Genomic DNA, 51,468 nt, shown 5'->3' with positions numbered 1-51,468 from the left:
GCGAAAGTAGGAAGAAAACTACTTCGTTTTCCTCCTACTCGATTAAAAAGCATCCTCATAATTTTTGATGAGATCATTCGCTTCCTGAATATCATGTGGAGTATAGATATCGGTCATGAGTATACTGCTATGCCTTGCCTGATCGCGAACACTTAATGTATCATAATGGCGTAACATGTTAGTAATGCCAGTATCCTTGAGCGAATAAAACTTATATCGATCCGGGAATTTTAGGTCTATTCGTACATGGCGTGACCACCAATCTCTAAACATCTTTTCTGATTTTTGTTTCATTCCTGGTCTGAATCCGTCAGAGAATAAGAAGCAGTCATTTGGCATCTTAAAAATATTGAGATCCAGCATTAAATGAATAACTTTAGCTGGCAAGGTTATAGTGCCGTCTTTTTTATTCTTTGATATCGTGTCCGGAAGAAAAATTGTTTGTCTGGCCAAACTTATGTTAGAAAGTTTAAGTTTACTCATCTCGGTCGGTCGGACGAAACAGTAATATAGTATATAGCTGGCTAAAAGAAAATGAGGATTCTTTTCCTTGAGATATTCAGTCAGTTTGCTTAGTTCTTCCTTTTTAAGCTGTGTCCGGATCTTCTTTTTCCCTTTCCGGCCAATAGCACTAATTCCTTCAGTCGGATTTTTAGTGAGATAGTTTCGCTCGAGGCAGAAAGATGAGAACGATTTTAAGAATCCTAAATAATTATCCCGAGTAAATGCCGTGTTATCTCTGATGATATACACTTCTTCCAGGAGCATGACACAAAAGTCTTTGTTAAATTGATAGATATAGGTTATCGGAATTTCTCGCCCTTGATTGTATAGTTCCATGTTATGAAGGTAGGAGGAGTAGGATTTTAGAGTCTCCGGACGATAATTCCCATCTCGGAGCATCTTATAAATATAGGTACGGTACTTATCTGCGATATCCTTGAATAACATATAGGCGTTTCCCTGTTCTTGTTCTATCCAGGGGTTCCAGCCAAGCGAGAGTTTTTCAGATATCCGGATCATGTAGTCCTTCGCATACTTGCGACGCTCATTCGCTTTTTTTATAAAGTTCAGTTTAATTTTTTTTCTTCGCATCTCTCCTTTAACCGGATCGAATGCGTAAAAGTCAATGTACCAGTCTTTTCCAGTATGTAGGACAGGAGGAGTGAAACCTTGAATTTCCTTAAGTGAAGACATTTTTTTTTATTTGTTTTCGCTGTCTTGCGAGAACAAATCCGTTCTTACCCGCCGTCCCGATTTCGTCCCGGCTATTATTGAAAAATCGGGGATAACTTTCTGATAATCAGCTAGTTAACCCCGATTTTGTCGGAATGAGGCGACTCGAACGCCCGACCCCTACGTCCCGAACGTAGTGCGCTACCAACTGCGCTACATTCCGATTGCTTAAGAAGTGGTGCCACCAGGAATCGAACCGGGGACACAAGGATTTTCAGTCCTTTGCTCTACCAACTGAGCTATGGCACCTTTCTCGTTTGCGGGTGCAAAGATAAGTATATTTTTTAATACCGCAATAACTTAAAGGGAAATTTTTACCAATTTCTGACTCGTGGAAATATAAATGCATTTTTGTTAGAATAAATATGTAGATAAACAGCTATTTATGCGACATATTTTATAAATTTACGCACTGAAACGATCAAAACAATATAAACACTCTATTACTATGTCATCACTGGCGATTATTGTTATAATAGTTTTGTTAGCTGCCTTCATCTATATGTGGGCAAAGTGCCAGTCACTCCAGAAAGAGGTGCATTCGAAGGAAAACAAGGAGAATGAACTTAAAAAGTTGGCTCTGGTTTTGCAAAATATCAATGCTTACTTCTTATTGATTGACAAGGATTTTGTGGTTTGTGACACCAATTATTATTCTTTAAACCGTCTTCCGATTCAGGTAGGTGGAGTTACCAAAAGAGTCGGGGATTTGCTGCATTGTAGAAATGCGATTGCAGCCGGTGAATGTGGTCAGCATGAACAATGCAAACTATGTTGTATCCGTGCGTCTATCGGAAAAGCTTTTTACAAGAAAGCAAGTTTTAAAAATCTGGAAGCTTCCATGAAGTTATTAAGTGAGGATGAAACGAAGGTGACTCCTTGCGATGTATCGGTATCGGGCACTTATTTGAATATTCATGGTGAAGATTATATGGTGTTGACTGTTTATGATGTGACGGAGCTGAAAAATGCGCAAAGGCTGCTGTCTATTGAAAGAGAACATTCCATTTCTGCTGATAAATTGAAATCTGCCTTTATTGCTAATATGAGTCACGAGGTACGTACACCGCTAAATGCGATTGTCGGATTTTCCGGTTTGATGGTATCGGCTTCCAGTGAAGAGGAACGAAAAATGTATGCTGATGTTATTGCAGAGAATAATGAACGCTTGTTGCGCCTGGTGAATGATATTTTCGATCTTTCTCAAATAGAATCGGGAACAGTAGATTTTGTTTATACGGAGTTTGATGCCAATGATTTACTAAGAGAGTTGGAGGGAATTTTTAAGACGAGATTGAATAACTCGTCGGTGGAATTGGTTTGCGAGGCACACATACAACCTATAATGATGTATTCGGAACGGGAACGTATCATTCAGGTATTGTCCAACCTGTTACATAATGCAATGAAATTCACCGAATCGGGTGAAATTCGTTTTGGTTGCCGCCTGAAAGGAACGGAAGAGGTTTGCTTTGTTGTGTCTGATACAGGCATTGGCATACCGAAAGAGGAACAGAAAAAAATATTCTCACGTTTCATAAAACTAGATCGTGAAATGCAGGGGACAGGACTTGGACTGACTCTTTCGCAAACGATCATCCAAAATCTGGGTGGAAATCTTGAACTTGATTCGGAAATTAACTGGGGATCTACTTTCAGTTTTGTGTTGCCACGGGTGATAAAACCGGAACTGATAAAGCCACAGGCAATAAAGTAATCTCCAATCGCTGGGTATTGTATCTATTAAATGATGGTTGGCATACTTCTAAATAAGAGGGTCTGCAAAAATCCCTAAAATAAATTACCCTCACTACAACCGTGAAGTGCATCTCAAAGGTTTTATAACCGACTAAAGGGGAGCACTTCACTGTAGTGAGGGTAATTTTATAAGTTCAAGGCTGTTTGAATAGCCTCTTACTTTTTTGTGAACAGGATGAACACTTAGTCTTTACGACTTAGGTGCATCCTTATCTTTGTCTCCGGTTCCCGGAGATGCTTTGCCGGAAGTAGAATTTCCGCCGGATGTAGCAGAACTGCTGCTTGATGGAGTAGCACCGGAAGCGGTGGCACCAGAGGATGCCGCATCAGGAGCTGCTGCATTAGAAACGGTTGCACCAGGCTTAGCTGTACTTGCCCCGGTTGCTCCTCCTGTATGTGCAGAAGTTGCGGTAGGACGGGCAGCATTAGCGTTATTTGCACTGACATTGACAGTGGCAGGTTGAGCCTGAACTTCCCAGTGGAACGGTTCGAAATTGGAGTTTGGATCTACCCAAGACGGTTTCTTGGAAGCATAGATGATAAACGGAGCAACAACAACGATAATAGCACCGATAATCAGTACGGAGAACCAAACGGTGTTGCTACCTGTAGAGATCTGGCTGGGCGGGATGAAGCTGAGGATAAAGGCAAGCAATGATCCGCAGAAGCCAAGACCACCAACAAACCACATCAAACCGTTACCAGACTTACCAATACGGAATGGACGGTTGAGTTTCTTCATCTTATAACGCAATGCGATAGCTCCGGAGAACATCAACAAGTACATAATCAGATAAAGAATAACTGTCAGCTGTGACAGAATCTGATAGAAGCTCTGTACGGACGGCATAACGACGAACAACAGACTTAATACGGTTACAGCGATACCTTGTACGAACAGGATATTCTTCTGTACACCCAGTTTGTTTGTTTTCTGGAAGAACGGAGGCATATACCCCGCTTTACCTACGGCAAATATACCTTTTGACGGACCGGCAACCCATGTTAATACACCTGCCAGTACACCGAATGCAAGAGCGACAGCAATGATTGGTGACAACCAGGAAGCATGAATATATCTGAAATAGTTGTCGAAGCCGACAAGTAGACTTTGAGTCAGGTTGATATCTTTTGCAGGGATAATCACACCTAATGCAAAAGTACCCAAAACGAAGATCAACACTGTGATAAGTGCACCGATGAATACGGCTTTCGGATAGTTTTTGGAAGGGTTCTCTACGTCTTTTACGTGGATACCACCCATTTCCATACCGGCATAAAACAAGAAGATACTGGCAGCAAGAACAACATTATCAAAGTTGGTAAAGTCGGGGAAGAAGCTGCTGTTGAAATCCATATTGGAATGTCCGCCGCTTGCCAGATAAATGATTCCCAAGATAATCAACAGGGCAGCCGGGATAATTGTACCGACCATACCACCGATTTTGGCAACTTTACCTACCCAGCTCATACCTTTCAGGGAAATGAAAGTAGCCAGCCAGTAGATGATAAGCACTACGACGAGCGTGTAATACTTATTGTTTGCCAGTGACATGTCATGTACGTCATTCATTCCGATGAAAGCGATAGATACGGCACCAAACGTTAACACTGTCGGATACCAGATCGTACTTTCGATCCATTGTACCCAAATGGCGAGGAATCCCAGTTTTTTGCCGTAGGCTTCGCCTACCCACCGGAACACACCACCCTGCTTATCCTGAAACATCGCCGCCAACTCGGCTGCAACGAGCGATGTAGGGATTAGAAAGACAATAGCTGCAAAAAGATAATAGAAGGCCGAACTCATTCCATATACGGCCTCGGCTGGTAGTCCACGCAAGGATACTACTGCCGTTACATTCATGATAGCCAGGGTAAACACGCCCAGCTTCACTGCATTTTTAATATTCGCCATAAGTTAAGGTTTTAAGTGAAAAATATTTTAAAGTCAGTGTTATAACAACATTTTGCGCGAGATGTTTCCGCAATCTCTTTCAAAGTTCGTTAATTAACATCCCCGAAATGGGAGATTGTAACCTCGGATTTGCTTCTTCCGAAACAATCGCTTTCTTCGATTGTTTCTAAACAGTCTAAATTATAAATGAATCATTTTATTATAAACTAAGTAGTTATGAAATCAGCACTTTCAGATTTTATTTTCGGGAAAAAGGGGATCTATGGTATTCTTCACATTATTATATTAGTAATGTCCTTATTCCTGGTTATCAGTATCTCGGTGGATACTTTTAAGGGAATTCCTTTCTATACACAATCTTCTTACATGAAAGTACAGCTATTTATCTGTCTTTGGTTTCTTTTTGATTTTGTATTGGAGTTCTTTCTGGCAAAACATAAGGGGCGTTATTTGCGGACACATTTTATCTTTTTATTGGTGGCGATTCCTTATCAGAATATTATCGCTTATTATGGGTGGACATTTTCGGATGAGATCACCTATCTGCTCCGTTTCATACCTTTATTGAGAGGAGGATATGCACTTGCCATTGTGGTCGGCTGGTTGACCTACAATCGTGCTTCGAGTTTGTTTGTCTCTTATCTGACGATGTTGTTGGCAACGGTCTATTTTTCCAGTCTGGCATTTTTTGTGCTCGAGCATCGGGTCAATCCCTTGGTGAATGGTTATGGAGATGCTTTGTGGTGGGCTTTTATGGACGTTACTACCGTCGGTTCGAATATCATAGCGCAGACGGTGACCGGACGTGTGCTTTCCGTTTTGTTGGCTGCTCTGGGTATGATGATGTTCCCTATCTTTACGGTTTATATTACAAATCTGATTCAGCGATCCAACAAGCGTAGAAAACAATATTACGAAGAGGAGGAACTAGAGAAAAAGGCTTCTGAGAAAAAAGAGTTGGCAGAAAAAGCAGCCGTACAGAAAGCAAGTACATCATAATGTGCTTGCGGATAAGATGAAGAAAGCTGGTGGAGTGATAACGAATGTAAGGTGTTGAAAACCAAAGATGAATTACTTTTCTTGATAGCGTCGTCACTTTTCTTAACAGCATTATTACTTTTCTTTATAAGCATGGAAGGAAAAGGGGTGGAAAAGAGGTATTACTTTCTATCTTTGTTGAGAAGAGACAAGACACGACGCTGTTATAACCGTTATTGAATGAATCAAACTTTACCTTATCCGGGTTCATAACAGCTATCTCATTTTAATAACTAGAGTTGTTCAGGGGTAAGTTCAATTTGTAGCATTTGAAAAATGATGCCGTTTGTATTGAAACATTGGCGGGAAATCAAGAGGGTAAGGGGAATAGAAAAAGGTTACTATCAATAGATAGTAACCTTTACCTTTCTTATAAAAGAGATTGAGAGAATTTTAGTCAACAACGGTAATATGGTTGTTGCTAAATACATTCAATTCCAGCTTGTTCATGATGTATTGAATAGCTAACTGCGCTTTCACGGAGTTGCCCGAACCATCCAAAGGAGGAGCAAATGCGGCAATACCGAACTGTCCGGGCAGTACGCCCATCACACCACCACCTACACCTGTTTTAGCAGGAATACCGGAAGTGTACATCCAGTCGCCGGTATGTTCGTAGAAACCTACGGCGGCAATCATGGCAGTGATTTTAGGAGCCAGGACGGCATCAAAAACTTCTTTTTTAGTCACAGGATTCACACCACCGTTGGCGATTGTACCGGCTGCGATGGAAAGCTGCAATGCAGTAACTCCCAATGAACACTGGCGGGTATAAAGGTCTAATGACATATCCGGGTCATCATAAATCCGATTGTAATTCTTCAGCAGCCATGCGATAGAACGGTTGTTGAAGTTGGTGTCCGATTCCGACTTGTACAATTCATCAATCAGTTGCGGGGCACTGCCGCATAGGTCTGTCACATTTCCTACGATGGCATCCCATTTCTTGGCAGAGTCACCGATAGGTTGCACCATACTGCAGGCAGAGATGGCTCCGGCATTTACCAGTGGGGTAGACGGATGATCGTTCTCCAACAAGATAGCGATGATTGAATTGAAGGGCAAGCCTGTTGCGTCGGCTCCAATCTTGTCCAGAATTTCTTTAGCACCGTATTGACGCAGTGCCAGGATAGCCGTATGTACTTTGGATACGGATTCTATACCGAAGCGATAGTCAGTATCTCCCACATGGATGGTCTGCCCGTTGAGCAGGCAGACACTGATTCCAAAGAGATCTTTGTTGACATTTGCCAGATAAGGAATATAGTCGGCATTCTTGCCGCCGGTATTGGTCTTTACCTGATCGTATGCCTCCTGTACCACTTCTTTCAATTGAGCGAGTGTTACTTTTTTATCCATAGATCATTTTATTTTTTTACGGTTTTACGACGACCACCGTGGTTGAACATCTTGACTTCTACCGGAAGATTCTTTTCTTGAGCCATACGGGTAGGAGTTGGATATTCCAGTTTTTCCAGTTCGGCGATGGCATTGTTGATGTCGCCCAGAAGCATATCTGCCATGTCACGGCTGAATCCCTGACGAACAACGACACGCATCACTACATAATCTTCCAGTTTAGAAGGCAATGTATAAGCAGGAACCATCCAACCATGTTGAGACAGTTTATCTTGCAAATCATACAAAGTCCATTTGGCGCTCTTTGCATATTCCGGTTTCAGATACCAGATGAATAGCGGGTTCACAACATCTTCTGAGTAGTTAACGAACGGAACCATCTTGGCTATTTCACTATGGATATATTTGGCAATTTGCAGGGAGTTGTACTGCACTTCTTTGTAACCCTGGAATCCTAAGCGGATGAATTGATAATATTGTCCCAGAATTTGTGCGGCCGGACGAGAGAAGTTCAAACCTACCTGTGTAATGTTGGCGCCCAGATAGTTGACGCTGAATGACATTTCTTCGGGCAGATATTCTTTGCCTTTCCAACAAACCCATCCGAGTCCCGGATATACCAAACCAAACTTGTGGCCGGATACGCTGATAGAAAGTACCCATTTCAAACGGAAGTCCCATTTCTTTTCCGGATACAGGAACGGAAGGATGAAACCACCACTGGCGGCATCTACGTGGATAGGAATGTCATAACCGGTCTTGGCATTGTAAGCATCCAGAGCTTTATCCAATGCTTCGACATCATCATTCAGTCCAGTCCATGTAACACCTTGAATCGGTACGATACAGATGGTGTTTTCATCACACATTTTCAAAGCTTCTTCGGGGTCAAGAGTGGTTTTTTCAAGTGTCAAAGGCACTTCACGCATTTCAATCTGCCACAACTGTGCAAACTTTTCCCAAACAACCTGGAAACCTGTAGAAATAACAAAGTTTGGTTTATCAAATGGTTTGCCCTGTGCTTGTCTTTTCTTACGCCAACGCAACCAGGCAGCTACACCACCCAACATACATGCTTCTGAAGAACCGATAGCCAAAGCACCTGTTTTCCAAGTATCTTTTTCAGGAGAGTTCCACAAGTTGGCAACGATGTTGATACATTTACCGTTCATCACAGCGATACGCGGATATTCTGTTTCATCAATGTAGTTGATGTTGATGGCCTCATTCATCAGCTTGGTTGCATATTCGTCCATATAAGTGGTAACGAAAGTAGCCAGATTCAAACGGGGCTGAGTTTGAGCAAATGTTTCATCTTTCACCATTTGATAGGCGACTTCAGGAGTAGTAGGTCCATCAGGTATTTTCTCTACCGGAGAGGGTTGTAACATTCTGTCTGAACCAAATACATCGGTTTTTGCATCACCTTTTCTGAAATTTAAATCTTCCATACTAATTTGTTTTTTTAAAGGTTTAGGGCGATGGGGATTTTCCCCGTCGAATTTCCCACAACAACAGCAGATAGGTTTGAAAGTTTCCGGCTTTTACATTATTTGGCGTTTATTAAGGGGCGGGTTTTCCTGTATGGAAGAGCTTCCCGGCACATTGGCAGATCTTGCTTTGACTTCCTCCTAACAAAGGAACATTCTCATCGCAATGAGAAAAAATTCTCACTACGATGAGAAATTATTCTCATTACTATGAGAATTTTTTCTCAAAGGGATGAGAATGGTTTGAGAATAGAATCCTGCTCGTAGCACCTTGTAGCATCATAATCCACTGATAACGGTTGACTGTTTTTTTATCTTATTCCTGAATTTTATTGATTCAAAGAATGGTTTTGATGCTTTTAAAGCAATAAAGTCCGGATATACGTCTTTTGAACTTTATAAGAAGACTATTGTTTTCTTCAAACCTAAACTTTTAACGAATAAGCATTATGAAGATACAGACGGGACGGGGAACAATTCCTCTTATTACTTTAATTGCCATCTGGTCTATTTCGGCATTGACTTCATTGCCGGGACTGGCTGTTTCACCTATATTGGGTGATCTTACGAAGATATTTCCGGAAGCTACGGATCTGGACATACAGATGTTGACTTCGCTGCCATCACTGCTCATTATTCCTTTTATATTGCTGGGTGGTAAACTGACAGAGAAAGTCGATTATGTCCGTGTATTAAAAGTCGGACTCTGGCTTTTTGCCGCGAGCGGCATTTTGTATCTGATTTCCAATCGAATGTGGCAATTAATTGTGGTAAGTGCTTTGCTCGGTATCGGTTCCGGTTTGATTATCCCTTTATCTACCGGATTGGTTTCCAGATACTTTGTAGGAACCTATCGGGTGAAACAGTTCGGATTAAGCTCCGCTATTACTAATTTCACGTTAGTGATAGCAACTGCCGTAACGGGCTATCTTGCAGAAGTCAGCTGGCATCTGCCTTTCCTTGTCTATCTCCTCCCATTGATTTCCATTCTGCTGGTAGGACATTTGAAAGAAGACCGGACGGGAGAAGTCGCTTATACACCCTCTCCTTCCTCTTCTGCAGATACTACAAAAGACAACGAAGCCTCCGAACAATCTACTTCCATAGATATAGGAGGTAGCAAATACGGTATTCACATCAAACATCTGATAGAGTTGATGCTCTTCTATGGCGTGATAACATATATCGTGGTAGTAGTGATCTTCAATCTACCTTTCTTAATGGAAAAGCATCACTTTTCCAGTGGCAATTCCGGATTGATGATTTCGCTTTTCTTTCTGGCCATCACCGCTCCGGGTTTTTGTCTGGACAAGATTGTAGCCCTGCTGAAAGGGCGTACAAAAGCATACAGCCTCCTGTCTATGGCATTGGGACTGTTGCTAATCTGGATAGCTCCGATTGAATGGCTGATTATTCCCGGATGTATCCTGGTTGGCTTGGGATATGGCATTATTCAACCTATGCTTTATGATAAGACCACCCAGACCGCACTGCCGCAAAAGACCACATTGGCTTTGGCGTTTGTGATGATGATGAATTATCTGGCTATCTTGCTTTATCCCTTTATTGTCGATTTTTTCCAGTGGATATTCCATACCCAATCACAGGAGTTTCCTTTTATCTTTAATCTTCTGATAACTATTGTTACTCTTTTCTGGGCATATCGGCGCCGTAATACCTTTTTGTTTAACGACCAATTAAAATAGAAAATGAAGAATAAGAAACTCGAAGCCAATCTTAGTATGGCTGTCTCGAAAGTATTTAGCGGTTTAAATATGAATGCCTTAAAGTATCTTCTGCCTTTGTGGATGAGTCCATTGACAGGAGCCACGCTTCGTTGCACATTTGCAGCAGCTGCTTTTTGGGTGATCGGGTGGTTTATGCCTCCGGAGAAATCGTCAACCAGAGATAAATGGCTCCTCTTTCTGTTGGGGGCTTTGGGACTTTACGGTTTTATGTTTCTCTATCTGGCCGGATTGAGTAAAACAACTCCTGTCTCCAGTTCCATATTTACCAGTCTCCAGCCTATTTGGGTTTTTCTTATCATGATATTCTTTTATAAGGAGAAGGCGGGCGCTAAAAAAATAATAGGAATTTCTATCGGTCTGATAGGAGCGTTGGTTTGCATCCTAACCCAGCAAAGCGATGATTTGGCCTCTGATGCTTTTACGGGGAATATGCTTTGTCTTCTAAGTTCTGTGGTGTATGCTGTCTATCTGATTCTTAGTCAGCGCATCCTCACGGCCATTGGAGCGATAACGATGTTGCGATATACCTTTTCCGGTGCTGCCGTGTCTGCCATTATAGTCACGTTTATTACAGGATTTGATGCCCCGGTATTCTCCATGCCGTTCCATTGGACGCCTTTCCTTATTCTGATGTTCGTATTGATTTTCCCGACCACTATCAGTTATATGCTGCTGCCTGTCGGTTTGAAATATCTGAAGACAACGGTAGTCGCTATCTACGGTTATCTGATTCTGATTGTGGCGACTATTACCTCCCTTGCTCTCGGACAAGACCGTTTTAGCTGGACGCAGACGTTTGCAATCATTTTTATCTGTATTGGAGTTTACCTGGTTGAAGTGGCCGAAAGTAAAGAAAAGTAAAGAAAAAAGGCATTCCATCACGGAATGCCTTTCATTATTTCATCATCATGTTTTATAGAGAGGAGTTGATTGCTTGCGCTATGGACTTGAATTCTTCATCCGACAATTTCAGTTTCGGATTCGAAAACAACATATCCGATTCCTTTTGAATAGGAATTAAATGAATATGTGCATGAGGTACTTCCAGTCCGATAACAGCTTCGCCTACCTTTTGGCAAGGGAATGCTTTTTTAATGGCACAGGCTACTTGCTTTGCAAACACATGCATAGCAGCCAGGTCTTCATCGCTCAAATCGAAAATATAGTCTACTTCCTGTTTGGGCACTACCAATGTATGTCCCTTTACCAACGGATTGATATCGAGAAAAGCAAAAAACTTGTCGTTTTCCGCCACCTTGTAGCAGGGGATTTCTCCTGCGATGATTCTACTGAATATTGTTGCCATAACTTTTATTGATAAATTAAGGCAAGCCCCACACGGAGACCTGCCTTTACGTTAAATTGATATGTTTACTACTTCCAGTGCAATTTTACCTTGTGGAACAGTAATTTCTGCTACATCACCCACCTTCTTGCCAAGCAGACCTTGTGCAATCGGGGTATTAACGGAAATCTTTCCTTCCTTCAGGTTAGCTTCACTTTCTGAAACGATGGTATAAATCATCTTCATGCCATTCTTTACATTCTTCAGTTCCACCTTATTTAAAATCTGTACGGAATCTGTTTTCAATTTAGATTCATCGATGATTTTTGCATCTGCAATGGTAGCTTTCAATTTGTTGATACGCATTTCGAGCATACCTTGCGCTTCTTTTGCTGCATCGTATTCAGCGTTTTCAGACAAGTCTCCTTTATCTCTGGCTTCGGCTATTGCCGCAGAGATCTTCGGGCGTTCCACTGTTTCCAGTTCCTTCAGTTCCGCCATCAGTTTCTTGTAACCTTCTTCTGACATATAAGCCATGATGTTTTCCTCCTTTAATTGTTTTAAATGGTCATATAAACAAAAAAGAATTCCAACATGAGCCATGTTGGAACCCTCTTTTCATTATTTCTTTGCAAAGATAGCCTTTTAAGTGATACGTGTCAAGTGAAAAAAGATGCTATGTAACATATTTAAATGAAATATGCTAAATTATAACAACTTAGAGTAATGACTTGACAGCTGCTTCCAAATCCTTAATATCTTCGCCACGAAGCTTCAATTCGTTGTTACGATTAATCAAAAAGATAGATGGAACCTGACGAACATTATATACAGCTACGTTGGTAGAGTAAACTCCGTTTCCATCGCGCACACAGACCCATGGAAGGTTGTCTGCCGCTGTTTTCCAGTAGTGTTCGTCCGCGTCGAGAGATACCTGGTATATTTCCAGTCCTTCTTTAGCGTATGTATTATACAGTTCGCGGAGCATCAGGTTGTGAGGAGCTCCGGCAGGCGACTGGAACACAGAGAAATCGAGCAAAACCACTTTGCCTTTCAGGTCGGTCAGCTTGCGCACATTTCCTTTCACATCACGCAAAGCAATGTCGATAATACCGGTTTCTACGATTTTATCCTGCGGAATTTCCAGAGCTTTCGTTTGCGGCTGGCGCGTATTCTTCATTCCTTTGATTACAATATTATAAAGGTTCTTGGAACGTACCGCATGAGGGAACGCGTTGTTGAGGCTCGTAGCAACAGCTGCGAAGCATTTCACATCGTCTTTATTGTTCAACGGATCGAATATCAGATAATTATTGAGCTTCTGGAACAGGGCAAAGTAAGCTGCCGCCGTGTTGGGAGCAGCAAAAATATAGTTCACTTTGACATCTTCCTTATAGTTGTTGAGCAATGTTGCCAGGCTGTCTTCAAACACATCATGCCCTATTCCGTTGCTGCGCAGGGATGCCAGTAAATTGTCCACCTCTTTTTGAAGGCGAATCTGCTTCAACGTCAGTTCTTTTATCTTATTGCTGTTTTCTGAACCTTCCACCGTATAAGTAGTAGAGAAATCCACATACGGAGCTTTGATTTGAATCGTTTCGATAGAATCTACAGAAAAATTGATGATTTTGTCGTCGATCCGCAAACGGTAAAATTCGGGTGACTCGGGACGAGGCTGCTTGAAACTGAATGTACCTTCCCCTTTCAGCTTCACTGAATCGAGCGGAACAATACCTTCCAGACCGGAAGCTTCGAGATAAAGCATTTTACCGTCGGCTCCTGATACATCCCCGTTCACCTGGAATTTAGGGCCGGAACTACAAGCAGTAATAGTAAGTGCGGCGAGCGCTGCAAAAGTAACCTTTTTCATATAGTGTGTGTTATTAACGAGATGCAAATATACTTCTTTTCGAGATTAGTCAAAGCATTTTGCTGTGTTCTTCATCCTAATTTTGAAAAAAAATCAGTTCGCCACTAACTTTTTACCTCATTTCCACCTAATTACCACGATAAATGTATATCTTTGCAGGAATTTTGAAAGAAAAAGTATAGATAAAACAATTTTTATGATTAACCCAATTGTTAAGACAATCGAGTTACCTGATGGAAGAACCATCACACTCGAGACGGGAAAGTTGGCAAAACAGGCAGACGGTTCTGTAATGCTCCGCATGGGAAACACCATGTTGTTAGCTACTGTTTGTGCCGCTAAAGATGCAGTTCCCGGAACAGATTTTATGCCTTTACAGGTAGAGTACAAAGAAAAATTTGCGGCATTCGGCCGTTTCCCCGGTGGTTTCACCAAGCGAGAAGGTAGAGCTTCTGATTATGAGATTCTCACTTGCCGTCTTGTCGACCGTGCTCTCCGTCCTTTATTCCCCGATAATTATCACGCAGAGGTATATGTGAACATCATCCTCTTTTCTGCTGATGGTGTGGATATGCCGGATGCATTGGCAGGACTTGCCGCTTCTGCAGCACTTGCCGTTTCAGATATTCCTTTCAACGGACCGATTTCTGAAGTACGTGTAGCACGTATCGACGGTCAGTTCGTTATCAATCCTACTTTTGAACAACTGGAAAAAGCTGATATGGATCTGATGGTAGCCGCTACTTATGAGAACATCATGATGGTAGAAGGTGAAATGCACGAAGTATCCGAAGCTGAATTGCTGGAAGCAATGAAAGTAGCTCACGAAGCTATCAAGGTTCATTGTAAAGCTCAGATGGAGTTGACTGAAGAGGTTGGAAAAACAGTGAAACGTGAATACAACCATGAAGTGAACGACGAAGATTTGCGTAAGGCTGTTCGTGAAGCATGTTACGAAAAAGCTTATGCTGTTGCCGCTTCCGGAAACAATAACAAACACGAACGTTTTGCTGCTTTCGAAGCTATTCGTGAAGAATTTAAAGCTCAATTCTCTGAAGAAGAGTTGGACGAAAAGGGTGCGTTGATCGACCGTTACTACCACGATGTAGAAAAAGAAGCAATGCGCCGTTCTATCCTTGACGAAGGTAAGCGTTTGGATGGTCGTAAGACTACTGAAATCCGCCCGATCTGGTGTGAGGTTGGTCCTCTGCCTGGTCCTCACGGATCTGCTATCTTTACTCGTGGTGAAACACAATCACTGACTTCTGTTACTCTGGGTACCAAACTGGATGAGAAGATCATTGACGATGTTTTGGAACACGGAAAAGAACGTTTCTTATTACATTATAATTTCCCTCCTTTCTCTACAGGCGAAGCAAAAGCGCAACGTGGTGTAGGCCGTCGCGAAATCGGTCACGGTCACTTGGCTTGGCGTGCTTTGAAAGGACAGATTCCTGCTGACTATCCGTATGTAGTACGTGTGGTTTCAGATATTCTCGAATCTAACGGTTCTTCTTCTATGGCTACTGTATGTGCCGGAACATTGGCATTGATGGATGCTGGTGTGAAGATCAAGAAACCGGTATCAGGTATCGCTATGGGATTGATTAAGAATCCGGGCGAAGAGAAATATGCTGTATTGTCTGATATCCTGGGTGACGAAGACCACTTGGGTGATATGGACTTCAAAGTAACAGGAACAAAAGATGGTATTACGGCTACTCAGATGGATATCAAGGTAGACGGTCTGTCTTACGAAATTCTGGAACGTGCTTTGAATCAGGCAAAAGAAGGACGTATGCACATCCTGGGTAAGATTACTGAAACAATCGCTGAACCACGTGCCGACCTGAAAGAACATGCTCCACGCATTGAAACGATGACAATTCCTAAAGAATTTATCGGTGCTGTAATCGGCCCTGGTGGAAAGATTATCCAAGGTATGCAGGAAGAAACCGGTGCTGTGATTACTATCGAAGAAATTGATGGTATGGGACGCATCGAAGTTTCCGGAACAAACAAAAAATGTATTGATAATGCAATGCGCATGATTAAAGCAATCGTTGCTGTTCCTGAAGTAGGCGAAGTTTATAAAGGTAAAGTTCGTTCTATTATGCCTTACGGTGCATTCATCGAATTCTTGCCGGGCAAGGATGGTTTGCTGCACATCTCTGAAATTGATTGGAAGCGTCTGGAAACAGTAGAAGAAGCTGGAATTAAGGAAGGTGATGAAATCGAAGTAAAACTGATTGATGTTGACCAGAAAACTGGTAAATTCAAACTTTCAAGAAAAGTGTTGATGCCAAGACCGGAAAAGAAGTAAAAGAGTCATATCTTCTATATAATGAATAGTCTGAAAACTTAGTTTTCAGACTATTTTTTTTAATTCCACTTTTCAGAAAGCATGGTATCAATGAGGTGATACCTTCCCCTTGAAGCGTGATTGTTCAAGGGCTTTTTTGTGTATGGATGTATAGGAATCTATTCGTTGCGAATTTCGAATATCGAAACTTGAATTTTGCGAATTATGTGAAATTCGCAAATGCTGATGCGTTGCCAATACGCTTTTTGCATTTTACAATATATGTGCCTTTGATTTGCATAATCAGTTGTTATTCAATCCGTTTATTGCTTATATCAGAAATGGATATAATTCATAGAGTTGCCCGAATTCACGATATTTGCATATTGAGAATAGAGAGAGAGTTTGATGTTGTGTAAAAGGAAACAATGAATGATGAAGAGTGGAAATAGAATATATAGAAATTGGCTTTATGCGGTATTGCTGATTGTCTTTTCTTCTTGTATAGATGAAACTTTCACTGAGAATCCTGTGGAAGGGACATTTCTGACAGTGAGAGGGATAACACCTCTGGGAGCAACCACACACGAGGGTACTCCGGAAGATCGGGTAGTACGTACCCTGCGTATTCTGGCATTTGACAGAACAACGGGAAATAAGATTAGTAATGTATATTATACAGCATCAACAGGAGATATCATTCGGCATCCTATTGATCCGGGAACGTATGATTTTGTGTTTCTGGCTAATGAACCTCCCCATATACCGGTTAAAACGAAGTTGGAAGCCATAAGTAATTACAGTGATTTGGACCATATTGCTTATCCGGCAAGTTTTTTTTCATCGGAACAAGTCATTCCGATGATGCAGGAGATAAAAAAGGTAACCGTACTTTCCGATGGGCAGGGAGCCACATTGGAAAATGGTACGACAGTGTCCATGCTACTATTGGCTTTGGAGCGACTTGGAGTGAGGGTAGATGTTGAACTGAAGGCGGTAGATAATTTGAATGGTGCTTTTAAAGGAGTAATATTCAGTAATATCCCCAACCTTGTTCCGCTGACCGCAGGTTATGATGGTCCGGCTATTGAAAGGAATGTAGTACGTAAGTTTACCTTAACCGACAATGGAAATTATTTTGCCGACGGCACTCCTACGGTCGAATGGGGATGGGACAAGAAAGTCAACCGTATTATCTTGCCGGCAAGTGAACCGGTATCTGTCAATGACGAAGATGAGGCTGTGATTTTCACAGTTGATATGGTAGATAATTATAGTCCCTCTTGTGAGTTGAAGATAAATTCGAATCCGGTGAATTATAGCTTGCCTAAAAATACGAAACTCGATCTGACAGGATATATACAAGACCCGCTGCAGGTAAATATTATAGCGTCGGAGTGGGAGGACGTGGATGAAGATTGGGACATAGCGGGCGTTAAAGTCCTGAACCTGTCGGCTTTGGAAACCAGTATTACCGATTTTAACGGAGCGCGAATCTCTTTCACTTCCAATATGCCGATAGTGAAAGTTTTACCAGAATTGTATGTGGGTGCCACGGGTACTGCTACGGACGAAACTGAAAAGATTTTTAATGATCTTGTACTAAAGTATAATGATACCAAGGACGATGGGACGACTATAAGATACGCCACTTCCCGCTTTCTGTACACCTATGACAAAGCGTCTCAAACCGGTACTGGATATATGGATATACTGCTTGATGAACGGAATGTGAAGGGCGCACGTGAAACTTACCGGATTGTTTTGTCTGTCGAGGATGAAGACGGTGGTAAACTGCAAAGAGAGATAAAAATCAATACAGCCCAAGACGGAAAACGTTTTGTATTTAATGCATACGGAACCGGATATATAGGCGCTTTTTTTAGAGATGATGAGGTTGGTGAAAGGATTATTTCCGGACAGCAGGGTAGGATAGCGGGTGGAAGCGAACGTCCGGAAGATTTTGGAGCCATTTCCCCCTGGAAGGCGACTGTGGAAAGTGGTGATTTTGTTGTCTTGAGTTCTACTCCAAGTTTCGACCCTCGTGTCGGAATGGATGATCCGGGGAATCCAGAACACTACCAGGTGCTACCTAATGCATATAAAGGAGAAGGAGGAACCTATGTGGAAGGTAGGGGACGTGTCTATTTCCGTGTTGGTGTAAAAGGAAAAAATACGGCGGCAACTCCAAGATATGCCAGGGTTAAAGTGGAACGCTATGGAGGTAGATGGGGGACAGGAGACGATCATGTGTGGTATAGTACAGAATATCTGTATATTCGACAGGGGGAAGAGCCCGATTATATTATGCGGCCGGGAACTGCAGATCCTATAGAGAAAGGACCATTACAAGGTAAATCCCGTGATTATGCCCGCAAGCTATCACCTTATAATCTGACCTCACCGGCTTATTATAACGGTAGTAATGCTCTGTATACTCCGGTGGATCATAAGCTGGCAAAGTTTGTAAAGTATCCGACACAGGCTGGGGCTTTCTTTCAATGGGGACTTCCCAAGAAAGCGGATCAGAACTATTTCCGGTTGGCTTATCACCCTACTGCGCTTGCTATAGATCATTGGATTAAAGATATACAGTTCCTCAATGAATCGTATAAGATGTTTCTACCGGTATGGGGAGCGGCTTCTGCTTCGCCGGAAATTATATATGATTATGGATACACAGATGTTTTTGAATCTTGTCCTGAAGGATACCATCGCCCGTCAGATGGGTATATTGACAGGGTCTCTTATAATGGACCATATCCCAATAATTTAGATCAGGATGGCGATCATGTGATTGTTGATACCGATAAAAATGTCATAAAGACAAATTTGGTAGATTATAGCAGTGAGATAGCTTTTTCCGAGTTACGGCAGTCTTTATTTATAAACCCATTGAGTGGAGATGCTGGCTTGAATTCGAATATTGGAGGATATGATGGCTCGGCGGAAGCGGGTGGAATTAAGGTAGACCGATATCAGAACTTCTGGAAAAATAGAGATGATACGGATGAAGCACAAGAATATATAAAATTCTCTATAGGTTTTTATGCTGATGGTTTCTTTGACCGCCGACCTATCAAGATGGGATCGGGTGACGGAAGCTATCCTTATTGTGTATCATCGGATAATGCGCAAGCAGCATATTTGGGCATTTTAGTCTATAATGAGTCTAATAATGCTTCTGTATTCTTTCCTTCTGTGGGAAGGCGTCGTAATAAGGATGGTGGATTGGAGTATGCAGGGCAGACGGGGTATTACCATACTGCTTCGATAGCTGCATCATCTTCCGAAGATCCTCATGCCGTATGGAGTATGTTTTTGGGTAAATGGCCGAATCCGGGACTTATGTATCAGTTGCCTACTTTTGGTCAGTCTATCCGCTGTGTGAAGGATTAAACAGCTGGTACGAGATAGTCGATAGAATTTTGTTATCTGACTCTGACTTAATTTATTGCTTTGGTTAAGTCGAGTTTGTTTTTCTTTGCATTAAATCCCGTTTTTTTAAAAAAACGGGATTTTTTATTAGTATCATTCGGAGTTGAGCTGTTTTATATAAAAAGAATCGGAAAGTACCCCCATACTTCCCGATTCGAAACAGTCAAAAATCGACCTTAATCAATTTATTAACTTAACACATCGCAAAGATATGAGAAAAATTTCTTTGAAAGAGCTTTTTTGCTCAAAAAGTTTATGATACAGGTGAATATACCCGCTAATAAACTCGTTTTTCTTGCTTTAAAACCAAAGCCTCGTTCCTTTTAAAGGAACGACCCCTTCCTTTAAAAGGAAGAGGCCGTTGGTTTAAAAGGAACTGGTGGGGTATTTATATAGAAAAAAGGATTAATGATTTTTCGATTATATAGGTCGGTTTATTAGTTTGTTTTATACTCCTCTTCTATTCGTTTTATATGTGCGAGGTTTCTTTCCAGTAATTCATTTAGTTCGTGATTAGAAAAGCAAGCTCCTAGATAGATCGTGTTTTCTGCTTCAAAGTCAAACGGTTCATTGTCTTCATTCACCACAATCTCAATTTTTCCTTGTGCATCTGTAGAGATTACTACATTGTATTTATCCATCAATCCTTTGAGCTCTTTTATGAATCTATATTCTTTGTTTGTTAATATTCTTTTCATGTCGGTTAGCTCTTTTGTTTTGCTATTCTTTTGTGTGGTAAAGTTCGTAATTATTTAACACATTACACGCTATTTGATGTATTCATTTTATTCTATTTGGCAGGTTGTAATATTCCTTTTATTCATATTATCACATCTATTCGTTTTTTTCGTATATTTGCTTCGAGCGAAACTTTTCATTTGTATATTTGTTGGATTTTAAAAAGAAAGAAAATAAAAATGGAAACAGAAGAATTGATTATTGGGAGAGTCCATCACGGACGCAATATACGTCGTACCCGTGTTGAAAAGAATATGAACCAGGAGGGTTTGAGTGAATTAGTACATCTCTCACAGCCTGCTGTTTCTAAATATGAGAAGATGAGAGTGATTGATGATGAAATGTTACAACGCTTTGCACGGGCGTTGAATGTGCCTTTCGATTATCTCAAGACTTTGGAGGAGGATGCACAGACGGTGGTGTTTGAGAATAATACGGTGAATGATTCGGAACAAAATACAGGTGGAGCAAAGATTAATATTGGTACTGTGAAATCCTACACAGAAGATACTGACAGTAGTAATGATAATCGAGTTAACAATTTCAATCCTATCGACAAAATCACCGAACTTTATGAGCGTCTTTTAAAAGAAAAGGATGAAAAGTATGCCGCTTTAGAACGTCGTTTGCAGCATATTGAAGAAAGTCTGCAGAAATAAAAAAACAGATAAATTGAAAGGAATCGCAAACTGAAAGGAATCGCAATATGATGAAACAAATACCTTATGGAATAACTGATTTTGAAGCAATAATCAAAGACAATTTCTATTATGTAGATAAAACGATGTTTATTGAGAAAATAGAAATGCAACCACGTTATCTGTTTCTGATTCGCCCTCGCCGATTTGGAAAGAGTCTGACTTTGGCAATGTTAGAAACCTATTATGATGTAAGTTACGCAGAGCAGTTTGACGAACTGTTTGGTCAGTTATACATAGGCCAGCATCCGACGAAACTTCACAATCAGTTTCTCATTATGCGGTTTAACTTTTCAGAAGTGAGTTCTAATGTCAATGAGGTTGAACAATCGTTTAAACTTCATTGCTGTAACAAGCTGAAGGACTTCGTGTACAAATACGAGCGTTTGCTTGGAAAAGAAATCTGGGAGATTCTGGATGAAGGTACACAAAAAGACCCCGGTGCTTTTTTATCGGCAATCAGCACCTATGCTAGCCGTAAAGGAAATCTCCGCATTTATTTGCTTATTGATGAATACGATAATTTCACCAATACCATTCTTTCAACCTACGGTACCGAGTTTTATAGAAAAGCAACGCATGGTGAAGGTTTCATTCGTGGCTTCTTTAACGTGATAAAATCCGCTACAACAGGAACAGGGGCTGCCCTTGAACGGTTGTTTATTACCGGGGTGAGTCCGGTAACGATGGATGATGTCACAAGTGGATTTAATATCGGAACTAATATAACGACTGATCCTTGGTTTAATGATTTGGTTGGCTTTAGTGAGAAGGAATTGCGTGAAATGCTGACATATTATAAAGAGGAGGGAGTACTTGAAGAATCTATAGATGAAATAGTTGCCATGATGAAACCTAATTATGACAATTATTGCTTTAGTGAAGATACATTGGAGCAGTGTATGTTTAATTCCGATATGACTCTTTATTTTCTGAAATCTTTTGTACTTCATCATAAAAAGCCTAAAGAAATTGTAGACCCCAATATTCGTACCGACTTCAACAAACTGACATACTTGATAAAGCTCGATCACGGATTGGGAGAGAATTTTTCTGTTATAAAAGAGATAGCCGAGCAGGGAGAGATTACTACTGACATCGTTACTCATTTTTCTGCATTGGAGATGACGGATCCTAGTAACTTCAAGTCTTTGCTATTCTATTTCGGGCTTCTCTCCATTAAAGGTGTAGATATGGTGGGAAGACCCATTTTGCATGTGCCGAATTTAGTTGTAAGAGAGCAGCTATTTAATTTCTTGATACAAGGCTACATCAAGCATGGCATCTTTAAAATTGATATGAACAAGATGAGTGCTTTATTTGAGAATATGGCTTTCAGGGGGGACTGGAAACCTTTGTTCGATTTTATTGCCGACGCTGTTCGTGAGCAAAGTCGTATTCGTGAATATATTGAAGGTGAAGCGCATATTAAAGGTTTCTTGCTTGCGTACTTAGGAATGTATCGTTATTACCAGCTCTATCCGGAATACGAATTGAATAAAGGCTTTGCAGACTTCTTATTCAGACCTAGTCCGTCGGTTCCTGTATTGCCTCCTTTCACTTATCTGCTTGAGGTGAAATATGCAAAAGCCGGTGCTTCGGAAAAAGAAATACGTGTCCTTGCCGATGAGGCACGTGGGCAGTTGCTTCGTTATAGCGAAGACGAACTGGTGGCAGAAGCCAGAGCAAAAGGTGGGCTGAAGTTAATAACGATTGTTTGGCGTAGTTGGGAGCTTGCCTTATTGGAAGAAGTAGCTCTTTCTTAAGAGACAAGTAGCATGCATGTTGCTATAGGGGGGTGGCTCATCTATTTTTCCCTGATTTTGAAACGTTGATGAATAAGGAGATCAGTTTTTCCTTTTAATGAATATCCCCTAATAAGTCTTGAGGAATAAAATTTGCCTCTGCTATGGATTTCCATAATAGAGGCAAACTTATTAACATGAGACTTAATTAAACAGTCCCTTGTTTTTTATGAATTTAACGAATCTTTTTTAGGACTTTAGAGAAGGAGTAAGGAAAACTTTCCTCTTCTGTTCCTCTGTTTAAATTGGGCTGACTTCCCATTTGGAAGTTGATGTTTCCTCCTTTTAATAAGTCTTCATGGTGTAGATAGTTCTTTTTATATTCTGTGCCGTTCAGATTCATTGTTTGAATATACATATTCTTCTTGTTGTTGTCGGTTGCCTGGATGATGAGGCTGTTACCGTTTTCAAGATGTAAGGTTGCTTTTTTAAAAAGAGGAGCTCCAACGACATATTCGTCGGTTCCCGGACATACGGGGTAAAAACCTAATGCGGAGAAAACATACCATGCCGAAGTCTGCCCGTTATCTTCATCTCCACAATATCCGTCAGGTCCCGGTGTGTACATTTTATCCATGACCTGGCGTAGCCAATACTGCGCTTTCCAGGGTTGGCCGGCATAGTTGTATAGGTAGATCATGTGTTGGATTGGTTGGTTGCCATGCGCGTAATTCCCCATATTCATGATTGTCATTTCACGAATCTCATGAATAACCTGCCCGTAATAACTTTCATCAAAGACAGGAGGTACGGAGAATACAGAATCCAGCATAGTGATAAACATATCTTTTCCTCCCATTAAGTCAATTAATCCTTGTGGATCGTGGAATACAGACCATGAGTAGTGCCAGCTGTTTCCTTCGGTAAATGCATCTCCCCATTTCAATGGTGAAAATGGAGATTGGAATGTTCCATCTTCATTTTTTCCTCGCATGAGCTTGGAGTCTTTATCGAATACATTCTTATAGTTCATTGCCCGTTTGGCAAAGAGCTGTATTTCTTTTTCCGGTCGCTTTAATTCTTTGGCTAATTGATAGATGCACCAGTCGTTGTAGGCATACTCCAAAGTTCTGGCAGTGTTTTCATTGATTTTTACGTCATAAGGGACATAGCCCAGCTTATTATAATATTCGTATCCGCGTCTTCCTGTGGAAGATACGGTGGGATGTACGCTCTTTGTTCCGTGTATTAACCCTTCGTACAAGGTTTTCACATCTTCTACTTTAATACCTTTTAAATAAGCATCTGCCAGTACGGAAGCCGAATTATTTCCTATCATACAGTCTCTGTGTCCGGGGCTGGCCCATTCGGGGAAGAATCCGCTTTCTTTGTAGGTATTGATGAGCCCTTCCTGCATTTCTTTATTCATCGACGGATACATCAGATTCAGTAATGGGAAAAGACACCGGAAAGTATCCCAAAATCCGGTGTCGGTAAACATATATCCCGGTAGAACTTGCCCGTTATAAGGGCTGTAATGAACAGGTTTTCCGGCTTCGTCCAGTTCGTAGAATTTTCGGGGGAAAAGTAACGAACGGTATAAGCAGGAGTAGAAAGTGCGGTATTGATCGAGGTTTCTTCCTTCCACTTCGATTTTTCCCAGTACCTGGTTCCATGCTTTCTGTCCCTTTTGTTTTATCTGCTCCAGATTGTCATTTCCTAATTCTTTCATATTCCTTGTAGCCTGTTCGAAGCTGATAAAGGAAGAAGCGATGCGTGCGTGTACTTGTTCTCCACGTTGAGTTTTAAAGCCTATAATGGCTCCTGCATGGTCAGTAGTCTGTTCGGTTGCATTTTCTTGAATACTTCCATTATTCACAGTGGCTTTATAGGTGAAAGGCTTATCGAATTGAATAATGAAATAGTTCTTGAAGTTTTCGGGAACTCCTCCGCTATTTCGTGTACTATAACCAATAATTTTGTTTTCTTCTGGGATAATCTGAATAAAAGAACCTTTGTCAAATGCATCGACTGCAATATACGAATGTTCGTTTTCCGGGAAAGTGAACCGGAAGAGAACAGCACGTTCGGTCGGAGACATCTCCGTGACAATATCGTATTCGGCCAGATACACCTTGTAGTAATAAGGAGTTGCTTCTTCTCCTTTGTGTCCGAACCAGCTAGCCCGCTTTTCTTCGTCGAATTCAGGTTTACCCACCATCGGCATAATGGAGAACTGTCCGTAATCGTTTATCCATGGGCTGGGCTGATGGGTTTGTTTGAATCCACGGATTTTATTGGCTGTATAGACATATTGCCATCCGTCTCCCATTTTTCCGGTTTGTGGCGTCCAGAAATTCATTCCCCAAGGGCGGGCAATGGCAGGGTAGGTGTTACCTGTTGATAATTCAAAAGATGATTGTGTTCCCATTAACGGATTAACGTATTGTGTCCAGTCTTTGGACTGGGCAAGAAGCGTGCAGCTAAGCACTAAAAATAATAACCAACATTTCTTCATAATTTTCTTTTTGAGTTTATAGCTTGCGAAGTAATCACAGCGTTTTCATGTGTTGCCAACGTTGAATGTTCCAACGGGTTGAGACATGACAAAAGTATAGCTTCGTGGTTAAGGTCGTGGTTAAAATCGTGGTTAATGCGATGGCTAATAGGCGCTTTTTTTATTAACCCCGCTAAAGAAACTATCGCAAAAGTGTTTTTTTACTATGTTATTCAACTATCTATGTGAAATAGACAAATATACCTTACTGTTATTATTTGTATTAGTGTCCTTTTTTTGTCGAACCATGTATGTGCTCAAGGCTTAAAATTTCAGAGAGACGAAAATTCGATTGAAAACAGAACCTCATACAATGATTTTGTCTATAAAAGTCGCATGTTTAAAGACCGGCTTGATATTGCCATTGACTATGCGTCCACCCTGTAGGGAGGAAATAAGATAATAAAGGCATGAATCAACATGCCTTTATTATTCTCTTTATTCATTTTGCAGTAGTTTGTAATTCAAAGACATGTGTGCCTGGTTCCAAAGCAACTGTACGACTGTCTTTTATATTAGCAGGCATTGTGAATGTTGCTGTACAGTTAGCAGGAATTGTCACTTCATAAATAATCTTTTTCCCTTTACGTTTCCAATTGGAAACAATCAGACCACTTGGCGATTGATAACTGATGTTGGCGTAATTTAGCCCTTTTACGAAATGGGGGGCAAGAAGAATATGCCTGAATCCAGGGTGTTCGGAGTCCGGTTTGATTCCTCCTAAAGCTTTATAGAACCATGTTCCAATCTCTCCGAACATCATGTGATTATCTGAAAATTCACCTGCGCCTTGGTAATCCCAGTTCTCTACCAGTGCCGTTGCTCCGTTGCTAATCCACCATCCCCAGGAAGGATAGTCTTTTTGAGCAGCTACCTGAAAAGCCAGATCGGCATAACCATTTTCACTTAAAGCATTCAACAATGCTTTGCAACCTAATACTCCTACATCTACATGACATCCATCTTTCTGTACTTTGTTCGCAAGATTTGCGGCTACTTTGGCTTTCATATCTTCCGGAACCACTCCCCACATAAGTGGAACACTTAATTCTGTCTGACTGCCTCCGGCATATATGCCAGTGTCCCGGTTCAGGTATTTCTTGTTAATCGCTTCTTTGATATTTTCAGCTAAAGCAGTGTATTTTTCGTAGTCATCCTGTTTCCCGAATAGCTTGGCCGCATGTGCCAATATGTTGGTATCTACATAATAATAAACGGAAGAAGTTAGTTCTTTGGATGATAGTGTTTTGACAGGCACCCAGTCTCCGCGTCCCCAATCACTTAAATATTGCGGACTATTACGATCTACATAATCTACATACCTTTTGATGTTTTCGTAACAGTCTTCCAGTAGTTTACTGTCTCCATAGAATAAATAGACATTCCAGGGAATAAGTGCGATTGTACTTGTCCAGTCAAGTCCGTTCTCTGTTCCATATCCCCATCCCGATGTCGGAATAATATCAGGGAGAACCCCGTTGGGTTGTTGTTCATCCCGATGATCTGCAAGCCACTTTTCATAGATAGTCAGTGCGTCATAGTTATACAATCCTGCTTCTATTCCCAGATGTCCGTCTCCTGTCCAACCGTTCTTTTCCCTTTGTGGGCAATCGGTAGGATATCCGAATAAATTAGAAAGATAAGATACATTTGTAGCCTTCCATATTTTATTAATGATTGGATCGGAGGTAGTTACATTTCCTACTTCCGGTACATCATTATGCATGAAATAACCGGTCAGGCATTCTTTCTTTAATTCCGTCGGCTCACTACATGACACTTCCACATACCTGAATCCTTTATAATTGAATTTAGGCATAAAGGTGTCTTTCCCTTTTCCGGAAAGGATATAAGTATCGGTTTGAAATAAATCCTCTTCATCCGTCGGACGATGGAAATTGCTGATACGCCCCAAATCTACTCTGCCGTTTGGTGAGAGCCGTTCGGCATGTATCAGCCGGACAATCGTTCCTGCTTTTCCTTCAATTTTCAGTTGTGTAACTCCTGCTATATTTCTTCCCAAATCGAATACATAGAGTGAATCATTCAATTTATTCATGTATTGTGCCGGGATTGTTTCTACATTCCGGATAGGATATAACTGTTGAGCCACTATATGCTGTGACGGAGCAGAACAAAGATTGACATTGTTCCACTGCGAATCATCAAAATTTGCGGAGTTCCATCCTGGTTGAGCCTTATTAGCATCTTGGTTTTCACCGGTATAGATGTTATTGCGGATGATGCTTCCCCCTGATGTCCTCCAATCCAATCCGGTAGAGACGACTTCCGTAGTATTGTCATCGTAAGTGAGACGTAAATCTAAACAGAAAGTGGGACGATTTCTCCAGGGAGCATCGGCGAAGCCCCATACTCCCAATGCTTGGTGATTGTACCAACCATTTCCCAAAATAACGCCGATTGCGTTTTTCCCTTTCCGGATATGAGATGTTACATCATACGTTACATATAATATTCTCCGGTCATATCGGGTGAACATAGGATCCAGCCTATGATTTCCAACCTTTTCTCCATTAAGAAAGAGTTCATACAAACCACCTACTGCTATATAGGCACGGGCAACCTTAACAGGTTTGCCCGAATGAAAAACTTTACGAAAATAAGGTGCAGGGTGATGTTCTTTCGATTGTCGGTCGGTGATCCAAGCTCCTTGCCAGTTGTCGACTTTCATCATACCGGTTTCGAAAGCCTGTATTTTCGAACTTGTTTGAAGGGTATCTGGTTGCTCTTCTACCTGTACTTTCCAGAAATAACGTGTAAAGGGGAGGAGCTTGTTTCCTTGATAGTGGGATAGCGTGCAATCTGATTCGACTATTCCGCTATCCCAACTATTTCCTTTACCTTGAGCGACAGCGAGAGAATCAGTCCCTACGATGATGCGGTATGAATGTTGTGTCACTCCTTGCCGGGAACTTTGGAGTTTCCAGGAAAAACGTGGATGGGTAGCATCTATTCCTAGTGGATTTACTAGATGTTCGCATTGCAAGTCGGTAGGTGTCATGGCTTCCTGCGCTCCTATTCCTACCATTCCATACAAGGAGCCGAGAAGGATAACAACGATTCGTTTCATCAGTTCACTCTTTATTTTCAATGATTTTATTTTAAAGTATTAATATATTGTTGGGTCTCTTCCGGATAATACTGCATCCGGATGCGCCAGATTAGCTCTTGTACAGACACCACTTTAAAATCATCGCCCAGATGACGTTCTACCAGTTTGGCTGCACTCGCTCCCTTCAGGTTACCTGTGTTCTGCGGGTTCATTTCCGAAGTTTCGCTTGGGTTTTGTCCCATATCATTGAAGTTACTCCATGCATGAAGTGAAATGACAGAGAATGTCTGTCCGTTCGTCTGGGCATTCTCTTTCATTAGTCTGGCAAGATACGCCGGAGAACCTTCGTTGCGCATATTGTTACCCTCATGGTTCCATAAAGCATAATGGGCGGTGATAACAGGTATGTGGAGTCCGTCTTTATTTGTCAGCCAATATGTTTTTCCTCCTCACTGCCTCCCCTTGCTTCCATGCGAGACAGCTCATTGTTCCAGTTCTCAACCGCTTCCTGCCGGATTTTATCGAAGTCTTTCGCTGCGATTTCCTGCTTGTAGTTGTTTTCTGCCCCTACCATGTCGACAAATGAAATACCGACTTTCATGGTTACTTCTTCATTTTCTTCTGTTGCAAACTCTGTGAAAAAGCCGATATGTTTACCTTCTATTTCATTAACGTCTTTAATAATTGGCGCCTGGCTTACTTGCTGCAGATAGGAATCACTTATTACATCATCTTTCTTACGGTTCCAGTCATCCGGAATCTCTGCATTCCAGAAACCGTAGTGATTCAGTGGTTTGCTGAATACAGCGTAAAAATAGACTGTATAATCCGCTTTCCCATCACCATTTCCCCAACCGCCTCCTTCAGGAGTACACTTCATCCAGCCACGAATGGCGTGTTTATCTTTAACCTGAATGTATTGGGTAGTGGAAGTGCCTCCAACCCGTCGTGCCAGATCAATCTGGATACGGGATTGAGAGTTGGCAGGATAGGTAAACCGGAGAATACCACTATGTGAGGCGGCTGTTGCTTCCGCCTTGATGTTATAATCGGTCAGTGTAGCACAATAATAACCGGCGGAAGCTTCTTCCGAACTTTTGTCATACAACGAGCGGTATCCTTGGATGGAACCGTCTTCACGTCCTGCGATCAGCTGAAGCTTACCGGTAGTAGGCATAGTCAAGAAATTCCCCAAATCGCCATACCAGCCTACACCACTCATTTGTGTAAAGGCGAATCCCTCTATCGTTTTATGTTCATAGCTGTATCCGGAAGAATTATCTCCACCAGTAATGGTTTGAGGACTTACCTGAACCATGCCGTAGGGAGTTGTTGCTCCCGGAAAGGTTTTACCCATTCCATGATAAGTTCCGGCTAATCCGGTACTTGTGCTCGCTCCGATAAACGGATTGACATATTGCGACGGATTGGCTAATCTTTCATTACTACAACTCACTAGTAAGAAGGAAGCGACGATTACGCTGATAATATACCTCATTGTTCTCATTATTTATCTTTCTGTTACTACCATTCGATGCTGACTGCAATTCCGTCAGGATGATTCTCGCAAGAAAGCAGACAAGTTTTACTGCTTGCATCCCATTTCCATTCCGCAGTCGACTGAAGTCTGTTGTCATTATTCGTGACTGTGCAACTCTTTGGGTGTGCGGGTAATAGGATACGCATCATTCCGGATGTATTCACAGGAGCTTTTCCTGTGAATGAATAAGTGTGCGCAGTACTTTTTTCATCGTATATCCTGCAGGAAGATGCTAGAACCTGGCTTTTCTTCTTTTTATCCACTCGATCCATGTCAATCAGTAAAGCCTGTGTACCGGAGGAAACTTCTTTTATTTCCAATACAGGTAATTGGGGATCAAAAAGGTCGATGTATTTCCCTTTTGCGATATACGGTTCATTAGTCACGCTTTCATCCAGTACTGCAATAATCTTATACATTCCTCGTTCAAGCACGAAAGAATTTTTAAAACAAAGAGATTCTTTCGTTTTCTTCTGGTAGAGGGTGGATACTGTTTTTACCAACTCTTCATCACCTCCGGCAGATAATACATATTCTTTCGGGTCGTTCCGGAGAATAAATACAGTTCCTTTTCCATACTTGTATTCTCCTGTTTGTGGAAAAGCTGTCATCTCCATCATTTCAAAGAGATGAGCGGAAGGATTTAGATAAGATTGGTTTCCTGTATTCCACCATTCCTGAACAGACTGAAATGGATCATTATCCCGGCCACTGTATACAAGTATGCCTCCTTGATGTACCCATTGAGAAATAAATTTATGGGCGTCCGGTGACATCGGTTTCATGTTCGAATAGGACATAAGAAGAATCTTCAGTTCTTTCCAGGTTTCGGGATATTCCACATTTTCTATATGTACGGTAGATACCGGTACTCCACGTTTCAGAAAAGGAAGAACTTGTCCTAAAAAGTTGGATAGATATGGATCGCTATACCCGGCATGTTCCGGAAAACGCTGGAACATTAATGAGTTGCTCATCAATGCGCCGATTCCTTTGTTGCCGCTGACTTGATTATCAGATACAGGCATATGGTTCAGTGCATTAATCATAATCTGCATCTGGGTGGAATAATGGCGCGGAATTCGGATACGTTCGTCGCTATTGGCGCTTGCCCGATACCAACCCTCGTAGATTCGTTCCGGCCAAGGCATGATCTCATAGTTAGAGATACGGGGATAAAGCAGTTGTGCTGTAAAGGTAGCCTCGTAATTCTTTTTATAGTCACTCCAATCCCGTGGCTGGTCTTCGATCGGATCAGTCAGGAAAGTCATCTTACGTCCTGTAGGTGCTGTCATTGATTCCATGGAACCATATTCGACGAAGGCAGTTTCGAACACCCGTTCTTTTTGGATACCGCTGTAGAAATTAGGTTCCCGTGAAGTACCTGTCCATACCTGTGCGATGTATCCGTCCACACAATCCAAAGATGCGAGGCTGGCCTCCGGACTTACAATCATCCATTGAGAATAATTGAGAAGCGAATGAGTAGGCACATAGCAACGTACATTCATCCCTTTACTTCTACCATATTCTTTAGCGTAAGTGAATACCTCCTTCAAAGCATGATAATACAACTGGTATTTCAACTTATTCGACAAATAGGTATTATTCGGCGATTCATGTTGAGGCTGCCAATCAAAACCATAATATTTCTTCCATTCCCGTTTGAAAGCCTCGCTGTATCCACCACGTGCCCAGAATTCGGGCTCTTCCATATAGATGGCATCAATGCCTGCATCAATGGCCTTCTTTACATGTGCTTCTTTTATATAGGCCAGATAATTCTCTGTAGGAACAATGTAGGGCACTTGATGTCCGTGCCAGATAGTATCTCCTTCTTGCCTCACTTGTCCTTCGTCCATGTGAGGTACTCCGTCCCATTTTCCGGTAAAATAGCCCTGATATTCTCCCCAGGCGATCCCTGTCATGAAATGAGTGGTATATCCGCGATCGCGCCAGGAGTGTACACGTTGTGCAAAAGGTACGGTCCGCGTTTTGTCGGTCGGATTTCCATTGATTCCATATATGATGGCGATATCTCCTCTGTTATCCAGTGTCGGACGCCACGGCTGCGATGTCTGAAACATCGTTTGCTCTTTGGAATGTTGTGCAATACAACTTATACCACCGAAAGAGAATATACAAAACAGAATAAAACTACTTTTCAATACCATAATTTTTTGTTTAAGGTAGGTTTGCCCGGTGTTTTACTACCAGAGCAAACCACTGTCATCCATTTATTTTAGATTTACCCATTGAAAATTTCCTTTCAAAGAAGCGAAATACCTTCCTGTCAAATCTTCGACATTGTTGAAATCATCAGGGAGTCTGTTGAAAGGCCATCCGCACACCAGATCAGATTCGTCTCCGGTTACCAACAACTGATATTGAGCCAGTTTCTTAATATCCGATTCAGATTTGGCAGATTTCCAAATGTGGAAGTGCTTAATATATCCTTCTACTTTACGATCTCCCTTAATACCACTGACCGGATCCATTTGACCGAATGCCACCATTGCTGTATTTTCGAGAGTATTGGAGGTATAATTTCCTGCCATATCTGATTTTGCCCGTGTTGTCTTGAGTTCACCGTTCAGGTAGATTTTGCAGATGATCGGGCTACCGCTGCCGTTAGTTTCTCCGTTGAAACCTTTCTCATTCATTACGGCTGCAAAATGTACCCATTCGTTGAGCGTGTTGAATTCGAATCCTGGTTCCATCAAGTTCCAGTTATCGGAAGCATAACTCATACGTAATGATTTTTGGTCGAACAGATTTACGCACCAGCCTTTGCGATAATGGTTCGGATCGTTGTCATCTCCTTTCTCCACAAAGGTAGAAATGACGGAACCAAAACCTTCTTGAGATTTTACTTTCATCCAAAGTTCGATAGTGAAAGTCTGTTGTCCTTCCGAGCCAAAACGGGAGAAATTAGGACTGACTCCAAAATCAATATATCCGCCTTGATGACCATTCACATAAAGTTCGTAATCTTCGTTAGGATCCACATAGTCGGTAGTGCGGATGCTTTCTTTGAAATTGGAGATAGCCCGTTTGGTTTCTGCCAGTAGTTGCTCAAACTTACTTTTGGCAGGCTCCACATAACTTCCGTTTGACAGGTTCTCTATGACTTGTTCCAGTTTCTCAATGGCGCTATTAAGAATATCTTTACTTTCTTCGGGATACATTCCCTGTTGGAGACCATAAGGAGAATCGTCTCTTAATGCTGCCATTTCACTAATCTGCTCTTGAAACTTAGTAACATAAGTATTTATCATATCTTGCTCCGAACTATTTTTGTCATCGTCCGAACATGCCGAGAAAGATAAGGATACTACCATTGATAACATGAACATCAGAGTCATGTACCAGTTTGTATTATATCGTTTTTCCATATACGTTCTGTTTTTCATTTTATTAATTAATCCCATCCGGTGTTTTGTACCAGATTTCTGTTTATGTTCAAGTCTTTCTGCGGAAGCGGGAAAAGATAATGCTTCTTTTCGAAGATGCGGTCTTCTACTTTCGTACGTACAAAGAAGTCGTTACCGTCTTTATTGATATTCATTCCATGAATCGCTTTACTTTCTGTTTCTTCGGCAATACACCATCTTCTCACGTCAAAATAGCGTTGAGTTTCGAATGAAAGTTCTACACGGCGTTCATCTCTGATGGCTTGACGCATATCTGCCGGAACGGGAATTTGTCCATTACCATTTCCATATTGAGGGATTCCGGCACGTTCGCGAATCAGGTTCAGATAAACGAGAATGTCCGGATTACCAGGATCACTTTCATTTAATGCTTCAGCGTAATCCAGATAAATCTGGGCTAAACGGATTAAAATACAAATGCGGTCGCTTACATCCCATTCAGCCAGCGGAGCTGATTTGCGTACTATATATCCCGTCTTCGAGTAGTCGTTAGAGTTACCTACCCCACGACCGGAATTACCACTATATTGCAGACTTGTATAAACCACTCCGTCACTTTCATTCAACCACTTCTGTCCGTCAAATGTGATATCGGCATAGAATCTCGGTTCACGTCCTACCCATGCTTTTAGTGCTCCTTTAGGAGCAAATATGCGTTTGGTTACAGGGTCCAGATAATCGGAAGACGAGAAACCATTATCTTCGTAGCCTGAAGCCGTGTTGATAACAGGAGTTTTATTATCCGATTCATATCCGTTAATCGGTTTCAATCCGTTGGCCATGAAGTAAGAATCCACCATTTCCTGGGTAGCAGCCATACTACTGGAGGCACTGACACTACTGGGTAGTCCGAAATGTTTCGGAGTTCTTTCGTAATGAATATCTGACGCTTTCACTCTTTCTCTGAAAAAGATCATTTCGGCAGCCGAACCGGATGAAACATTCAGCATTTCTGAAATGTAACCTCTTACAGCTTCGCGATAAGACAAATAAGGATCTAATACACCGTTTGTCTTGATACGGCAGAGATCATAACCATTACCGACATAACGGTCTATAAATTCTTTCGCATCATTGGCTGCATCTGCCCATAACTGCTTCTTTTGTTCTTCACTGTAAGCGGGGAATAGTTTTTTTCCATCTTTGTTGGTTAATCCCGCATAGTATGGGTTACTTCCGTTGAAGAGATCACTGGCTGCCAACATTCTGGTTTGAAGGATGAATGTTTGCGCAATGGCTCTGTCAATATGTCCCAGACCATTATATTTTGAACTTAACGTTTTTGAGAGTTTGATATTGTCTATCAATCCTTCTCTTTTGGCTTCCTGCAGTTGAGTAATAATGTAATTGACTACTTCTTCCACACTGTTACGTGAGATTTGCAGGCTTTCTGCAGAAGCATTTTCCGAGATTACTTCCTCCAGGATAGGAACAGGCCCATATAACCGGAAGAGATAATAATAATAAATCGCTCTTAACGCTTTGGCTTCGGCCGTCCACTGGTCATAGTCTCCCGGTGACAAATTGGGACACCGGTAAAGGTTCTCTATAAATAAGGTGGCTGAACGTATTCCTTTGTAGTACTTATACCAATAATCATAAACGAAACTGGATTCAGGAGTATAGGAAGCATTGTTTATTTGTTGTGTTTCGCAGAAATCCCATGCAAATTCAGCTTCGTCACATCCTGCTACCCATGCACCGGAAGTGCCTTGAGTATTAACACCGTTGGCAGAGTTTCGCTGACGAAACTCATCTGGTAGATAAGTGTACACAGAGGCTAAGTATTTCAAAGCCCCTTCGCGGGTTTCGAATATCTTCTCCAGAGAGAGCATGTCTTTCTCGGGCACCTGGTCGAAATAATCATTACAAGATGTTATTGTAAGTAATAACAGTATTAATGTACTCCAATTTATATATATCTTTTTCATATCTGTCTGCTTTTAAAAACTGAAATTAAGTCCTATCGTATATGCCGTCGTATTCGGATATTTGTTACCGTCATTCGTTCCCAGTTCAGGGTCCCACAGTTTCCAGCCGGAGATGGTAAACAGGTTGGTTCCCATCATATAGACACTTGCATTTTTGATATTCAATTTGTGGCATAAAGTCTCGGGGATACGATATGAAAGTTGCAGGCTTTTCAAACGGAAGAAACTCATATCTTTTAACCACCAGGTGCTGTTTACATAGTTATTCTGATTTCCCGGTGCATCGTTACCATAAGAAAGGCGGGGATAGAATGCATTCTGGCTAGGATTATTTTCTGTCCAGCGGTCGTCGATATTACTGAAAACATTTCCAGCGGAAGAATTATTGAAGGCATGCACAAATCCGGAAATCAAACGGTCGGCTTTGGCAGTTCCCTGGAATAATGCTCCAATAGAGAAAGCTTTGTAATCAAGGTTGAATCCGAATCCATAGTTAATCTTGGGAATATCTCCGTTTCCTATCCAGGAAATATCATCATCATTGATAGTGCCGTCTCCATTCAGGTCTTTGTACTTGATATCACCGGCACGCACTTGGTTCAAGCCTACCTTATACGGAGTAGGGAAAGGTTGTGCCGTATTTTGTCTTTGCGCTTCCGGCAATGCCAGCCAGTTCTTTATGGCGTCGATATCCTGTTGCGTATATAGTCCGTTGGCGGTAAAGCCTTCCAGAGCTTTCAGGCTATGTCCCTCTCTGTTTCTCCAGGGAAACTTTTTGTCAGGAGTGTCATCATCCACCCAGACCACATCCGTATAGGTGAAATTACCTCTTACGGTCAGTGCCAGGTCTTTATTGAATTGCTTGAAATATTCCAGTGACAGGTCGTATCCTTTTGTTCTAGTTTTACCTACGTTGCCATAAGGTGTTTCCTGGAATCCGGCGAATCCGGGTAGGGAGTTGGTGCGGTTTAATAGAATTTGCTTTCTATTTTCCTTGTAGAAGTCAACGGTAACGGATAGTTCGTCACGGAAAAATTTCAAGTCGATACCTAAATCCTGCTTGTGAGCAATTTCCCAAGTTAAGGGAGTAGCTGGGTTTTTAATGCGGACTCCGTCAACCCCGACGTTGCTACCGAAAGTATCCCCATAGTCAGCCGCCCAGTCATATTGGTCAATATACATAAAACGTCTGGCTGCACCGTCCACGTCGCTGCTACCGACACGGCCGTTTGTATAGCGTACCTTCATGAATGAAAATACATTTTGAATCGGTTCCCAGAATTTCTCGTTGGAGAGTACCCAGCCGACACCGAATGCAGGGAAAGTACCGAAGCGTTTGCTTTTAGGGAAGTTCTCCCCACCATTGTATCCGATATTGAATTCGGCAAAATAACGGTCGTGCCATGAATAAGTAGCCCGGCCGGCAATACCTTGCAGGCGATAAGGTAATGAACCAATAAAATCACCGGCGTCATTGATGGTTTTGCTTTGTTGGGTATATACGAACATTGCTCCTACACGATGCTTACCGAATACGCGGTCGTAATTCAGGGAAGCTTCGAGATTATCTTTGCGATAACCACCGAAAGTTCCACTGAAAGCTAGGGCATTACTACCCTGATCCCAAGTAGTTTTTAAGATGGGATTTCCGGCTGCATCATACGGTTCACCTGTGCGGTCGGCGAAGTAATATGTATTTTCTCTTTTTGTATAAGAGGATTCACGACGATTGGAAACGTCGTATGCATACATGACACTTAATTTTAACCCTTCGGTCAGCATACTTAAATCTTGGGTCAATCGTACATTCGCCATGATTTTATTATCCATCGTTTTGCGGTATCCTGTTTTAGTAGCTTCTGCATACGGATTGCGGTTACCACCTTGCGTGTGGAGTCCCGGAACATATTCTACTCCATTAGCACGAAACATCACCGGGTACAAAACCGGGTTAACTTCGATGGTTGAGGAAAAAATCGATTCGGTATTAACTCCCGGATAATTACCATTCCCCAAATGTCCCTGTGCTCCGATTTCTACGGTAGTTGAACTGGTGACTTTCATAGACAGATTGGTGAGGAAGTTGTACCGGTCATAATTGATGCCCGTATTATAATTCTCATAATCATTTTCCCGTACCATTCCTTTTTCGTTGAAATAGCTGATAGAAGCATAGAATTGTGCCATTTGGCTACCTCCCCGTATATTTGCATTGACGCGTCGCTGATGTCCCCAATCTTTGAATACTACTTTTTGCCAGTCTACGTTCGGATATAGAAGCGGGTCCATACCCGATTCTGTATTTTTAATGTAAGAGGGCAGATACATTGGCGATAACCCGTCGGTGGTTAATGCCTCGTTGGCTGTATTCATATAAGTGATACCATCAGCGAATTTAGGCTGTTTGGTGAATTGGGTAAAACTTTCGTAATAGTCTACATTGACTACTGGCTTGCCTATGATACCCGGTTTTGTTTTTACGATAACCACTCCATTTGCACCACGTACACCATACACAGCAGTAGCGGACGCATCTTTAAGTACGGTAATAGATTCTATATCTCCCGGATCGATATCATTGAACGGACGTTCCACTCCGTCCACAATCATCAGCGGGTTCGAATTGTTGGGCGTGGAATATCCTCGAATCCATATATCCGATGCATCCTTTCCCGGTTCTCCCGTACGCTGAACGGCAATAACGCCAGACAATCTACCCACCAAAGCGGAAGTCAGACTTGCGGAAGGCATTTTTATATCCGATACTTTCAATGAGGATTGCGAACCGATAGAGCTGATTTTCCGTTGTTGGCTATAACCTACCACTACCAGTTCATCCATTTCATTAATAGTTTCTTCCATGATAATGTCGTAAACGGAAGCACTACCGATATTGATTGTGACAGGATTGAATCCAATATAGGTAAATGCGACCTGTGGATTTTTATCTGATACATTCAATGTATATAGTCCGTCCAAATTAGAGATCGTTCCATTTTGAGTACCTTTCTCCATTACATTAACGCCAGGCAGTGGCTCACCTTCTTTATTAGTGACACGTCCTGTTATTCTTTTCGTTTTCGTCTGATTTTGCCATACGATCTCGCTGTCTGATTTGCCTTCCTTCTTTTCCGTCTTTTCTGATGCGGATGAAGGAATGCTTAAAAACATCAACAACAGAACCATTAAGGAACTTTTTGTCGAACAGGGTTTTAATGCATTTCTCATACAAGGTTAATTCAATTAATTATTTGACTACATTTCTTTTGTTATGAATCACTTTTCAGTGTTTTCATGTGTTGCCAACGTTGACTGTCCCAACCGGTTGAGACATGACAAAAGTATAGCTTCGGGGTTAAAGTCGTGGTTAAAATCGGATTAATGCGGCGGTTAATGGGGGCTTTTTTTGTTAACCCCGCTAAAGAAACTATCGCAAAAGTATTCTTTTTATTATGTTATTCAACTCTAAAAATATATCTTTGTTCCGCATGAATCTATAAGATCAGTCATCATCTATGTGGAATAGACAAATATACCTTACTGTTATTGTTTGTATTGGTGTTCTTTTTTTGTCGAATCATTTATGTGCTCAAGGCTTAAAATTTCAGAGAGACGAAAATTCGATTGAAAACAGAACCTCATACAATGTCTTTGCCTATAAAAGTCACACGTTTAAAGACCGGCTTGATATTGCCTTCGACTATGCGGCACCAGAAACGTCGATGAGAGGAAATGTGCTCCGTATCAAGAATGAAAAGCAGAATCTTATTTATACATTGTCCTTTAATAGTGAGGAACAGGATGTAATTTTCAAGCTGAATGAAGAAGGAAAACAGAATCTGGTTACGTTGCATTTGAATAAGGAAGAGTTCAATCGCCGACGATGGCAACAGGTGCAAATCCTATTTAATCTGGTTAAAAACGACGTCACATTAAAGGTTAATAAAGAGAGATCAACTTGTCCGGACTTAAATTTTGCAGAGCAAAGCTGGAAGCCGGTGATGTATTTCGGACGTAGTGAATATATTATTGATATTCCTTCTTTCGGGATTCGTAATTTGTCCGTCAAAGATGATAAAACTACTTTCTTATTTCCCTTGAATGAAAACAAAGGAAATGAAGTGCACGATTCGGAGGGAAGCCGTATCGGTGAAGTGGTATGTCCGGTATGGATGATAAACGATGCTTATTTCTGGCGACATAAAGTAGCCTTTGAATCGAATGAAGTGGCGGGGGCTATGTTTAATGTTCACAACCAGGAAATTTATTATTTTAATGACAAGCAGATAACAACTTATAATACAACGAACGGCACTTCCAACACGAAAGAATATGCTGCTCCTTGTCCGATGAAATTCCGTTTGGGCACGAGTTTTGTCGATACCGGGCAAGAACGGTTGTATGCTTATGAAGTTTATGATCCGCCTTTTAGCGGGTATGCAAGTGCATGGTATGATTGGCATAATAACCAGTGGACTCCATTGAGCTATGATGTTCTGCCTACACAACTGCATCATCATAGTGCCTTTTATGATGAGACCAATCATCGGTACATTATTTTTGGCGGTTTTGGTAACCATCGCTTTTCCAATCGGTTCTATGCGATGGATGTGGTGACAGGGAAATGGAGTGAAATCAAATATACGGGCGATCATATTGATCCGCGTTATTTTACTTCTATGGGATACGAACCGTCTTCCAATTCTCTGTATATCTTTGGAGGAATGGGGAATGAGTCCGGGGATCAGGCTATTGAGCGAAGATACTACTATGACCTCTACAAACTGGACTTGAATACGAATCATCTGAAAAAGATGTGGGAAATTAAATGGAATCAAGCAAACATGGTGCCGGTAAGAAATATGATTTTACCAGGGGATTCTACTTTCTATACTTTGTTCTATCCGGAACATTATTCCCAGTCGTATTTGTGCCTGTATCGGTTCTCCATATCCGATGGGTCTTACCAAGTATACGGTGATTCTATTCCTATGCGTTCTGATAAGATAGCAACCAATGCTAATCTTTATTACAATGCAAATAGAAACGAACTTTATGCAGTGACTTTAGAATTTGATAATCAAGATCAGGCATCAGTTTCCAATATTTATAGTCTCTCTTTTCCACCCATCACAAAAGAGCAGATGGAAGTAGACGACACTTCGAGTCTATTTTTCTGGATCATGCTTGTTGGCGTTATTGTCATTGCGGCTTTGTTGGCTGTTGTTTCTATTTATATTTTTATAAAAAGAAAGAATCGTTCCGAAAATCAAATTGATAATGAGGAACCGGAGTTGCCGGAGGGAGAAGGGGAAATTGTGGATAACCTGCATAATCGTCCTAATTCGATTTATTTATTTGGAAACTTTTCAGTCAGGGATCGGCATAATCGGGAAATTAATTACTTGTTCAGTCCTAAACTAAAACAAGCTTTCATCTTGATTTTCGAATATAGTCTTTCCGAAGGAATCACCTCGCAAGAATTGAGTGAACAATTATGGCCCGACAAGACAGAGAATAAGGTAAAGAATATCCGGGGAGTTACCCTGAACCATCTGCGGAAAACACTGGCTGAATTGGATGGCATTTCTCTTGTTTATGAGAAGAATGTTTTTCGTTTGATATTGCAGGAACCTTGTTATTGTGATTATCTGCAATGTATGGAGATATTGACGGGTAATCCTGTAGAAGAACAATATGAACGACTCTGTGAGATTGTATCGCAGGGAGCTTTCCTGAAATCATTGGATATTCCTTTATTCGACCATTTCAAGGCACTGGTGGAGGCGCAATTAGAACCTACATTAAGCAGACAGGCAGAAGTGTGGTATGAAGAAGAGAAATATACCAAAGCTATTGCGATGGCTAATGCTAGTTTTAATTTAGACCCGTTGAATGAAAAATCATTGCGTATAATCATCGGTGCTTATTGTAAGCAGGGGCTATATAAGGAGGCAAAGACCAGATATAAACTTTTTGCAAAGCAATATCAAATGCTACAGGGGGAAAACTATTCTGTAACTTTGCAGAGTTTATCAGGAGGAGTTGTCCTTAATTAAAGGAAACAATGTCGTATTTATAACTGAATAGCCTTTTTGTGCGACTGCCTATTTATAGATTTGTATCGGCAATTCCCCCTTTAGTGCTCCTATGGCATTAAATGCTAACGACTCCATTTCATTCTCTCCGGGATAAACATAGATGGGAGCCAGGAAAGAGATTCTCTTTTTCAGTCTTGAAATCACATGGTCCGAATAGGCGATACCTCCTGTCAGAAGGATGGCATCTATCTTCCCACAAAGTACGGTGGCACTGGCTCCTATTGCTTTTGCAACATTGTAAATCATGGCATCCAGTATCAGTTCCGCTTTTTTATCTCCTTCTTCGATAGATTGTATAATGGCGGGAACATCGGTTGTACCTAGATGGGCGGTCAGTCCGGCGCGTCCGGAGATACGTTTTTTCAATTCGTCTTTGGTGAGTTGACCGCTAAAACATAGGTCGATCAGTTGACCGGCGGGAAGTGTACCGGCACGTTCCGGTGAGAAAGGACCTTCACCGTCCAATGCATTGTTGGCGTCAATGGCTCGTCCGTGGTGATGGACTGCGACAGAGATGCCACCTCCCAGATGGCAGATAATTAAATCCAGATTTTCGTATTGGGTTCCCTGCTCTTTGGCAAAGCGGCGGGCGATTGCTTTCTGGTTTAATGCATGCCAGATGGTGATCTTCGGCATTAAAGGAGAACCAGTAATGCGTGCTATATCCTCCAATTCATCCACCACTCCCGGATCAGCAATGAAAGCCGGACAGTTGGGTAATGTAGAAGCCAGCTCGCTGGCAATCAACCCTCCTAAGTTACAGGCATGGGTACGCATGGCATGTACGGTATCACGTTTCATGGCTTCATTTACCTCATACACTCCGCCTGGTATCGGTTTTACTAAACCGCCGCGTCCGATGATTGCATCAAAAGAAAAAGGTATCTTATTGTTTTCCAATTCTTGTAACACCAGGTTTTTCCGGAATTCAAACTGGTCTATTACCTCCGGAAAAGCGGATAGTTCTTCTACAGAATGTTTTATATTACTGACAAACAGCGGAGTTTCATTTTCGTAAACTGCTATTTTAGTAGAAGTAGAACCGGGGTTGATAACCAGAATTTTCATGAATAGTAGGCTTTTAGTGGTGAATTTAGAATGATGAGCCGGTGACTTGGCTGACTTGTTTTCTGCATTTGCAATCTCCTGACACTTGTAAGCAGGCCATTGCAATGCTGTAATATTTGGACAAGCCGGAATCACTACGCGATGGAAGTACTACAGGGCAAATAGGACCTTGCAGCAATCCTGCCATTTCTGCCTGTGCGAACAGAGAGACGGATTTGTAGAATGCATTACCCGACTCAATGTTCGGGAATATCAAGACATCTGCCTGTCCGTTGATAGGAGATACAATCCCTTTAATATCACCACTTGCTTGTTCGCAGGCAGTACGTACATCCAGCGGACCGTCAATAATCACATTTCCGAATTCTCCCGCTTCGGCAAGTTCTACGATATTCACATAATCTAGTGAATGAGGGAACTTGGCACTCACTTTTTCTGTGCAGTGAATCAACGCGACACGCGGTTGTTCGATGCCAAAGTGACGGCAGGTGCAGATAGCATACCAGATCATTTCTATACGTTGCTGTAAAGTAGGACGCGGAATGACGGCGGCATCCGAGAAGAAAAGCAGTTTATGGTAAGTAGGAATTTCCATTACTGCCAGATGCGTGAGGATTTTCCCTTTCGGTAACAAACCTTTTTCTTTGTCGAGTATGGCATGCAGTAAGTTGTCCGTATTGATAATCCCTTTCATCAAAATATCCGCTCCTCCTTCACGCACAATGCGGACAGCTTCGCGCGCCGCTTCATCCGGATTTTCTATGTGGATGGTTTTTACGTATTCAGGATATTGTTTGAGCGTGGGATATTTCTTCAGAATGGTAGAATCTCCAATCATCAGAAATTCTGCAATCCCTTCTTCCAAAGCACGGGAGATGGCATATTCAGTGTTAGGATCGTTCGCACAGACCACGGCAATTCGTTTTCTATGGTTTAGTTTTTTAAGATGAGCCGTTAACTGGGCAAAATTTAGAATAGGTTCCATAACGTTAGATTTTTAGCAAATATCAGAAAAATGATTGAAAAAATAATGATTATAACCCGAAAAATTACATCCATTATGTAACATTTTGCTATATTTTATTTGTTTTGGCTGTTGGATGTGCATGGAACCGTTTTTTCCTGTATTTTTGCAAATAAATCCCCCAATAAAATAAAAGCACCATGAAACAGTTTAAAAATCTATTATTTCTTAGCTTAATTCTCCTTTGTTGGACGCTTGTTTCCTGTAAAAGCAGCAAGACGTCTTCCGGTTGGTCTTTGATCTGGGAAGAGAACTTTAATCAGAAAAAGAGTTTCGATTCACAGGTCTGGAGCAAGATTCCACGCGGAAAGTCAGACTGGAATAACTATATGACAGACTTTGATTCCTGCTATGCCATGCGTAAAGGCAAACTGGTGTTGAGAGGTATTGTCAATCATACCCAACGCAATGACACTGCCCCTTATTTGACAGGTGGTGTGTATACAAAAGGTAAAAAGGCTTTTACGAACGGGCGTATTGAGATTTGTGCCAAGTTGAATGCGGCGGGAGGAGCGTGGCCTGCCATCTGGATGTTGCCTGAAGGAGCGGCATGGCCATCTGGCGGTGAGATTGATATCATGGAACGTTTGAATAACGATTCTATTGCTTATCAGACAGTCCATTCCCATTACACTTATACGCTGGGGATCAAGGATCATCCGGTATCACATTCTACGGGAGTGATTCACCCTGACCGCTACAATATTTTTGCAGTCGAAATGTATTCGGACAGTCTTTCATTTTATGTCAATGATGTACATACGTTTACTTACCCCCGCATACAAACGAAAGAAGAAGGACAATTCCCTTTTAATCAGCCCTTTTATCTGCTGATTGATATGCAGTTGGGAGGTTCGTGGGTGGGAGCAGTCTCTCCCGAGGATCTTCCGGTAGAAATGGAAGTGGACTGGGTGCGTTTTTATCAACGAAAGTCAATAAAATAAGAACATATATGGATATTCAATTTCCTCCCTTTTTGCAGAAAGGTGATAAAGTGGTTATTGTATCACCTTCGAGTAAGATAGACCAACAATTCCTGAAAGGAGCTAAGAAACGGATGGAATCATGGGGCTTGAAAGTGGCTATAGGAAAACATGCCGGAAGTTCATCCGGAAGATATGCCGGGACAATCAAGCAGCGGCTGAAAGATTTGCAGGATGCGATGGACGACCCTAAAGTGAAAGCTATTCTTTGCAGCCGTGGAGGGTACGGGGCGGTACATTTGATCGATAAAATTGATTTTACGACCTTTCGTGAACATCCGAAATGGTTACTGGGCTTTAGCGATATAACCGCTTTGCACAATCTGTTTCAGAAAAATGGATATGCTTCCCTTCATTCATTGATGGCACGTCATCTTACGGTGGAACCGGAAGACGATCTTTGTGCGAACTATCTGAAGGATATTCTATTGGGAACTATTCCTTCTTACATGTGCGAGAAGCATAAACTGAACAAGCAGGGGACGGCACAAGGCGTTTTGCATGGCGGTAACATGGCGGTAGCCTACGGTTTGCGTGGCACTCCTTATGATATTCCGGCGGAAGGCACTATACTATTTATTGAAGATGTTAGCGAACGTCCGCATGCCATCGAACGTATGATGTATAATTTGAAACTGGGGGGCGTGTTAGAAAAACTGTCCGGATTGATTATCGGTCAATTTACAGAATATGAAGAAGACTGTTCGTTGGGCAAGGAACTGTATGCTGCTTTGGCAGATTTAGTAAAAGAGTATGATTATCCCGTCTGTTTCAATTTCCCGGTGGGGCATGTGACTCATAATCTCCCGCTTATCAACGGTGCAAAAGTAGAGCTTGTGGTGGGAAAGAAAAATGTGGAACTAAAGTTTATATGTTAATAATCCATTCCATCTGAACGATGCTGTGGTGAAAATGACTAATTTTGAGGCTTTAATAGATAAAAGGACGATGAAAAAGAAAACTATGATAGTATTAATGAGTGCCTTTTTGTTATTATCAGCATTCTCTTGCGGTGGAGGTAACAAGGCAAATAGTACGAGTGAACAAGACGAAAAGACAGTTGTGAATGTACCTCAGTTTGATGCGGATAGTGCTTATTTGTATGTAAAGAATCAGGTAGATTTCGGACCTCGTGTTCCTAACACTAAAGAACATGTAGCCTGTGGCAATTACCTTGCCAGTCAATTAGAGGCTTTCGGTGCTCAAGTGACTAATCAATATGCTGATTTGATTGCTTATGACGGTACGCTGTTGAAAGCGAGAAACATTATCGGTTCTTATAAGCCGGAAAGTAAAAAGAGAATCGCTTTGTTTGCACATTGGGATACACGCCCATGGGCTGATAACGATCCTGACGAGAAGAACCATAAAACTCCGATTCTGGGTGCAAATGATGGTGCCAGTGGGGTAGGAGCTTTGCTCGAAATAGCTCGTCTGGTCAATCAGCAACAACCGGAATTGGGGATTGATATCATTCTGTTGGATGCAGAGGACTATGGTGCACCACAGTTTTATACAGGAAAGCATAAGGAGGAATTCTGGTGTCTGGGATCGCAGTATTGGGCACGTAATCCTCATGTACAAGGATATAATGCACGTTTTGGTATCCTGCTCGATATGGTAGGAGGTGAAGGCAGTGTGTTTATGAAAGAAGGGTATTCGGAAGAATTTGCTCCGGACATAAATAAGAAGGTTTGGAAAGCGGCAAAGAAAGCGGGTTACGGAAAGACTTTCATGGATGGAAACGGAGGATTTGTAACAGACGACCATCTGTTCATAAATCGTCTGGCACGTATTAAAACGATCGATATTATTCCCTACAATCAGGAAGGTGATTTTACCCCGACATGGCATACTGTCAATGACAATATGGAACATATTGATAAGAATACGTTGAAAGCAGTCGGTCAGACGGTATTGGAAGTGATTTACAATGAGAAATAATAGAATTGAGAAATAATATAATAAGGTGTTGATAGATTGATATGCCGGTTTTAAATACGGCATCTGCTATTCGCACACTGGTATATTGTCTAATTAAATAATTACTATAATGTCAATTAATGAACTACAAGATGAAGTGATTGCGGAATTCAGTGACTTCGACGATTGGATGGACCGTTATCAATTACTTATTGATTTGGGAAATGAGCAGGAACCACTTGAAGAAAAATATAAGACGGAACAAAATCTGATTGAAGGATGCCAGAGCAGGGTATGGCTTCAAGCGGATGATGTGGATGGTAAAATCGTTTTTAAAGCAGAAAGCGATGCTTTGATTGTAAAGGGGATTATTGCCTTGTTGATTAAAGTCCTTTCCGGACATACTCCTGATGAAATCTTAAATGCAGATCTTTATTTTATAGACAAGATCGGACTGAAAGAGCATCTATCGCCAACGCGTAGCAACGGTTTGCTGTCGATGGTAAAACAAATACGAATGTATGCATTAGCATTCAAAGCGAAAGAGGGGAAGTAAAAACTTCCCTTTTTTATTGCTGCTTTTGGGAAGTCAGGTGGTTCATGGTCAGTATGATACCGATAAACAGGAGGATTGACCCGAATAGGACGATGAGATACGGGGTACCGTTAATCAGGTCGTCCATATTTTCTGCTTCGGGATATTTGATGCTAAGATAGACTGACAATGAGTTGTTTAGTACATGCATGAGTATACAAGGTATCAGACTGCCTGTTTTGTAATAAGTCCATGCCAGCAGGATACCGATCAGAAAAGCCGGAAGGATCTGGGCGGGATTTATATGAAAGACACCGAACAGAAGTGCGGAAATCAGAATTGCTTTAGTCGGATTGTATTGCTGAAGTAAAGCGTGTGTAATGGCTCCGCGAAACAATAACTCTTCAAGTACGGGACCTACGATGGCTATTGCAAGAATGCCGCCCCAACCGGATTGGAGAATGTTGAAAGATTGTTCCATGATATTGGGAATCCAATCCAGCAGGCTCATTAGTGAGGAGACTGCAAACCCGCAAGTGAGGATTGCAATGGCACTACAGACCAGATAAGGGGCTGACACAGGTAACCATGTTGCCTTCTTTTTACTGATATAACCGGCTTTCCATAGATAAATACCCATCATAATCTGACCGGCTAGTTGTGCCGGGATCATAATCATTTGCGTCAGAGTGACTTTATCCAGATTTCCCGTGGTGACGAACAAATAGATCGTACAGGGAATCATAATCAGGATTGGAGCAATAATCTGCGCAATGAGAAGGTCTATTAATACTAACTTGATAGCCGTTTTCATGTTTTTTTATTTAGTGGTAAAGAAACTATAGATAAACATAGCTAACATGGATATAGCTATTACCACCAAAGAGATACTCATAAATGACTTTTGCATAAGAATCTATTTTTTAAGAATTGTTTCTGTCTCTTCAGCATCCTTATGGAGCTGTGTTATTAACTCGTCGATACTGGAGAATTTCAGTTCGGGACGTGTCCGTTTAACAAAAGTAAGCCGGATGAATTTATCATATATGTCAGAATGGAAGTGGAGGATATTCACCTCAATCGTCCGGTTCGGACCATTGTCAATCGTCGGGCGGACACCTATATTCAGCATCCCCATATACGTTTTCCCGTCAAATGTTACCCATACGGCATATACGCCATCGGCAGGAATCAGTTTATCGGGATCATCCACCCGTAAATTGGCCGTTGGGAAACCTATCTTTCTGCCTACCTGATAGCCGCCTACTACGATCCCGTCAAGGAAATATTCATATTTCAAACAATGGGCGGCCAGGCTAACTTCTCCTTCATGAAGAAGTTTGCGGATCAGGGAAGAGCTCACCGGAATGTTGGGTTCGTTCCCTATTTCTATATTGCTGGTATACGCTTTGGCGCGAATCACTTCTATGCCAATTTCTTTTCCATAACGTACATAATCCTCGAAACCTTCGCTGCGGTTATGTCCGAAACGATGGTCATAGCCGATAACCAGATATTTTACCTGATAACGCTCTTTTAGCAACTGTGTCATAAACTCCCGGGCAGTGAGCCGGGAAATTTCCGGAGTGAAATCAAGCATTAGGCAGTAGTCTACCCCAATGTCTGCAAGCAGACTTATTTTTTCTTCGGGGGTAGTCAGAAGGTCCGGACGATACTCCGCATTCATCACTTTTCGGGGATGAACGGGAAAAGTAACCAATGCAGAGCGTAGACCTTTGGCGGCGGCTATCTCTTTCACTTGCTGAATCAGATAGCGATGTCCTGCATGTACTCCATCAAAGAAACCGATGGTAGCTACGCAGGGTTCCGGGGTAATTGCCGATGTGTCACGTATAATCTGCATATCTCTAAAATTATTTGAGGTTGAAAAGATGGCTCCAGTCTTCGCCTGCTTTCGCTGTATAGGTAGAAATTCCTAAATTTTGGGCTGTCTTACAGTTCATTTCAGAGTCATCAATAAAAAGCGTTTCTTTCGGATCGATACCGGCATCCTCTATGATTGCCTTGAATATCTCCGGTTCGGGCTTGGCCATTTTCATTTCAAAAGAGAGATACGTTTTTTCAAAATAATCTTCCACCTTAAAGGTGCGATAAGGAAACAAATGAGCGCATGTCCATTCCCAATGAATTTGGTTGGTATTGCTCAATAAATAGACGACATATTTCTCACGTAATTTTAATAATAAATCCAGTTTTTGTGTGGGTATATCTACCAGAAAGCTATTCCAGGCTGCATCTATTTGTTTGTCGCTAATTGCTTTGCCTATCATTTTACGAACTCCGTCACGGAATTCGGCAGGTGTAATCAATCCTTTTTCCTGTTGCATCAGGAGTCCGTCCTGGTTCTGGATATCCAGCAATTCATCCACGTTTTGGAGCCCTAACTTCTGAAAGTGCTCAATGCAACGTTGGCGGTCGAGATTGATAAGTACACCACCTAAATCAATAAGAAGGTTTTTTATTCCTTTACTTTTCATTTCTGTCTTTTTTGTGAATAATACGTTGAACCAGGCGAACAAGTTCTCCAACCCATAACACCGTGGACGAAACGCCTATAATAAGAAGCCAGGTTTGCCAGTCGAGCGGTTCCGTGCGGAATACGGCTCCACCGAACTGTACGATGAGGAATTGTCCGGCAAGAATAGCCAGTACAATAAGCTCCATCCCGTAGGATTTGGAAAGTCCCTTGAATGCCGAATCGGTAGTACCGAATACACGGGCATTGAACAGATTCCAGAATTGCAGCATGACAAAGAAGGTGAAGAAAATAGTCAGGTTGTGTACATTCATTCCTTGTGTGCTGTGGTCGAAATAATAAATCATTCCGAGCAGTACGATGAGGAAGATAGAGCCCACACCTATTATATTAGCCCGCATTGCCTTACTGATAATAAAATCGGTACTGCGACGAGGTTTCTCAAGCATCACCGTTTCGCTGGGTGGAATGGAGGCAAGAGCCAAAGCGGCAAAAGTATCCATAATCAGGTTCACCCATAACATTTGTGTTACAGTCAGCGGAAGTTCCGTACCGATTACGGAGCCTAGCAGAACGATAAGCAATGCTACAAAGTTGATCGTTAGCTGGAAAACAATGAAACGCTGGATATTTTTATACAGTGAACGTCCCCACATAACAGCGGTTCCTATACTGTTGAAGGAGTCATCGAGCAATGTAATATCACTGGCTTCTTTAGCTACAGAAGTACCTGTACCCATTGACAAACCTACTTGAGCATGATTCAAAGCCGGAGCATCATTCGTTCCGTCTCCGGTTACCGCTACCACTGCTCCTTTTTGTTGAAGCAGTTGTACCAGACGTTGTTTGTCTGTCGGACGGGCACGGGACATGATTTTTAAGTCCATCACTCTGTCCAGTGCTTCTTCATCGCTCAATTCGGCAAATGCAACACCGGTGATTCGATTTCGTTCCGTATCAGTTTCAGAGTTCCAAAGACCTATCTGGCGTGCGATTTCCGTGGCAGTTCCCGGAGTGTCGCCGGTCACGATTTTGATACCGATACCTGCAGACTGGCATTTTGCAACCGCAGCAGGTACATCCGGACGAATCGGGTCGGAGATGGCAACCACTCCCAAGAAATTGAGGTCGTTGGCTGAAACAAGTTCCGTGCAATCGTTCGGCTCATTTTCTCCGACAATCTTGAATGCAAATCCAAGTGTACGCATAGCCATATTCTGATAGCTCAACAGTTGTGCTTCCACTGTAGAACGATACTCTACCGCATCCACTTGCCGTCCATCCAGAACAACTTCTTTACACTTACCCAAAACAATTTCAGGAGCTCCTTTTATATAAAGTATTTTTTTTCCGATCAATGGAGATTCAACAAGAGTCGCCATGAATTTCCGTTCGGTAGAGAAGGTGAGTTGATCGAGAACATGAGCTTGTTCGCGGAGTTGCAGGTAATCTCTTCCCTGTTTGTTAAGCCAGAGCAATAAAGCCACTTCGGTTGGATTTCCTACGCCTTTGGGTTTTTCTCCATTGGTTGATTCTTCAAGGAAAGCTGTTGAATTGGCGCTGATTCCTTCTGCGATAAGTGCGCTGATATCGTCATCAGACAAGTCACTGCCATTTTTGATACCATAGAAATTGGGTTCGTGCACTTGCATCAGATTTTGCGTCAGTGTGCCGGTTTTATCCGTACAAATCACGGTGATGGCTCCCATTGTTTCGCAAGCGTGCATTTTCCGCACCAAGTTGTTGGTGGAAAGCATACGGCGCATATTCAATGCCAGACTAAGCGTGACACTCATTGGCAATCCTTCAGGCACAGCTACTACAATCAGTGTAACTGCCATCATAAAATATTTCAGTGTCCGTTCGAAAACCGGAAGCCACTCATGCCACCCGTTCAGCGAACCGAAATCAAAAAATAACAATACATCCTTGACAAAGAATATGAGAAAAGCAAGACCGGCAACGGTAAAACCGATCTTTCCGATCAGATTTGCAAGTTTGGTCAACTGTATGTTCAGCGGGGTGGGCTCGAGGTTGTCCTCTGTACTCTGCCGGGCTACTTTTCCGATTTCAGTAGCATCTCCCACATACAGCACGCGCATGCTACCATGTCCATCCACCACTGTAGTGCCACGCATCACCAGATTGGAGGCATAAGTGGCTTCTTCATCAAAATCAG

At 41.8% G+C, this 51,468-nt stretch carries 34 protein-coding genes, 2 tRNA genes and 1 pseudogene (1 of these 37 only partly in view); 13 read left to right on the top strand and 24 right to left on the bottom strand.

Annotation, left to right across the window (positions count from 1 at the left end):
• Positions 1-42: 42 nt before the first annotated feature.
• From DXB58_RS06855 to DXB58_RS06845, 3 genes are all read right to left on the bottom strand, one after another.
• Positions 43-1,197: a site-specific integrase gene (locus DXB58_RS06855; protein ID WP_122136317.1), complete on the bottom strand. Its 1,155-nt coding sequence runs from the start codon at positions 1,195-1,197 to the stop codon at positions 43-45.
• Positions 1,198-1,326: 129 nt separating this feature from the next.
• A tRNA-Pro gene (locus DXB58_RS06850) sits at positions 1,327-1,399 on the bottom strand.
• A 13-nt stretch (positions 1,400-1,412) separates the two neighbouring features.
• Positions 1,413-1,485: transfer RNA gene (locus DXB58_RS06845), tRNA-Phe, on the bottom strand.
• 199 nt (positions 1,486-1,684) lie between these two features.
• Between DXB58_RS06845 and DXB58_RS06840 the strand changes: the two genes are divergently transcribed.
• A complete protein-coding gene (locus DXB58_RS06840; RefSeq protein ID WP_122136316.1) occupies positions 1,685-2,953 on the top strand; it encodes a HAMP domain-containing sensor histidine kinase in 1,269 nt (422 codons plus the stop codon).
• A gap of 231 nt (positions 2,954-3,184) precedes the next feature.
• Here DXB58_RS06840 and gadC read toward each other — a convergent pair whose 3' ends face one another.
• Positions 3,185-4,912, bottom strand: a complete 1,728-nt coding sequence (gadC, locus tag DXB58_RS06835) for a putative glutamine/gamma-aminobutyrate antiporter GadC (RefSeq protein ID WP_117937099.1) — start codon at positions 4,910-4,912, stop codon at positions 3,185-3,187.
• Between the two features lie 216 nt (positions 4,913-5,128).
• Between gadC and DXB58_RS06830 the strand changes: the two genes are divergently transcribed.
• A complete protein-coding gene (locus DXB58_RS06830) occupies positions 5,129-5,911 on the top strand; it encodes a potassium channel family protein (protein ID WP_117937101.1) in 783 nt (260 codons plus the stop codon).
• A 432-nt stretch (positions 5,912-6,343) separates the two neighbouring features.
• On the opposite strand, the gene glsA is transcribed toward DXB58_RS06830, so the two are convergent.
• Complete coding sequence (gene glsA / locus DXB58_RS06825; RefSeq protein WP_004296270.1) at positions 6,344-7,309, bottom strand: glutaminase A; 966 nt, start codon at positions 7,307-7,309, stop codon at positions 6,344-6,346.
• An 8-nt stretch (positions 7,310-7,317) separates the two neighbouring features.
• Positions 7,318-8,760 (bottom strand): glutamate decarboxylase, encoded by a 1,443-nt coding sequence (locus DXB58_RS06820; protein ID WP_004296269.1) that lies wholly within the window; start codon positions 8,758-8,760, stop codon positions 7,318-7,320.
• A gap of 488 nt (positions 8,761-9,248) precedes the next feature.
• On the opposite strand from DXB58_RS06820, the gene DXB58_RS06810 reads away from it, so the two are divergent.
• Together DXB58_RS06810 and DXB58_RS06805 are read left to right on the top strand one after the other, a co-directional pair.
• Complete coding sequence (locus tag DXB58_RS06810) at positions 9,249-10,505, top strand: MFS transporter (RefSeq protein WP_122136314.1); 1,257 nt, start codon at positions 9,249-9,251, stop codon at positions 10,503-10,505.
• A gap of 3 nt (positions 10,506-10,508) precedes the next feature.
• Positions 10,509-11,408 (top strand): DMT family transporter, encoded by a 900-nt coding sequence (locus DXB58_RS06805; RefSeq protein WP_117937105.1) that lies wholly within the window; start codon positions 10,509-10,511, stop codon positions 11,406-11,408.
• A 52-nt stretch (positions 11,409-11,460) separates the two neighbouring features.
• On the opposite strand, the gene DXB58_RS06800 is transcribed toward DXB58_RS06805, so the two are convergent.
• The 3 genes from DXB58_RS06800 to DXB58_RS06790 form a co-directional block, all read right to left on the bottom strand.
• Positions 11,461-11,853, bottom strand: coding sequence for an HIT family protein (locus tag DXB58_RS06800; RefSeq protein WP_004296262.1), 393 nt, complete (start codon positions 11,851-11,853; stop codon positions 11,461-11,463).
• A gap of 51 nt (positions 11,854-11,904) precedes the next feature.
• Positions 11,905-12,369 (bottom strand): transcription elongation factor GreA, encoded by a 465-nt coding sequence (gene greA / locus DXB58_RS06795; protein ID WP_032844195.1) that lies wholly within the window; start codon positions 12,367-12,369, stop codon positions 11,905-11,907.
• Between the two features lie 181 nt (positions 12,370-12,550).
• Positions 12,551-13,702 carry a DUF4369 domain-containing protein gene (locus tag DXB58_RS06790; RefSeq protein ID WP_122136313.1) on the bottom strand — a complete coding sequence of 384 codons (1,152 nt, stop codon included), beginning with the start codon at positions 13,700-13,702 and terminating at the stop codon, positions 12,551-12,553.
• A 196-nt stretch (positions 13,703-13,898) separates the two neighbouring features.
• Between DXB58_RS06790 and pnp the strand changes: the two genes are divergently transcribed.
• Together pnp and DXB58_RS06780 are read left to right on the top strand one after the other, a co-directional pair.
• Positions 13,899-16,025: a polyribonucleotide nucleotidyltransferase gene (gene pnp, locus DXB58_RS06785; protein ID WP_004323285.1), complete on the top strand. Its 2,127-nt coding sequence runs from the start codon at positions 13,899-13,901 to the stop codon at positions 16,023-16,025.
• A gap of 411 nt (positions 16,026-16,436) precedes the next feature.
• Positions 16,437-19,403 (top strand): hypothetical protein, encoded by a 2,967-nt coding sequence (locus tag DXB58_RS06780; protein ID WP_122136312.1) that lies wholly within the window; start codon positions 16,437-16,439, stop codon positions 19,401-19,403.
• 476 nt (positions 19,404-19,879) lie between these two features.
• Here DXB58_RS06780 and DXB58_RS06775 read toward each other — a convergent pair whose 3' ends face one another.
• Positions 19,880-20,140, bottom strand: a complete 261-nt coding sequence (locus tag DXB58_RS06775; protein WP_117937111.1) for a hypothetical protein — start codon at positions 20,138-20,140, stop codon at positions 19,880-19,882.
• 219 nt (positions 20,141-20,359) lie between these two features.
• Between DXB58_RS06775 and DXB58_RS06770 the strand changes: the two genes are divergently transcribed.
• Both DXB58_RS06770 and DXB58_RS06765 read left to right on the top strand, forming a co-directional pair.
• Positions 20,360-20,839, top strand: coding sequence for a helix-turn-helix domain-containing protein (locus tag DXB58_RS06770; RefSeq protein ID WP_122136311.1), 480 nt, complete (start codon positions 20,360-20,362; stop codon positions 20,837-20,839).
• Positions 20,840-20,886: 47 nt separating this feature from the next.
• Positions 20,887-22,644 (top strand): ATP-binding protein, encoded by a 1,758-nt coding sequence (locus DXB58_RS06765; RefSeq protein WP_122136310.1) that lies wholly within the window; start codon positions 20,887-20,889, stop codon positions 22,642-22,644.
• A gap of 214 nt (positions 22,645-22,858) precedes the next feature.
• Here DXB58_RS06765 and DXB58_RS06760 read toward each other — a convergent pair whose 3' ends face one another.
• The 8 genes and pseudogenes from DXB58_RS06760 to DXB58_RS06725 form a co-directional block, all read right to left on the bottom strand.
• Entirely contained in the window at positions 22,859-25,141 is a 2,283-nt protein-coding gene (locus tag DXB58_RS06760) for a GH92 family glycosyl hydrolase (protein WP_122136309.1), read from the bottom strand.
• A gap of 481 nt (positions 25,142-25,622) precedes the next feature.
• Positions 25,623-28,271 carry an alpha-L-rhamnosidase gene (locus DXB58_RS06755; protein ID WP_122136308.1) on the bottom strand — a complete coding sequence of 883 codons (2,649 nt, stop codon included), beginning with the start codon at positions 28,269-28,271 and terminating at the stop codon, positions 25,623-25,625.
• 26 nt (positions 28,272-28,297) lie between these two features.
• On the bottom strand, positions 28,298-28,609 hold the full coding sequence (locus DXB58_RS06750; protein WP_199487930.1) for a hypothetical protein: 312 nt from the start codon (positions 28,607-28,609) through the stop codon (positions 28,298-28,300).
• Positions 28,610-28,686: 77 nt separating this feature from the next.
• Positions 28,687-29,751 (bottom strand): annotated as a pseudogene (locus tag DXB58_RS06745) (glycoside hydrolase domain-containing protein); the annotation flags it as partial.
• A 26-nt stretch (positions 29,752-29,777) separates the two neighbouring features.
• Positions 29,778-31,967: a hypothetical protein gene (locus DXB58_RS06740; protein ID WP_122136307.1), complete on the bottom strand. Its 2,190-nt coding sequence runs from the start codon at positions 31,965-31,967 to the stop codon at positions 29,778-29,780.
• 63 nt (positions 31,968-32,030) lie between these two features.
• Positions 32,031-33,188 (bottom strand): DUF4972 domain-containing protein, encoded by a 1,158-nt coding sequence (locus DXB58_RS06735; protein WP_009000215.1) that lies wholly within the window; start codon positions 33,186-33,188, stop codon positions 32,031-32,033.
• A 26-nt stretch (positions 33,189-33,214) separates the two neighbouring features.
• Positions 33,215-35,158 carry a RagB/SusD family nutrient uptake outer membrane protein gene (locus tag DXB58_RS06730; protein WP_122136306.1) on the bottom strand — a complete coding sequence of 648 codons (1,944 nt, stop codon included), beginning with the start codon at positions 35,156-35,158 and terminating at the stop codon, positions 33,215-33,217.
• A 12-nt stretch (positions 35,159-35,170) separates the two neighbouring features.
• The gene (locus tag DXB58_RS06725; RefSeq protein WP_122136305.1) at positions 35,171-38,386 is read right to left on the bottom strand and encodes a TonB-dependent receptor; all 3,216 of its coding nucleotides are present in this window, start codon (positions 38,384-38,386) and stop codon (positions 35,171-35,173) included.
• Between the two features lie 494 nt (positions 38,387-38,880).
• On the opposite strand from DXB58_RS06725, the gene DXB58_RS06720 reads away from it, so the two are divergent.
• The gene (locus tag DXB58_RS06720) at positions 38,881-41,217 is read left to right on the top strand and encodes a DNA-binding transcriptional activator (RefSeq protein ID WP_117937132.1); all 2,337 of its coding nucleotides are present in this window, start codon (positions 38,881-38,883) and stop codon (positions 41,215-41,217) included.
• Between the two features lie 48 nt (positions 41,218-41,265).
• Here DXB58_RS06720 and buk read toward each other — a convergent pair whose 3' ends face one another.
• Both buk and DXB58_RS06710 read right to left on the bottom strand, forming a co-directional pair.
• Positions 41,266-42,327, bottom strand: coding sequence for a butyrate kinase (gene buk, locus DXB58_RS06715; RefSeq protein ID WP_009000211.1), 1,062 nt, complete (start codon positions 42,325-42,327; stop codon positions 41,266-41,268).
• Between the two features lie 25 nt (positions 42,328-42,352).
• Positions 42,353-43,312: a phosphate acyltransferase gene (locus DXB58_RS06710; RefSeq protein WP_004296252.1), complete on the bottom strand. Its 960-nt coding sequence runs from the start codon at positions 43,310-43,312 to the stop codon at positions 42,353-42,355.
• Positions 43,313-43,491: 179 nt separating this feature from the next.
• Between DXB58_RS06710 and DXB58_RS06705 the strand changes: the two genes are divergently transcribed.
• The 4 genes from DXB58_RS06705 to DXB58_RS06690 all read left to right on the top strand — a co-directional run bounded on the left by DXB58_RS06705 (position 43,492) and on the right by DXB58_RS06690 (position 46,813).
• Complete coding sequence (locus DXB58_RS06705) at positions 43,492-44,295, top strand: glycoside hydrolase family 16 protein (RefSeq protein ID WP_122136304.1); 804 nt, start codon at positions 43,492-43,494, stop codon at positions 44,293-44,295.
• A gap of 8 nt (positions 44,296-44,303) precedes the next feature.
• Complete coding sequence (locus DXB58_RS06700; RefSeq protein ID WP_122136303.1) at positions 44,304-45,212, top strand: LD-carboxypeptidase; 909 nt, start codon at positions 44,304-44,306, stop codon at positions 45,210-45,212.
• 70 nt (positions 45,213-45,282) lie between these two features.
• A complete protein-coding gene (locus DXB58_RS06695; protein WP_004311944.1) occupies positions 45,283-46,278 on the top strand; it encodes a M28 family peptidase in 996 nt (331 codons plus the stop codon).
• Positions 46,279-46,387: 109 nt separating this feature from the next.
• On the top strand, positions 46,388-46,813 hold the full coding sequence (locus DXB58_RS06690) for a SufE family protein (protein ID WP_004306960.1): 426 nt from the start codon (positions 46,388-46,390) through the stop codon (positions 46,811-46,813).
• 13 nt (positions 46,814-46,826) lie between these two features.
• Here the strand turns inward: DXB58_RS06690 and DXB58_RS06685 are convergent, their stop codons facing one another.
• The 4 genes from DXB58_RS06685 to DXB58_RS06670 all read right to left on the bottom strand — a co-directional run.
• Positions 46,827-47,606, bottom strand: a complete 780-nt coding sequence (locus DXB58_RS06685; RefSeq protein ID WP_004296247.1) for a CPBP family intramembrane glutamic endopeptidase — start codon at positions 47,604-47,606, stop codon at positions 46,827-46,829.
• 102 nt (positions 47,607-47,708) lie between these two features.
• Positions 47,709-48,656 carry a bifunctional riboflavin kinase/FAD synthetase gene (locus DXB58_RS06680; RefSeq protein ID WP_122136302.1) on the bottom strand — a complete coding sequence of 316 codons (948 nt, stop codon included), beginning with the start codon at positions 48,654-48,656 and terminating at the stop codon, positions 47,709-47,711.
• 10 nt (positions 48,657-48,666) lie between these two features.
• Positions 48,667-49,290, bottom strand: a complete 624-nt coding sequence (locus tag DXB58_RS06675; RefSeq protein ID WP_122136301.1) for an HAD family phosphatase — start codon at positions 49,288-49,290, stop codon at positions 48,667-48,669.
• Positions 49,280-51,468, bottom strand: partial view of a calcium-translocating P-type ATPase, PMCA-type gene (locus tag DXB58_RS06670; protein WP_122136300.1) — the 3' portion only. Its footprint extends 517 nt past the window's final position; the window shows 2,189 of its 2,706 coding nt (coding positions 518-2,706); its start codon lies beyond the right edge, outside the window; the stop codon is at positions 49,280-49,282. The genes DXB58_RS06675 and DXB58_RS06670 overlap by 11 nt, the downstream gene beginning before the upstream one ends.

It is taken from the genome of Bacteroides sp. OM05-10AA (assembly GCF_003439055.1).
GTDB classification, from domain to species: domain Bacteria; phylum Bacteroidota; class Bacteroidia; order Bacteroidales; family Bacteroidaceae; genus Bacteroides; species Bacteroides intestinigallinarum.
The sequence above is the reverse complement of the archived record's forward strand: the minus strand, read 5'-3'. Positions and strand labels throughout refer to the sequence as shown.

Coding starts and splice junctions, on each gene's coding strand:
- DXB58_RS06790 (WP_122136313.1), bottom strand. CDS start 13,702: ATGAAAAAGGTTACTTTTGCAGCGCTCGCCGCACTTACTATTACTGCT.
- pnp (WP_004323285.1), top strand. CDS start 13,899: ATGATTAACCCAATTGTTAAGACAATCGAGTTACCTGATGGAAGAACC.
- DXB58_RS06730 (WP_122136306.1), bottom strand. CDS start 35,158: ATGAAAAAGATATATATAAATTGGAGTACATTAATACTGTTATTACTT.
- DXB58_RS06705 (WP_122136304.1), top strand. CDS start 43,492: ATGAAACAGTTTAAAAATCTATTATTTCTTAGCTTAATTCTCCTTTGT.
- buk (WP_009000211.1), bottom strand. CDS start 42,327: ATGAAAATTCTGGTTATCAACCCCGGTTCTACTTCTACTAAAATAGCA.
- DXB58_RS06725 (WP_122136305.1), bottom strand. CDS start 38,386: ATGAGAAATGCATTAAAACCCTGTTCGACAAAAAGTTCCTTAATGGTT.
- gadC (WP_117937099.1), bottom strand. CDS start 4,912: ATGGCGAATATTAAAAATGCAGTGAAGCTGGGCGTGTTTACCCTGGCT.
- DXB58_RS06755 (WP_122136308.1), bottom strand. CDS start 28,271: ATGAAACGAATCGTTGTTATCCTTCTCGGCTCCTTGTATGGAATGGTA.
- DXB58_RS06690 (WP_004306960.1), top strand. CDS start 46,388: ATGTCAATTAATGAACTACAAGATGAAGTGATTGCGGAATTCAGTGAC.
- DXB58_RS06800 (WP_004296262.1), bottom strand. CDS start 11,853: ATGGCAACAATATTCAGTAGAATCATCGCAGGAGAAATCCCCTGCTAC.
- DXB58_RS06765 (WP_122136310.1), top strand. CDS start 20,887: ATGATGAAACAAATACCTTATGGAATAACTGATTTTGAAGCAATAATC.
- DXB58_RS06710 (WP_004296252.1), bottom strand. CDS start 43,312: ATGGAACCTATTCTAAATTTTGCCCAGTTAACGGCTCATCTTAAAAAA.
- DXB58_RS06735 (WP_009000215.1), bottom strand. CDS start 33,188: ATGGAAAAACGATATAATACAAACTGGTACATGACTCTGATGTTCATG.
- DXB58_RS06780 (WP_122136312.1), top strand. CDS start 16,437: ATGATGAAGAGTGGAAATAGAATATATAGAAATTGGCTTTATGCGGTA.
- DXB58_RS06760 (WP_122136309.1), bottom strand. CDS start 25,141: ATGAAGAAATGTTGGTTATTATTTTTAGTGCTTAGCTGCACGCTTCTT.
- DXB58_RS06685 (WP_004296247.1), bottom strand. CDS start 47,606: ATGAAAACGGCTATCAAGTTAGTATTAATAGACCTTCTCATTGCGCAG.
- DXB58_RS06770 (WP_122136311.1), top strand. CDS start 20,360: ATGGAAACAGAAGAATTGATTATTGGGAGAGTCCATCACGGACGCAAT.
- DXB58_RS06830 (WP_117937101.1), top strand. CDS start 5,129: ATGAAATCAGCACTTTCAGATTTTATTTTCGGGAAAAAGGGGATCTAT.
- DXB58_RS06720 (WP_117937132.1), top strand. CDS start 38,881: ATGAGAGGAAATGTGCTCCGTATCAAGAATGAAAAGCAGAATCTTATT.
- DXB58_RS06695 (WP_004311944.1), top strand. CDS start 45,283: ATGAAAAAGAAAACTATGATAGTATTAATGAGTGCCTTTTTGTTATTA.
- DXB58_RS06775 (WP_117937111.1), bottom strand. CDS start 20,140: ATGAAAAGAATATTAACAAACAAAGAATATAGATTCATAAAAGAGCTC.
- DXB58_RS06840 (WP_122136316.1), top strand. CDS start 1,685: ATGTCATCACTGGCGATTATTGTTATAATAGTTTTGTTAGCTGCCTTC.
- DXB58_RS06680 (WP_122136302.1), bottom strand. CDS start 48,656: ATGCAGATTATACGTGACACATCGGCAATTACCCCGGAACCCTGCGTA.
- glsA (WP_004296270.1), bottom strand. CDS start 7,309: ATGGATAAAAAAGTAACACTCGCTCAATTGAAAGAAGTGGTACAGGAG.
- DXB58_RS06675 (WP_122136301.1), bottom strand. CDS start 49,290: ATGAAAAGTAAAGGAATAAAAAACCTTCTTATTGATTTAGGTGGTGTA.
- DXB58_RS06810 (WP_122136314.1), top strand. CDS start 9,249: ATGAAGATACAGACGGGACGGGGAACAATTCCTCTTATTACTTTAATT.
- DXB58_RS06700 (WP_122136303.1), top strand. CDS start 44,304: ATGGATATTCAATTTCCTCCCTTTTTGCAGAAAGGTGATAAAGTGGTT.
- greA (WP_032844195.1), bottom strand. CDS start 12,369: ATGGCTTATATGTCAGAAGAAGGTTACAAGAAACTGATGGCGGAACTG.
- DXB58_RS06740 (WP_122136307.1), bottom strand. CDS start 31,967: ATGGTATTGAAAAGTAGTTTTATTCTGTTTTGTATATTCTCTTTCGGT.
- DXB58_RS06750 (WP_199487930.1), bottom strand. CDS start 28,609: ATGCGCAACGAAGGTTCTCCGGCGTATCTTGCCAGACTAATGAAAGAG.
- DXB58_RS06805 (WP_117937105.1), top strand. CDS start 10,509: ATGAAGAATAAGAAACTCGAAGCCAATCTTAGTATGGCTGTCTCGAAA.
- DXB58_RS06855 (WP_122136317.1), bottom strand. CDS start 1,197: ATGTCTTCACTTAAGGAAATTCAAGGTTTCACTCCTCCTGTCCTACAT.
- DXB58_RS06820 (WP_004296269.1), bottom strand. CDS start 8,760: ATGGAAGATTTAAATTTCAGAAAAGGTGATGCAAAAACCGATGTATTT.